This is a genomic window from Paractinoplanes tereljensis, assembly GCF_016862435.1.
GTDB classification, from domain to species: Bacteria; Actinomycetota; Actinomycetes; order Mycobacteriales; family Micromonosporaceae; genus Actinoplanes; species Actinoplanes tereljensis.
Genome location: NZ_BOMY01000048.1, coordinates 55,420 through 110,597, shown reverse-complemented (window position 1 = coordinate 110,597; position 55,178 = coordinate 55,420). Strand labels below are relative to the sequence as shown.

The following is a 55,178-nucleotide window of genomic DNA, read 5'->3' as shown; positions in this document are numbered from 1 at the left end:
GAACGAGCCGATCGTCTTCCAGCCCTTGGCCTTGGCCGCGGCCAGGAACGGCTCGACCACGAAGATCGCCTGCACCCGGTTGGCGTCGAGCGCGGCCGACATGTCGGGGAACGGGATCTCGACGAACTTGACCTTCGACGGGTCGCCGCCGTCCTTGCGGACGAGGTCCTTCACCGAGGTGTCCACAATGTTCTTCAGGGTGTTGCTGGCGACCGTCTTGCCCTCGAGGTCCTTCGGGCGGGTGATCGCCGGGTCCTTGACGACCAGGCCGCTGAAGTCCTTGGCCGGGTCGGCGGTGGCGTTGTTGCCGTTGGCGACCGCCTTGATCGGCACGTTCTTGGACTGGCCGAGCATCAGCGAGACCACGTTGCTGAAACCGAACTGGTACTGCCCGCTGACCACGGCCGGCACGATCGCCGCGCCACCCTGGGCCTGCTCCAGCGTGAGGTCGATGTTCTGCTTCGTGAAGAAGCCCTTGGCTTTACCGAGGTAGATCGGTGCCACGTCAACGATCGGGATGACCCCGACCTTGACCTTGTCGGGACCGCTGGCCGCGGTGCCGGTGTCGGAAGAATCGTCGGAGCCGCCGCAGCCGGCCGCGCTTGCGACCAGGGCAGTAACGGCAAACAACGCGATGAGTCGTGTTCTCAGCATGGTTCTCAGCAACCTCTACGTCATTGGAACCGGACCGGATGTTTCCGTTGGTCGGAATTGACTGGTACTGAGCGCGAGGACGAAGGATCTACAGTTACGTAGACCTATGTCCCGTCCCGAAGGCGCAGTGTGTCCCGAGCCACTTGCAGGAACGCTAGAGCCTCGGTTACAGGATTGTCAACGATTTTGCCCCGCGTTAGCAGAGCTGTTGCAAAGCGCCAGATGGCAGGCGTCATCGACCCTAGAACAGATTGTTAACAATCATGCCGACAGGTCGCGGAGCCAGTCTCGGCTGGCCCTCGTGACACGGGGCGGCACCCCCAGGTCGCCGAGCAGGCGCTCGGCCGCCTCCATCTCGTGGATACGGCGTACGGCGTGCGTCTTCGAGCCGCTGAGCAGGCGTTCCAGGGTCGCCGCGTCCGCCTTGACCAGCTCTTCGGTGATGTTCCCGCGCAGCCAGTCGGACAGGCCGGCGGCGTCGGCCGCGGCGGTTGCCTCCAGCACGGCCGCGGCCAGTCCCTTGTAGAACACGCTGCGCAGCAGTTTGCGGGTGGCGGCCGCGCCGACCGGGCCGTCCAGCACGGTGACCCGCGCTCCGAACGGGGTGATCGCCTCGGCGAAGGCGGCAGCGGCCGGGCCGCTCGCGGTCATCGGGACGCGCAGGCCGTGACCGGGCACCGGGGCCATCATCGCCACGTCGACCAGCCGGAGGTCGCCGGCCGGCCCGACCAGGGCTTCCTTCTCGCCCGGCGAAGCGGTGTTGAGGTCGGCCCAGATCGTGCCCGGCTCGCAGCCGGGCCGGCCTTCGGCCAGCGCAAACGGGGCATCGGCGGCGCTGTTGAGGCTGAGCACCAGGTCGGCGCCGGCACAGGCCTCGGCGGCGCTCGGCAAATCGGTCACTCCCGGCGGTGCGGCCACCCGAGGGTCGTATCCGCGAACGTCCGCGCCGGCCGCCGCCAGGTCGGCCGAGATCAGGCCGCCGGCCTCGCCGAGTCCGAGCACCGCGATCCTCATCGCGCCTCCCCTGCGTCCATGTCGCGGAGTGCCTCGATGACGCTGGCGATGTGGGCCCGCATCGCGTCCTCGGCGGCCTTCGCGTCCCGTAACCGGATCGCCTCGATGATCCGCTCGTGCTGGGGCAGCGAGATCGCCGGCCGGCCGGGGTGCAGCGACAGCACGAACTGATGCCGCACCAGCTGGCCGCGCAGCGTCTCGATGATCCCGTCCGCGGTGCTGTGCCCGGCGATGCCGCGGATCAGGCCGTGCAGCCGCGAGTTCAGGTCGCTGTAGCGGCGGAACTCGCCGGCGCTGACCGCACGCCGCATCAGCAGCCCGATCTCGTCGAGCTCGCTGGCCTGCGCTTCGGTCACCCTGGCCGCCGCCCGCGCCGCGACCAGGCCCTCGAGCACCATGCGTACCTCGGTGATCTCGACGGCCTCGTCGATCGACACCTTGCGGACGTGCGCGCCCTTGTTGCGTTCGACCTTGACCAGGCCGTCGGCGGCGAGTTCCTGGATGGCCGCCCGCACGTTGAACCGGCTCACCCCGAGCCGCTCGCACAACTGGGCCTCGACCAGGCGCTCGCCCGGAAGGTATTCACCTTCGAGGATGGCGATGCGCAGTTTGTCGGTCGCGATGGTCTGGTCGGACATGCTTCCCCTAAGCGGCGAGCCGCGGGTAGACCCGGCGGGCATTGTGCTCGAAGACCCGAGCGCGATCTTCGTCCGACAAGCCCAACGCCTCGACGTAGCGGCGGGTGTCGTCGAAGTAGTGACCGGTGGTCGGGTCGATGCCGCGCACCGCGCCCACCATCTCCGAGCCGAACATCAGGTTGTCCAGGTCGATGACCTCGAACAACAGGTTGATGCCGGGCTGGTGGTAGACGCAGGTGTCGAAGAAGACGTTGCGCATGACGCTCTCGGCCAGCGGCGGCCGGTCCAGCATGTCGGCCAGCCCGCGGAAGCGACCCCAGTGATAAGGCACCGCGCCGCCGCCGTGCGGGATGATCATCCGCAGGTCGGGGAAGTCCTTGAACAGATCCGACTGCAGGAACTGCATGAACGCGGCGGTGTCGGCGTTCAGGTAGGCCGAGCCGGTGGCGTGGAAGTTCGGGTTGGTCACCGCCGACACGTGCACCATGGCCGGCACGTCCAGCTCGACCATCGCCTCGTAGAACGGGTACCAGCTGCGGTCGGTCAGCGGCGCCGAGTTCCAGTGGCCGCCGCTCGGGTCGGGATTCAAATTACAACCCACAAAACCGAGTTCGAGTACGCAGCGGCGCAGCTCGCCGATCGAGTTGGCGATCGGCACTCCCGGCGATTGCGGGAGCTGGCAGACCCCGGCGAAGTTGTCCGGGAAGAGCTGGGTGACCCGGTAGATCAGGTCGTTGCAGGCTTCCGCCCACTGCCGGCTGGTCGTCTCGTCGCCCTCGTGGTGGGCCATCGCCGAGGCCCGCGGCGAGAAGATGGTGAGGTCGACGCCCCGCTCACGCATCAACCGCAGCTGGCTGCCCTCGATCGACTCCCGGATCTCGTCATCGGAGATCACCGGATAGGCCGGCGCAGTCTCACTGGAGAGCTGAGCCTTCCGCCAGGCCGTGTGCGCTGCCGGCACGGTCGTGTAGTGCCCGTGGCAGTCGATGATCACAGGTGCGCCCCTTCGACGGGTGGAGTGCCATGGGTGTGGAACGAGTCGATCGTCTTGAGGCCCCAGGCCTGACCGCGAGCCCGCTCGGCCTCGGTCCAGTTCACCGGCTGCCAATCGGGGGCGATCACCAGGCGGGCGCCGGCGTTGCACAACTCGATGCGGTTGCCGCCCGGCTCGTACACGTACAGGAAGAAGGTTTGTTGAATGGCGTGTTTGTGCGGGCCGGTCTCGATGAAGACGCCCTGCTCGAGGGCGATGTCGGCGGCCTTGAGGATGTCCTCGCGGGTGTCCGTGGCGAACGCGATGTGGTGCAGCCGGCCGTTGGTGCCGGTGCGGTCCCGGGTGTAGACGGCGTCGTAGCCCTTGTTGGTGAACGTGGTCCAGCTGCCCGCGACGCTGCCGTCGTTCAGCACGATCTGCTCGGTCACCCGCGCACCGAGGGTGTCGCGCAGGTAGTCGCGGTTGGCCTCGACGTCGACACCCAGGTAGTTGATGTGATCGAGGCGGCGCACGCTGACCCCGCGGGCCGGAAAGGCCTGGGCCTGGTTCTTCAGGGCCGGCTTCAACTCGGGCGGAGCTTGGTACCAGCTGCTCTCGTAGTAGAGACCGAGCTCGTGGCCGTCCGGGTCGGTGAAGACGTAGGTCGGGCCGTAGCCGGGATCGCCGTCCTGCCAGCCGATGCCGCGCCCGGTCGCCGCGATCGCCTTGACCCGTGTGTCGAGTGCCTCGGGCGAGGCGGCGCGGAGATAGGTGCGGCCGACCCCCGAGGTCGCGTGCGCGGTGAGCTTGATGGTGACGTTCTCGTAGTCGTCCCAGGCCCGCAGGAAAACCGAGTCGCCGGCCTCGCCGTTCGGGGTCAGGCCGAGATAGTTCGTGAAGAACGCGACGCTCTCGTCGAGGACGGGGGTGCGGATCTCAATGTGCGCCAGATGCGCGATCTCATGCAGCACTACTTCTCCCGGGGGAATGCGACACCGTCGAAGAGCTTGCGGGCAGTACGCACCACGCCGGACCGGACCACCGCGCCGCCGTCCACGACCACGTCCACCAGCAGGTGTCCGGTCGGGTGCTCGACGTCGATCCGGGAGGTCGGCCAGTCGGTGGTGAGCTCGTGCCCGACCGCGCCGGGCAGCAGCATGCCGGTGACCACGCTGATCGCGGCCAGCACGCCGACCGAGGTGTGCGGCTGCACCGGGATGAACGACCGGGTCGACAGCTGACCGCCGTCCCGGGGCGGCGCCAGCAGGACGGTCTTGGGCACCGAGGTGCCGGCCGGGTCGCCGAGGCCCATCAGCTGGCCGGCCTTGCGGCGGAAGGCGTCGATCCGGTCCAGCAGCGGCTGATCTTTACTTAATTCCACGTGCGATTCGTACCCGGTCAGGCCGAACGACTCGGCCAGCGCGAGGACCACCGGCATGCCGTTGTCGACGCAGGTCACGTCGATGCCGTCGATCGTGTCGCGGACCTGACCGGTCGGCAGCAGGCTGCCGGTCGCCGAGCCCTCGGTGTCGGTGAAACCGAGGATCACCGGGGACGCGGTGCCGGGCACCCCGGAGATGGCGACGCCGCCCCGGTATTCGACGCGACCCTGGGGGGTGGCGAAGGTAGCGACGGCGACACTGTCCGAATTGACCATTCGGATCCGTACGGACGTCTCGTCCCCGGAAACCGGCACCAGGCCGCGTTCGACCGCGAACGGGCCGACCCCGGCCAGGATGTTTCCGCAGTTCTGCCGGTCGCTGACGGTCGGCTCGTCGACGCCGAGCTGCAGAAACAGGTAGTCGATGTCGGCGCTCGGGTGCTCCGATCGGGAGATCACGGCGACCTTGCTGGTCAGCGAGGTGGAACCGCCCAGCCCGTCGATCTGGCGTGGATCGGGCGTGCCCATCAGGCGCAGCAGCAGATCGTCGCGCTCTTCTACTCCGGCGGGCAGATCGGCGGCCTCGAAGAACAGGCCGCGCGAGGTGCCGCCACGCAGCATCATGCATCGAACGCCGGTGCTGTCGTAATCAGTCACCTTTGACGTACTCCTCATAGGAGACGTACTCGATGCCCAGCTCCGGCAGCCGCTGGCGCAGGCCGTAGCGGTCAAGACCGAGCTCGCCCGCGGCGAACGCGGCCCGGGTCGCCGCCTCCTTGTCGAGGCGGGCCTTCGCGGCGGTCAGCGCGCGCGGCACGTCGGCGCGAGGCACCAGGGTGACGCCGTCGTCGTCGCCGAGAATCACATCACCCGGGTGGATGGTCTGGCCGCCGAGCACGATCGGCACGTTCACCGCGCCGGCGGTCGCCTTCACCGAACCCTGCGCGCTGATCGCGCGAGACCACACCGGAAAACCCATTTCCCGAAGATCAGCCACATCGCGTACGCCGCTGGCCAGCACCGCGCCCCGGACTCCGCGTTGCCGTAGCGCCCCGGCGAAAAGCTCGCCGAACAGGCCGTCGGTGGACGGCGAGTTGGTCGCCACCACCAGCACGTCGCCGGGCCGGCACTGCTCGACCGCCACGTGGATCATCAGGTTGTCGCCGGGCCAGCAGACCACCGTCACCGCGGTGCCGCCCATCTTGGCGCCGGTCCAGGCCGGGCGGAACTCGGGGCCGAGATAGCCGACCCGGCCGAGGGCTTCGTGCACGGTGGCCACGCCGTATTCGCCCAGGGTCTCGGCCGAATTGATGTCCGCTCGCGGCGGATCGGTGACTACGACGGTCCTCATGCCGGCCTCCCCTTGGCTCTGCCCGCGGACCTCAGCCTAGGGCGCGGAGGCAGATTGTCAACAATCGAGGTGACAGGGTTCTGGAGTCGTTCCAGATGTCTGTCGGCCTTCATAATGATTGTTGACAATCATGGCCGCTATCTTGTCCTCAGGATGCGTCGCCTTCGAGTTAACTCGTTCGGGCGCTTTGTGCCGCGAACGGGGAGTGGATTCGGCGTCTGCGTCGACAATCCGGACAATATCCGCATGTTTCGCATCAGGTGGTGGCTCGCTCTGCCGGGCGCGCTGCTTCTCTCCGCCGGGTTGGTCCTCGCTCACCATGACTCGCTGGCCGCGCGCTCGACCGCGCTGCGGATCCCGCCGCCGGTCGGTGGCGTCCTCCCGAGCGCTCCGCCGTTTCCCGAGCCGGTGTCACCCCGGATCGGGATCGCCACGGCTCCGGTCAACGTCCGCTACTCGTTCGACGGCGGCATCGACAAGCCGATCACCGATGCGGAGGGCGGGCGGGAACTGCGACCCCTGGCCGAGAACGGGGGCGCGCTGAGACTCGTACCCCAAGGGTTGGGGTTGGCCGTTGCCTATCCGGACCGATGCACCCTGGCCAGCGAGGAGAATTGCCCGCGGGCAATTCTCGAAGGCTTTCGGGACGACAGCCTCAACCCAGGGACAAGGCCGATGGAGTACGGCGCTTCCGTGCTGATGACACGCGGGGACCTGGCCGATGGGGCGAACGTGGTGCAGAAGGGCTACTCGGTCGGCGGGGTCAGCCAGTACAAACTGCAGGTCGACCACCGACTGGGCCACCCGAGCTGCGTGATCGTCGGGCGGCGGGGCGGCATCTATCGGGCCGAGCCGTGGCTCGACGTCGCCGACGGGCGCTGGCACAGCCTGACCTGCACGCGGGCCGAGGGGCGGCTGACCATGTCGGTCGACGGCCAGCCGCGGGCGTCGGTGCGGGTGCCGGGCCGGGTCGCGATCGCCAATGCCGAGCCGTTGCGGATCGGCGGAAAAGGGCCGGCCGAGGGCAACGACCAGTTCGCCGGCGAGATCGACAACGTCTTCGTCAGCATCAGCGGTTGACCTGGACTACCCCGTTCGGGGCTAGATGTGGGTCAAAATGGACTAAACGGGTATAACGGTGCCATGAATCTGCAGAGTATTGCAGCGCGGCGGTTCGCAGCAGTCGCGCTGACGATGGTCTCCACGGCCGGGTTGGCGGTCCAGGCTTCCCCCGCCATGGCCGCCTCCCACCGGCCGTGCGCGGTCGAGAAGCACTTCAACCTCGCCGGGGTGGAGAAGGTCGGCACCGCGACGGCCACCATCGGTGCCGACGGGGTCAAGCTGACCACCTCGCGGACGGTCGACACCGACAAGGTGTCGTGGAAGAGCAAGTTCCTTCTTCCGGTGCCGGCCGACTCGGTCAACGAGATGAACTACGAGACGGTGAAGCTCGACAGCTACGTCGACGACACCAACCAGACTGTCAACAACGCCGCTCTTCCGTCGTACCACATCTACGTGCGGACCCGGGCCGGCGCCGAAGCCACGCTGATCTACGAGCCCTACTACAACCTGCCGGCGAACCCGCAGCGCAATGTCCGCACCGAGTGGGACGTGACGACCGGCAAGCTCTGGACGTCGGCCACCACGCTCACCGGCGTCACCGGTATCGGCGGCGGCAGTTACGCGACCAACAAGACACTTGCCCAGATCATCGCCACCAACCCGGGGCTGGCCGTCACCGGCATCGGCTGGGGCCTTGGCACCTACAACCGCGGCGTCGTGGCCATCATGGACGACCAGCGCTTCGCCACCAAGCTGACCTGCACCGATCACCAGTGGTCGACCGGCTTCAGCACCGGCATCTTCTGGCCGGGCTGGCTGTTCTGACGTAATTTGCCCGGAGGGTCGCCCTGCCCTCCGGGCATTTCACAGCTGACTGATCCGGACCATGTTGCCGGCCGGGTCGCGGAAGGCACAGTCGCGGACGCCGTACGGCTGGTCCATCGGTTCCTGAACCACCTCGGCGCCGGTTGCCTGGATGCGGTCGAACGTGCCGGACAGATCCTCGGTGGCCAGCACGATGCCCGCGTAGCTGCCCTTCGCCATCATCTCGGCGATCGTGCGCCGCTCGGCGTCGGTGATGCCCGGGTCGGCGGCCGGCGGGTTCAGCACGATCGAGGTCTGCGGCTGATCCTTCGGACCGATCGTGATCCAGCGCATGTCGCCGTAGCCGACATCGTTGCGCACCTCGAAACCGAGCGCGTCGCGATAGAAGGCCAGCGACCTCTCCGGGTCGTCGGCCGGCAGGAACGTCTGGTGGATGCGAATGCTCATGCTGGTCACGTTAGGTGCCGCGAAGCCGGACTGCTTCTCGATTCCTGACCGGGCGGGTCACCTGCTTGGCGACGCAGGCCGGGATGCCGGCCGCGTCCTCGGCGGCCAGCCGGCGGTAGACGCTCGGTGACATGCCGACGAGCTCGGAAAAACGCGTGCTGAAGGTGCCCAGCGACGAACAACCCACGGTGAAACAGACGTCGGTGACCGACAGGTCACCGCGGCGCAGCAGGGCCATGGCCCGCTCGATCCGGCGGGTCATCAGATAGCTGTACGGAGATTCGCCGTAGGCGGCCCGGAACTCCCGGCTCAGATGTCCCGCCGACATGTGCACGCCACGGGCGAGCGCCTCCACGTCCAGCGGTTGCGCGTAGTCCCGGTCGATCCGGTCGCGCACCCGGCGCAGCAGCGCGAGCTCCTTGAGCCGCGCGTCGGTTCTGCCAGTCACGCCCTACAGCCTGCCCTGTCCGCGGTGCCGCTGCCCAGCCCTTCGTTTAGCCTCTTGGTGTGACGACGATCGGTGCGCTGCGTGCGGTGGTTCTCGACGCACCCGACATCCGGCGGCTGGCCGACTTCTATCTCGCCCTCGGCGGATGGACCGAGCGGCACGCCGACGACGACTGGATCGCGCTGGGGACCGACGACGGGTGGAAGATTGCCGTCCAGCTCAGCCCCGATCATGTGGCGCCGCGGTGGCCCGATCCGGCGTACCCCCAGCAGGCGCACCTCGACCTGCGCGTGCCCGACCTGGCTTTTTATCTGGCGAAGGCGGTCGAACTCGGCGCCGAGCCGCTGCGCGAGAACGAGTCCTGGTACACGCTTGCCGATCCGGCCGGGCATCCGTTTGACCTGTGCCGGTCCGCGGACCCTTACCTGAGCGTGATGCTCGACTGCCCTGATGCCAAACAGCTGAGCGCGTTCTACGCGGAACTCCTCGGCAAGCCCGTCACCTACGAGGGCGACGGCATGGCGATGATCGGCGAACAGGCGACCCAGCCGCTCATGTTCCAGCAGGTCACCGACTACGTGGCGCCGCGCTGGCCGGACCCGGCGTACCCGCAGCAGTTCCACCTCGACGTCACGGTCGACGACATCGAGGCGGCCGAGGCGGCGGCGCTGAAGCTCGGCGCCACCGCGCTGCCGTTCGACGGCGACAACTGGCGGGTCTACACCGACCCGGCCGGCAAGCCGTTCTGCCTCTGCTGGGACTAATTAACCTGCATGCGTTCGGAGAGTGCCCGCAGCTCGGTGCCGCCGGCCTGGCGGCGGGACCGCTCGAGCAGAACCCGGATGGCCTCCGCGAGCTCGACCGAGGTGCGCACGTGCTGCGGCGCGATCCGCTCGGCGACCAGCAGGAAGCGGATAGCCTCCCGGTCCTGCCCGCCGATCCGGGTCAGGGCGCGGGCGGTGTCGGCGTAGTAGAAGACCTGCCGTACGCCGGCCGGGATCGCCGCCGGATCGGTCCGCCGGGCGATCTCCACCACCAGCGCCGGATCGCCGTCGTCGACCTCGATGCTCATCCGCCAGATGTCCACATTGGTGGGACCGAAGAACAGACCCATCGTGTTGGTCTCGCCGGTGCGGCGGGCCAGCGTGGCCGCCTCGGTCAGCCAGTCGCGGCTGTCGTCGAGCCGACGGCGGCACCGACTGGCCAGCGCGGCCGTCAGGTGTAGCTGGCCGAGAACCTCCGGCCCGCCCGGCCGGCCCAGGTGTCGGCCCAGATCACCGGCGGCCCGCTCGGCGAGCGTCTGTCCCCGTTGATACGACCCGCAGGCGATGGCCGCGCCGGCCAGGGCGTACGCCGCGTATCCCCGCAGCAGCGGGTCATCGGCCGCATCGGCCGCGTCGCGGCAGCGTTCCGCGGCCAGCCAGGCATCCGAGGGATGGCCGAGGCTGCGCAGCACCGAGGAGGCGATGTGGGTCGCGTCGCAGAGCAGCCGCAGGGCTTCCGGGTGATCCGGCCCGGCCGTCTCGGTGTGCAGGTCACGCAGCAGATCCGGAAGCAGCCGAGCCGCTCCGGCGTAGTCGCAGGCGGCATGTAGGGTGTCGGCGAGCGCGACGGTGCGGCCGAGCTCGGCCACCGGCGGAGCGTCCCCGGCCGGCGGTTCGGTCAGGTCGATGTCGATCAGGGCCCGACGCAGCCCAAGCACCGCGGCGTGCGCCGCCGCGGTGGCCCGGTCCGGCGCCGGCACGCCGGTCCCAGCCAGGTCCGAGGGCGCACACTCGAGCGCACCGGCGATATCGGCCAGCATGAACCGGTTGTCGGCCGCCTGAAGCCCCCGTTCAATCCGACTCCAGGTGGCATGCGAAACCCCAGCCCGGCTGGCCGCAAACCGAACACTCCACCCCCGAAGCAGCCGCCGAGCCCGAATCCGCTCCCCAACCACCGGGTCAGCGCTCCGTCGTGGACTCATCCCCAGACGCTAACCCCGCCACCCCAAGCCGTGGTCCATCCCTGTACCACCACGGCTTGGCAAGGTCCTCAACCCTGCTTTTGGGCATCGTGAACAGGCGAAGGCCCGGAGCATCATGTTTGCTCCGGGCCTTCCCCTCGACCACGAGCCGGTGTCGGCCGACTGCGCTATCACCCGAACCATACCGCTCCCGCTACTTACACGTCCATAGACGTCTACACAGGTACAACGACGGCTGGGGGCGTGATTGGTCGTCTAATGTCCGAATTATGATCGATCCAGAAGGCATGCTGCCGGTGTATGTGCAGGTAGCAGACGTAATCGCCGCCCGAATCGAGCGCGGTGACTTGGTGCCCAACCGGCCGATCCCCAGCGAAACCGCGCTGGTCCAAGAGTTCGGAGTCGCCCGCGGCACCGCCCGCCACGCCGTCGAGGTTCTCCGCGAGCGCGGCCTGGTCGCAACCATCCCCGGGCGAGGAACGTTCGTACTTCCTCCGAAGTGAGGGCAAGGCTGAACAGCCCGCCCGACCAGCACGGGCAAAACCTCACGCGGTTGATCACCACGTCTCCCTGGTTCCCCAGACGGGGACATCTATGGCTGGCTGGCACGGACGCTCGAACGGCCATAGCCTGTCGGCCGTGCCTGAGCATGCTGAACTCACCACCCAAGAGGCGGCCGAGCTTCTGAATGTGTCAACGCCCTATCTAGTCGACCTCCTGGACTCTGGTGAGATCGAGTTCCGCAAGGTCGGTGCGCATCAACGGGTGATGGCCGATTCACTGCTGGAGTACAAGAATCGGGATGACCTGAATCGCCGCACAGCGGCTGACGAGCTAGGACAACTGGCGCAGGACACGGATCCAAACTGACACCGCGACCGTGGGGTCTGATGGCTCGAGGAAGCCGGACCCCTCGCTGACCGCGACATGCCGCACCGTGGGGGTCTGAGGGCTCGGCCCCCCAGAATCGGATTCGTCCGCGGCGCAGCTCGCCACGCCGTCGAGGTTCTGCGCGAGCGCGGCCTGGTCACAACCATCCCCGGGCGAGGAACGTTCGTACTTCCTCCGAAGTGAGGGCCAAGGCTGTTCGACTGTGGATGGTCACTCCCGCCGAACTTTGCAGAGCCCCTAGGATGCTGTCGCCATCTATGTCGGGGGATTGTTCGATGTCTCGCAAAGTCTGGTCGGCCCTCCTTCTCTCGGCCGCCACCACCGTTGCGGTTACGGCCGTTGCCGGCCCTGCCTCGGCGGCGAGCTACGGGTGGGTGACCGCGGGCGCCTCCACGATCTCGTTCACGGCCGACTACAAGGTCAAGAACAAGGTCGTGATCACGCGTTCCGGGCGGACCGTCACGATCGACGATCGGGTGGCCGTCAAGCCCGGCAAGAACTGCAAGCAGGTCAAGGGCGACAAGACCCGGGTCCGGTGTACGACCACGAAGACACCCGCCAAGGTGTTCGTCAAGGTCTACGACCGGGACGACTCGGTAGTCAACAACACTGACCTCAAGCTGGAGGCGTACGGCGGGCCGGGCAACGACACGCTCGTCGGCGGGCCGAAGGCCGATGTCCTGCACGGCGAGGATCTCTGCGATACGTCAGCCGGCAACGACAAGATCTACGGCAACGGCGGCAACGACCTCATCTACGCCGGTGACGGGTCCGACTATGTCAACGCGGGTGACGGCAACGACATGGTCCTCGGCGACAGCGACTGCGTCACCGAGCCCGACCGCGCCGGCAACGACGTGATCCGCGGCGGCAACGGCAACGATGACCTCTTCGCCGACAACGGCAACGACCAGCTGTACGGCGACGCCGGCAACGACTTCCTGCGCGGCTGGTACGGCGCGGACCGCATCGAGGGTGGCGCCGGCAACGACCAGTTGCACGGCGACCCCGACGACCGCAAGGTCTACCCCGACGTGCTGCTAGGCGGCCCCGGCCAGGACCTGGTCGAGTACCAGCTCTACAAGAAGCCCCTGACGGTCTCCTTGAACGGCGTTTCCCGCGACGACGGCGTAGCCGGCGAGTACGACACCGTCGGAGCCGACGTCGAACTGCTAAACGGCGGCGCAGGCAACGACCGCCTGATCGGCAACGCGTCAGCCAACGAGATCAACGGCTTCAACGGCAACGACGCCATCCTCGGCGGCCCCGGCAACGACAGCCTGTACGGCGGAGACGGCAACAACGACCTATACGGCGAGGCCGGTGACGACGCCCTATACGCCTACTACGGCACAAGCCACCTAGACGGCGGCGAAAACAACGACGTATGCAGCGCCGCATACGACAAAGTCACCCTAACCGCGTGCGAGACGTTCCAGCCCTGGTAACCGCCCGCCCCGGGCCCCCGGGCCCGCGGGGGGTAAAGGGAGCCGGACCCTCGCTGACCGCAACGTGCCGCACCGTGGGGGTCTGGGGGCTCGGCCCCCAGGTAGATATGCGAAGAGGCCCCGGTCCGCGCTTCCCGCGGACAGGGGCCTCCCGACTCTGAGCGGGTGACGGGAATCGAACCCGCACTGTCAGCTTGGGAAGCTGATGTTCTGCCATTGAACTACACCCGCGTAGCGGGATCACTGTACCTGATGGAGGCGGGGTGTGGCGGTAGTGGCTCGGGTCAACCGGCGTAGGCCAGGGGGCGGGATAACTCGGCCTTCCACGTGCGGGATATCGGGGCTACTGCGGCCGGCGTTGCCGCTAGGGGGATGGCGCCGGCTGGGCCGTGGCGGCGGAGGGTTGCCGTCTCCACGTGCATCTCGTAGAGGTGCCAGTCGACTCCGAGAGACGCCCGCAGGGCCTCGGACAGCTTGGCTGTCACCAGCGGGTCTTTGACTCGGGTGGCTGTGCCCGTCAGGTAGGCCTCGTCGTCGCACTCCTCTGGGGGGAACGAGTGCAGGGCGTAGCGGCCGTCTCGGGCCAGATCTCCCCGTTTGGGTGACGCGACTATGAAGCAATACAGGCCCTCGGCCGTGAAAACCGGGGAGACGGGATGCAACCTGGGGGCGCCGTCGGCGCGGATGGTCGCCAGGTAGGCGAGTCCGGGGCCGTACTGCTCGAACAGGGCGCGGATGGCTGCCGCCAGCGTGGGGTCGGCGGAGGTGAAGTCGGACCAGGAAGCCATGGGGAGTATCTTATCGAACACCTGTTCGACACGCCCAGCTAAACACGCCGAATCAGCAGGTCGGTATGGTGTCCCGATGCTGCTCTCCGACCGTGACCTCGTCTCTGAGATCAAGTCGGGCGATCTCGCCCTGGAGCCGTTCGACCCGGCGCTCATGCAACCGTCCAGCATCGACGTGCGGCTCGATCGATTCTTCCGGGTGTTCAACAACCACCTCTACACCCACATCGACCCGGCCGAGCAGCAGGACGACCTCACCGCGGAGGTGGAGGTCGGCGACGGGGAACCGTTCGTGCTGCACCCGGGGGAGTTCGTGCTTGCCTCCACGCTTGAGGTGATCACCTTGGGTGACCAGCTCGCGGGGCGGCTCGAGGGTAAGAGCTCGCTCGGGCGCCTCGGGCTTCTGACCCACTCGACGGCCGGCTTCATCGACCCGGGCTTTTCCGGGCACGTCACGCTGGAGCTGTCCAACGTGGCCAATCTGCCGATCAAGCTGTGGCCGGGCATGAAGATCGGGCAACTGTGCATCTTCCGGCTGTCCAGCCCGGCCGAGCACCCCTACGGCTCGTCCATCTACGGCTCGCGCTACCAGGGACAACGCGGCCCGACGCCGTCTCGCTCGGCGCAAAATTTCCGGGTCTGGCCAACGGCCTGAAATGGCCGACCCGGAAACTGCCAAATACCTAAGCAAAACCCGCATGGCGTACGACGTGGTAGCCGACGACTATCACGTCGTTCTGCGGGATGAACTTGCCGAATCCACCTGGGAGCGCGCGGTGCTCGGTGGGTTCGCCGAGGTGGTGGACGGGCCGGTGGCCGACGTCGGCTGCGGTCCGGGACGGATCACCGGCCATCTCGCCAAGCTCGACCTCGACATGCAGGGCATCGACCTGTCCCCGCAGATGATCGAGGTGGCGCGAAAAAACTATCCGGCCATCCCGTTCAGCGTCGGCTCCCTGCTCGAACTCGATCTGCCCGACAACGGCCTGGGCGGCCTGGTCGCCTGGTATTCGCTGGTACACACCCCGCCCCAGCTGCTGCCGACGGCGTTCGCCGAGTTCTTCCGGGTGCTGCGCCCGGGCGGCCGGGTACTCCTGGGTTTCAAGGCCGCCGAGGCCGGCCCGGAGAAACGCGCGCTCACCAAGGGGTACGGGCACGAGATCGACCTGGACGTCTACTGGCTTCCGCCGCAGTTGGTGGCCGACCTGCTGAGCGCGGCCGGGTTCACCGAGTCGATGCGGATGGTGCGGGCGGCCGAGCGCTACGAGGGCCAGCCCCAGGCGTACCTCATGGGGTTGAAACCGGAGCGCTAAGCGCGACGGACCCGCAGACCGTGCCCAGCGGCGGCGCCGAGGACCTGGTCGATCTGAGCCCGGGTGAGGGTGCTGGTGGGGATCGGCAGGAACCGGGTGCGGGTGCGGCCGAAGATCAGCTGGCCGGGCGCTTCCTCGACCGAGCGGAAGGCGTTCCAGGTGTACGAGTGCCGGCTGGCGAGGCTGGAATGCGCGACGCCGCCCTCGGTGATCTCGTAGGTGGTCAGGTCGCTGTCGGCGAGTGCCTCGCGCGTGCCCGCGTTGATGAGCAGCATCGGGATGCCGACCGCGATGAGCGCACCGACCAGCACCAGCGTGAGGTAGCTGCCGCCGACGACGATCTGGAGCAGCAGCGCCAGGGCGATCGAGGCCCAGCCCAGCCCGCGCGCGGTCAGCACGAACGGCCGCAGGCCACGGCGGACCGCCGTGGCGATGAGCCGGGCATCCGGCTGAGCAGTGATCCGCAGGAACATTACCAAAATGTAACTTTTCGGCACCTTGCTCAGCTATGGGCTGGTCGGCGAACGAAAAATGCCGAGACAGAACCTCAGATCGTACGATTGCCCGGCGCAGGGAGCGCAGGAAAGGGGCGTCACCCGTGTACGTGATGATTTCGAAGTATCTGGTGTCGCTCGAGGAGGTCGATAAGGCCCGCGACGAGCATCTGGCCTTTCTGGACGGTTTGGTCAAAAGCGGCAAGCTGGTGATCGCCGGCCGGCAGAACCCGCCGGTGGGCGGTCTCGTGATGATCGAGGCGGAGACCGAGGACGAGGCGCGGGCGCTGATGGCCGACGACCCGTACGTTCAGCGCGGCCTCGCCGAGTACACGGCTACCGGGTTCCGGCCCAGCCTGGGCAAGCTGGCCTAGAGGTCGGCACCTCTCAGTAGTCCGCGAATGGTCAGCTCCGTCGCCACTGCGGGCGGGCACTCGTCGACGATCACGGCGGCCCCCACGTAGGTGTCGCCCAGCAGCGAGCGCAGGGCCCGCACCTGGGCCCCGGTGGCCGCCCAGTCGTCGACCACGAGCACCCGGTCGGTGGGTTTGACCAGCCCCTCGCGTACGCCCAGAAGTTGCTTTTCACCGCGATGATCGCTGGGCACCTCGGCCCAGCGCATCGGCTCGGCGATGGGCCGGCGCACGCCGGCCCGGTAGGCCTCCACGAAGCCGGCGCCGAGCGCTCGCGCGACAAGCGGTCCGAGCAGGAAACCGGTGACCTCGGGGGAGACGACGACGGTGGGCGAGGAGTCCCGGAACAGTGCGCCGAGGGCGTCCCCGAGGCTGGAAATGATCAGTGGATCCCGCCACCAGCCGGAGCGGTTGCTGACCAGATATCCGGTGCCGTCGCCGGGGTCGGTCCAGCCGAATGCGGACCGGAGGCGATCACCTAGATCGTCTGTCATCGGGACATCCTGCCACCAACTTCGGGGGCCGACCGGCCAACACCTGAGTAACGGGTGGTCAGAACCGAGTCAGACTACGCGTCAAGTTGATGCAGTGACTCGCTCTGATCGGGCATGCTGTTCGGCGTAACCATGCCTACTCTTCCGCCGGGCCGCCGCCCGCTCAGCCCAGGATCCCGCGCCGGTCTCGGCGCGGCCCTCGTGCTGCTCGCTGTCGTGTCCGCCGTGGAGCTCGCCGACGGGCCGCAGGCCCACTTCGTCGGACTGCTCGCGGCCGTTCCGTTCCTCGCCGCCGTCTTCGCCTTCTGGCAGACCGTGCTGGCGACCGGGGTGCTCGCCACCGTCGTCGGGGCGATCTTCGTGGGGGCGGACAGCCCGCAGGGGATGGCCGGGCCGGTCACCATCGCCGGCATCATGCTGGCCACCGGCATCGCGGCGGCCGTGGCCACGATCCGGCAGCGGCAGGCCGACCGGATCGTCGAGCTGCAGAAACTCGCGGCGGTGGCCCAGCAGGCCGTGCTGCGCGACGTGGGCCCGCAGGTGGGCGCGCTCGCGGTGGCCGGGCGGTACATCTCGGCGACCGCGGCCGCCGACATCGGCGGCGACCTGTACGAAGCGCTGGACACGCCGTACGGGGTGCGGATCATCATCGGGGACGTGCGCGGCAAGGGGCTGGACGCGGTCCGGCTGGCCAGCATCGTGCTCGGGTCCTACCGGCACGTGGCCTACGAGCGGGCCGACTTGAAGACGATGGTGGCCGACCTGGACCGGGCGGTGGCCCGCAGTGTCGGCGACGAGGACTTCGTGACGGCCGCGCTGGTCGAGGAGCGGGGCGGCACGCTCACCATCGTCAACTGTGGACATCCGGCGCCGTTGCTGCTGCGACGCGGCCAGGTCATTCCGCTGGAGCCGCCGTCGCCGGCGCCGCCGCTGGGCTTCATGCCGGAGGTCAAGGTGCGGGTGGAGCGGCTCGAGCCGGGCGACCGGCTGCTGCTCTTCACCGATGGGCTGGGGGAGGCACGCCGGGAGGGGGAGTTCTTCCCGACGGCCGATCGGGCGTGGCGACTACTCGGCCACGGCACGGTGGGAGACGGGCTGGCGTCGCTGGAGGCCGCGCTGGTCGACTGGGTGCACGGACGCCTCGAGGACGACATCGCCCTGGTGCTGCTGGAATATGCGGGCCCTGACGACGGCCCGACCGTGCCCATGCCTAGCTGGGAGGTCGGTGCCGCCGGCAGTTAAGCTGCGGCGGTTTCCGCCTCGGCGGTGGCTTTGTCGGCCACCGGGGCGGCTGTCGCCGGCACGGACTCCGGCCTGCGGTGCCGTCCGGTGTAGTGGCGTGGCTGGTCCGCCTGACGGGGCTCAGGAATCAGGTTCTTGATTGCGGCGAACATGGTGTCCCCCTGTATGTCTTGCACCGAAGACGCTGTTATCGATGCAACGAGCCACGAGACGCCTCGATACGTGGTGGGGACCTTTCTGGCCGAACGGCTGTCCCGCCGCCCACCCGATCGGCCGGACTGAATGTGCGATCCGCCGGTTGGTCACAGAACCACTTGCGGCTTGTCGCCTCCTACCGATGGGTAATACAGTGGGAGTTACTGACGGGTAACTCGCGTTTTCACTCGCGTCGTTCGGAGAGCGGGGCCAGCAACATGACCCATTACAAGAGCAACCTTCGGGACCTCCAGTTCAATCTGTTCGAGGTCTTCGGGGCTGATCGGGCGTTCGGCCAGGCGCCGTTCGACGAGATCGACGCGGAGACCGCGCGCGACGTCCTCGCTGAGGTGAACCGCCTCGCGACCGAGGACCTGGCGGCGAGCTACATCGACGCCGACCGCAATCCGCCGGTTTTCGACCCGGCGACGCACACGGCACCGCTGCCGGAGTCGTTCAAGAAGTCCTTCGAGCAGTGGATGGCCGCCGAGTTCTGGCGCCTCGACCTGCCCGGTTCGCTGGGCGGCACGCTGGCGCCGCGGGCGATGTGGTGGTCGCTGGCCGAGATGGTGCTGGGCGCCAATGCCCCGGTCTGGATGTATTCGTCCGGCCCCTCCTTCGCGCATGTCGTGGAGCAGGAGGGCACCGAGGACCAGAAGAAGTGGGCCAAGCTCTTCGTCGAGAAGCAGTGGGGCTCGACCATGGTGCTCACCGAGCCGGACGCCGGCTCGGACGTGGGCGCCGGCCGCGCCAAGGCGATCGCGCAGCCCGACGGCTCCTGGCACATCGAGGGCGTCAAGCGCTTCATCACCTCGGGTGAGCACGACCTGACCGACAACATCATCCACTACGTGCTGGCCCGCCCGGTCGGCGTCGAGGGTGCCGGCGGCCCGGGCACCAAGGGCCTGTCGCTGTTCATCGTGCCGAAGTACCACTTCGACGCGGAGACCGGCGAGCTCGGCGAGCGCAACGGCGTCTACGCCACCAACGTCGAGCACAAGATGGGCCTCAAGGTCTCGAACACCTGCGAGATGACCTTCGGCGAGCACGGCACCCCGGCCAAGGGCTGGCTGCTGGGCGAGGTGCACGCGGGCATCCGGCAGATGTTCATGATCATTGAGTACGCCCGGATGATGGTCGGCACGAAGGCGATCGCGACCCTGTCGACGGGTTACCTGAACGCCCTGGAGTACGCCAAGAACCGCGTTCAGGGTGCCGACCTGGTGCAGAACGACGACAAGGCCGCGCCGCGGGTCACGATCACCCACCACCCCGACGTACGCCGCTCGCTGATGCTGCAGAAGTCGTACTCCGAGGCGCTGCGGGCCCTGGTGGTCTACACCGGCACCTGGCAGGACAAGATCGCCATCGCCGAGGCGGCCGGCGACACCGCCACGGCCAAGGCCGCCAGCAAGGTCAACGACCTGCTGCTTCCGCTGGTCAAGGGCGTCGGTTCGGAGCGGGCGTACGAATTGCTCGGGCACGAGTCGCTGCAGACCTTCGGCGGCTCCGGCTTCCTGCAGGACTACCCGCTCGAGCAGTACGTGCGGGACGCGAAGATCGACACCCTGTACGAGGGCACGACCGCGATCCAGAGCCTCGACCTGATCTTCCGCAAGATCGTGAAGAACCAGGGCCAGGCGCTCGCCGTCATCGCCGGTGAGATGCAGGAGTTCGTCACGAGCGAGGCCGGCAACGGCCAGCTCAAGGAGGAGCGCCTCGGCCTCGGCAAGGCGCTCGGCGAGATGCAGCAGATCCTCGGCGCGACAATGGGCTGGCTGGCCTCGGTGCAGAACGGCGAGACCCGCGAGCTGTACAAGGTGGGTCTCAGCTCCCGCCGGGTCCTGCTCGCGCTGGGCGACGTCGTGCTGGCCTGGCTGCTGCTGCGCCAGGCCGAGGTGGCCCTGAAGGCGCTCGGTGGCGAGGTGTCGGCCGCCGACAAGAAGTTCTACGAGGGCAAGGTGGCGGCCGCGCGGTTCTTCGTTCGCGAGGTGCTGCCGCGCGTCGGCTCCGACCGCCGCATCATCGAGAACACCGTGCTGGACCTGATGGACCTGTCCGAGGACGTGTTCTGAGTTAGACCTTTTCCCACTCTCCTGAAAACGGCTGAGGCCGGCTCGGACAAGGACGTCCGGGCCGGCCTTCGTCGCGGTACCGGAAGTAGGCGCTCAGCCGCGGGCCGTGTGCCGCTCGGTCAGGGGCATCGAACCTGGTTCGGTGGCGGCCCACGGGCCGTCGGCGCGGTGCACGGCCAGCCCGGAGGTGCGCAGCTCGACCTGCCGGCCGTCCCACTGCTCGTCCGGAACCAGCAGGATGGACACCTCGGACACGGTCGGGTTGTGCCCGACCACGAGCACCGTGCGGACCGTGTCGGGCACCGTCTGGAGGAGATCGAACACCTCGGTGCGGCCGCCCTCGTAGAGGCTCTTCTCGTAGCGGACCTCGGCCGAGACCTGCCCGGTCTGGGCCTGCGCCAGCGCGATCGAGACACCCTGCCAGGTCTGCCGGGTGCGCGCGGCCGGCGAACAGAACACCAGGTCGGGGTGGATGCGCTCGTCGGCGAGCCAGGCCCCGGCGGCGTCCGCGTCGGTCTCCCCGCGGGTGGTCAGCTTCCGGTCGAAGTCGGGTTCTTCCCCGGGGGTCTCGGCCTTGGCGTGCCGGAGGATGACGAGGGTCCGTGCGCTCATGTGGACAGCTTGCCTGATTGAGATTCTCGACGCCTGGGTAACACACCGCTCAACGCATTGACCTCAGTGAGGATCAAGGAGAAGCGGCGATGGGCATCGGCGGAAGTATCTTCCTGCTGGCGGTGGGGGCGATCTTGGCGTTCGCCGTCAACGCTGACATCAGCGGGCTGGACATCAACATCATCGGATGGATCCTGATGGCCGCCGGGTTGGCCGGCCTGATCATCACCCTGTGGTTCTGGAACAGCCGCCGGCGCACGGTGGTCACCCGGCAGACGACCGCGCCGGTGGCCGGACCGGGCTATGCCGCGGAGGTCCGTGAGACCCGCCGCGACGACGTGCCGCCTCCGGGCTACTAGTAACTGACTCGCGACGCCGGTCGACCGCCTTTCCCCCTAGGCGGTTCGGCCGGCGTCGCGCATGTGTCACTACTTGACGGCGGCGGCGATGGCCGTGGCGAGCGGGGTCACCGGGCGGCCGAGCAGCGCCTCCAGGTCGGTGACCGGCACGAACAGCGCGCCCTTGGCGGCGGCCCGGTCCGAGTCGGCCAGGATCTCCGCGAACGGCGCGGGCACCCCGACGCCGACAAGCACCTCGGTGTACTTCTCCGGGGACAGGTCGGTGTAGGCGACCTCCTGGCCGGACTGGCGGGAGATCTCGGCGGCCAGGTCGGTCAGCGTGAACGGTTCCCCGCCCAGCTCGTACACCTTGCCCTCGTGCCCCTCGCCGACCAGGACCGACGCCGCGGCCTCGGCGAAGTCGGCGCGGGTCGCGGCGGAGATCTGGCCCTCGCCGGCCGCACCGACCAGGCCGTGCGCGAGCGCCTGCTCGACCGAGTAGTTCTCGATGTACCAGCCGTTGCGCAGCAGCACGTGCGGCAGGCCCGATTCGGCCAGCAGCTGCTCGGTGACCAGGTGCTCCTCGGCCAGCTTCATGTCGGTGGTGTCGGCCCGCGGAATGCTGGTGTACACGATCAGGCCGACGCCGGCGTTCTTGGCCGCGGTGATGATGTTGGTGTGCTGCGGGACGCGCTTGCCGGGCTCGCTGCCGGAGATGAACAGCACCTTGTCGGCGCCGGTGAAGGCGGCGGTGAGGGCGTCCACGTCGGCGTAGTCGACGTGCTTGGTGGTGATCCCCAGGTCGGCGATCTTGTCGAGCTGGCGGCCGAGACCGACGATGTCGGCGGCCGGTACGCCCTTGGCGAGCAGGGACTCGATGGCGAGACGGCCGAGGTGTCCGGTGGCACCGGTGACGACGATGGTCATTTTCTGATCTCCTTCTTGCGGTTGCCAGGCTCAACGTCGCAGCTCAGCGGTCACTTCCCAATAGATAGTGGGCACCTTGAAGTGCAGTACTCACCTGCGGGATAGTTAACAGCGTGGAGACCAGTGCGTACGCCAAAGACTGCCCGAGCCGGCAGATTCTGGACCGGATCGGTGACACCTGGAGCGTGCTCATCGTGGTGATGCTGGCCGACGGCTCGCACCGCTACACCGAGCTGGCCAACCGGATCCAGGGCGTCAGCCCGAAGATGCTCACCCAGACGCTGCGCGGCCTCGAGCGCGACGGACTGATCACCCGGACCGTACATCCGGTGGTGCCGCCGCGTGTCGACTATGCGCTAACCAGCCTGGGCCAGAGCCTTTACGGCCTGGTCGAGGGGCTGGAGAAGTGGGCCGAGGCGCACATCGAGGACGTGCAGGCGGCCCGGGACTCCTACGACGCGTACAGCGCGAAGTAGACCGCGATGTGGTGGCAGATCGCCGCCACCAGCGTGCAGGCGTGGAAGAACTCGTGGTGCCCGAAGATGCTCGGCCACGGGTTCGGCCGGCGCAGCGCGTAGAAGACCGCGCCGACCGTGTAGATCACGCCACCGGTGATCAGCAGGACCAGGCAGGCCACGCCGCCGCGGTGCAGCACGTCGGGCAGGATGGCGATCGCCGCCCAGCCCAGCGCCACGTAGAGCGGGGCGCCGGCCCAGCGCGGCAGGTGCGGCCAGATCACCTTGAGCGCCACGCCGCCGAGCGCACCGCCCCAGATCAGGCTGAGCATCAGCGTCGCCTTGCCGGGATGCAGCAGCTCGACGCAGAACGGGGTGTAGGTGCCGGCGATGAAGATGAAGATCATCGAGTGATCCATCCGGCGCATGATCTGATAGCCGCGCTCGGTCCAGACCTTGCGGTGGTAGAGCGCGCTGATCCCGAACAGGCCGCACACGGTGACGCTGTAGATCAAGCAGCTCAGGAAGGGTGCGATGCCCGGCCGACTGAGGGCGATCGAGCAGAGCACGATGCCGCCGACGATGGCGACGAAGAACGCGTACTGGTGCAGGCGGCCGCGCAGACGGGGTTTCCCGAGATCGGCCGGCTTCATCCGGAACGGTGCTGAGGTCGTCACGGCTCCTAGGTTACGGCACCGTAAGTTACTGGCAAGTAGTCAAGCCGCTCACGGGCAGAATGATCGTCATGAGAGTACTTCCGGCGGGACCTTCGGCACTGGTGATCGAGTGTCGCGACGGTGAACAGGTCGAGGCCTGGCGGGCGGAGTTCTGGCGCCGACGGGAGTCCGGCGAGCTGACCGTGACCGACATCGTCCCGGGCGCCCGAACCGTCCTCCTTGACGGCGTTGCGCCGGGAACCGCCGAGTTGCTGGGCGAATGGCCGGAACCGGATTTTGCTCAGCTCACCTCAGAACGGCAAATTGAGATCTCGACCACATTCGACGGAGAAGATCTGCCGGACGTCGCTTCGCACTGGGGAGTCAGCGTTCCGGAAGCGGTGGACCGTCTCGTCAACGCCGAACTGATCGTGGCCTTCTGCGGCTTTGCTCCGGGTTTCGCGTACATGCGCGGGCTTCCGGAAGAATGGTCGGTGCCGCGGCTCGCCGCTCCGCGGCCTCGCGTGCCGGCCGGCGCGGTCGGCCTGGCCGGCCCCTACGCCGGGATCTATCCCACCGCCTCACCGGGCGGGTGGCGGCTGGTCGGACACACCGGCCAGGAGCTTTTCGACGTACGGGCGGAACCGCCCGCCCTGCTCACTCCCGGCACTCGAGTGCGCCTGGTGCCCGCATGATCACCGTCGTGCGGCCGGGGCCGCTCACCACCGTGCAGGACCTCGGCCGGCCGGGATACGCCCACCTCGGCGTGCCGCGGTCCGGGGCGCTCGACCAGCCGGCGCTGCGCCGGGCCAACGCGCTGGTCGGGAACCCGGCCACCGCGGCCGGACTCGAAACGACCCTGATGGGCTGCGCACTTCGCTTCGAGCGGGCGGTCCGGGTCGCGGTCACCGGGGCGGTCGCGACGGTGCGGATCGACAAGGTGCCGGTTGACGGCGAGGTGATCGACGTGCCGGCCGGGTCGGTCCTCGACATCGGGCGGGCCACCCGCGGGGTGCGCTCCTATCTCGCGGTGGCGGGCGGGATCGGGGTCGAGCCGGTGCTCGGCAGCCGGTCCACCGACACGCTCTCCGGTCTGGGACCCGCGAAGCTCGCCGACGGCATGACGCTGCCGATCGGCGACGCCACCGGCGGACCCCCGCCGGGACCGACGGTCGAGGTCGCCGACGAACTGCTTCTGGGCGTACGGCTGGGGCCGCGCGACGACTGGTTCGCGGCGGCGGAACTGTTCTCCTCGGCGTACGCCGTCTCGCCGGTGAGCAACCGCGTCGGCTGCCGGCTGGCCGGCAGTGCCCTGACCCGCACCAAGCTCGGCGAACTGCCCTCCGAAGGCGTGGTGCTGGGTGCGGTGCAGGTGCCCGCGGACGGGCAGCCGTTGATCTTCCTGGCCGATCACCCGACCACCGGCGGCTATCCGGTCATCGGGGTGGTCGACGACGTGACGCCGCTCGCGCAGGCCCGGCCGGGTAGTACGGTGCGTTTTCGTGAGTTCCATTGACCTGAACGCCGACCTGGGCGAGGGCTTCGGCCGCTGGACCCTCGGCGACGACGAGGCCCTGCTCGACATCGTCACCTCGGCCAACGTGGCGTGCGGCTTCCACGCCGGCGATCCGTCCACCATGCACCGGATCTGCGACGCGGCGGTGGAACGCGGCGTCGCGATCGGGGCCCAGGTCGGTTACCGCGACCTGGCCGGGTTCGGCCGCCGCCGGATCGACTACGACCTGACCGAACTGCATGACGACGTGCTGTACCAGATCGGCGCGCTGGAAGCCTTCTGCCGGGCGGCCGGTGGCCAGGTGGACTACGTCAAGCCGCACGGCGCGCTCTACAACACTGCGGCCGTCGACGAGGGGCAGGCGTCGGCCGTGGTCGCGGCCGTGCGCGCGTACGACCCGGGGGTTCCGGTGCTCTGCCAGCCCGGATCAGTGCTGGCCCGGCTGGCCGTGGCGGCCGGACTGACCGCGGTGGGCGAGGGCTTCGCCGACCGCGGCTACCGGCCGGGCGGCACGCTGGTTCCCCGCACGGTGGCCGGCGCGATCGTCACCGACCCGGACCTGGTCGTGGCCCGGGCCGTCCGGATGGCCACCGCGCGGCAGGTCGAGACGGCCGACGGGGAGATCGTCCCCTGCGACGTGGCCTCGATCTGCGTGCACGGGGACACCCCCGGAGCGGTCGAGCTGGCCGGGCAGGTGCGGGCCGGCCTGGTCAAGGCCGGCCGCACGCTGGCGCCGTTCGTCGCCTGGAGCTAATTCTCGTCCACGCCGCGCAGGATGAGTGGCAGGCGGGACGGGCCGTCCGGGCTCACCACGATCGGGACACCCCAGTCCTGGCGGGTCAGGTGGCAGGCCGCGAACTCCACGTCGACGTCGCAGGTGGCGGCCTGGGCGACCACCTGCAGGATGCCCTTGGGCACGCTCGGGTTGATCACCAGGGCGCGGGACAGGTCGGTGGTGACGCCGGCCCCGTCGAGCAGCAGCTCGGGCGGGGACGCGGACACCTCGAGGCGGGTGGACGGGCCGAACTGGGTGTCCAGCTTCTGCCCCGGCGCGGGCGTGAAGATCACGTCGAGGCTCAGGGCACCGGGAGCCACCACCGACGGTGGGCGTTCGGTGCGGTGCCGCTCGCCGGTCACCGTCTTGACCACGCCGGGTGCCAGCCGGGTCATCCGGTGCGCCGACGACTCCACCACGATGACGTCGCCGGCCTCGGTCACGACGATGTCGCTCGGCTCGTTCAGACCGGAATCGACCGTCGACACCTCGTCGGTGACCGGGTCGAAGCGCCGGATCGCGCCGTTGTAGGTGTCCGCCACCAGCACCGAACCGTCCGGCAGGGCGGCCACCCCGAGCGGGTGCTGGAGCAGCGCCTCCTTGGCCGGGCCGTCCACGTGACCGAAGTCGAACAGGCCCTGGCCGACCGCGGTGTGCAGCACCCCGGCCTCGATCCAGCGCAGCGCCGACGTCTCGCTGTCGGCGATCCACAGCCGGTCGCCGCCCACCGACAGACCGGACGGCTGGGCCATCCAGACATCGGGGATCGGGCCGTCCCGCAGCGACTCGACGGTCGTGCCGGCGTAGACGCCGACCGTGCCGGCCGACGGGTCGAACCACCACAGCTCGTGGATGCCGGCCATCGCGATGATGACCTTGTCGTCGAACCAGGCCAGGTCCCACGGCGACGACAGGTCGGCGGCCAGCGCCTCCTGCGGGCCGTCGGCGGCCGAGCGCCACGGCTTGCCGGAGCCCGCCACCAGCGTGATCTCGCCGGTGGTGAGGTGCAGGCCGCGCAGTTGGTGGTTGACCGTGTCGGCGACCAGCACGTCGTAACCGACCCGCGCGGCGACCTCGGCCGGGAGCAGCAGCAGGCCCTGCGGCTCGTTGAACGGCTCGCCCCGCTCGCCGCTGCCGAACCGGCGCACCAGGGACTCGCCGTCCGCGGACAGCTCGGCCAGCGAATGCCGGGCCGAATCGGAGACCAGCAGGTGGCCGTCCGGCAGCTCGATCGCCTTGCCGGGGAAACGCAGCAGGGTCTCGGCCGCGGCCGGCGGAACGTACGGGCCGGTGCCGCGGTGCAGGGTGCCGTCCGCCTCGTGCTTGGTGATCAGTTCCTCGATCAGGCGGGACAGACCCTCCGCGTGCCCCTCGCCGGCCATCGACGCCACCAGATAGCCGGTCGGGTCGATCACCGCGAGCGTCGGCCAGGCCTTGGCCGCGTACTGCTGCCAGAGGTGCATGTCGCCGTCGTCGACCACCGGGTGATGCACGCCGTAGCGCTCCACGGCCGCCGCCAGCGCCACCGGATCGCGCTCGTGCTCGAACTTCGGCGAGTGCACGCCGATCACCACGACGGCGTCGCCGAACCGCTCCTCGAGCGGCCGCAGCTCGTCGAGAACGTGCAGGCAGTTGATGCAGCAGAAGGTCCAGAAATCCAGGACCACAACCTTTCCCCGCAGGTCAGCCAGGGTCAGGTTCTTACCGCCGGTGTTCAGCCAGCCTCGGCCCCGCAACTCGGGGGCCCGCACACGCCCAGTCATCGCACCATCGTGCCGCACCGACCGGGTCGGCACGGCACGAAGGTGGTCAGGATGACATCAGCGCTGAGCTATCAGCCCTGGGGCTTGAGGCAGAGGACCTGGTTCTTGCCGTCGCTGGTCGGGTTCAGCACATGCGGCTGCTGCGGGTCGGGGCACTTCGACTGGTCGTCCACGATGGACACCACCTGGAACGAGGTGGCGTCGCTGCAGTCGACCTTGACCGCCTCATTGCCGTTCTGCTTCACGCACTCGCCGGTGTTGACGGTGAGCGTCTTCTCCTCGCCGCCGGCCACCAGGTAGACGATGCCGAAGACCACACCGAGCAGCAGCACCGCGCCCACCACGACCGAGACCAGGATCGGAAGCATCCGCACGTGCGGCGTCTCCGGCTTGGCCGGCGTGCCGGCCGGACCCGGCCAACTGGTGGTGTCGTCGGGGCTGGGCGGGGTCACCGTGGCCCGGCTGGCCGCACCCGAGGTCTCCGGGGACAGTGCCACCGGGAAGCCGGGCGGCGCGTACGCCTCGTTGTTGCGACCCGCAATGTCCGTGGTCAGCTCGCTGTACTGCTCCGGGCCCGGTCCGGTCGGCGCCGCGAACGGAGCCGTGCCGTTGCCCGAGAACGGACCGCCGCCGCCGCCGTTGGCCGGCGGGAACGGGGCATAGCCGCCGCCCGACGCGGGCGCCGGGCTGGTGAACTCGGCGAGCGGGTTACGCGGCTGCTCCGGGCCGGGCAGAGCCGGCGGCCCGGCCGGGCTCCCCGGAACCGGCGGGGCCACCCGGGCGCTGGCCGAGGCCCGCGCGGTGGCCCGGGCCGGCGACAGCGGTGCGACCCCGGCAACCCCCGGCTCGCTGCCGGGTGCGTTGTGGTCACCCGTCCGCTGCGGGTACGCCGGTGAGCCGAACCCGGAGGGCGAACCGAACTCGTTCGGTGCCCCAGCGGTAGCGCCGAAGCTGGAGGGTGGTCCGAAGTCGTTCGGTGCCCCGGCGGGTGCGCCGAAGCTGGTCGGTGCGCTGGCAGCAGCGCCGAAGCTGGTCGGTGCGCTGGTGGCGGCGCCGAAGCTGGTCGGGGGTTCGAAGCTGTCCGGGGCGGCGGCCGGTGAGCCGTAGGTCCCGGCCGGGGAGCGGCTGCCGTCGAACGGCAGCTCCACCGGTGCCGGGAAGCCGGGCTCGTCGGCCGGTTCGTCGTTCTCCGGCTCGGCCGGGGCGGCCGGGCGGCCGTAGACGCGGGCCTGCGCCGCCGCGGGCGGCGGCGGGAGCTCGGCCGGGTCGATCGGGGCGCTGCGGCTGGTCGACGGCACCGACGCACTCGCCGTCACCGGGCGAGCCGAACCGACCGCACCGGCGGCCGGGGCGGACTGCTCGGACGACGGGTCGCGCGGGGCCGGCACCGACGGCGTGCCGACCGCGCCGAACGACGCGCCGGGCACCCGCTGCGGGTAGCCGTTGGACTCGGCGGCCGGTGGCCGGTAGAGGGAGTGCTGGTCGTCCGCGTCGTCGTCGGGCGCGGCCGGGCGGGCCGAGCCGTAGACCGGGCGCGCGTCGTCGGCGGGCCCGGAAGCCACGCTGCGGAACGGCGCCACGTCGCTGCTGCCGAACGGGGCAGCGGGCGAGGCCGGCTTGAACGGTGCCTGCTCGTCGCCGCCGTAGGGCGAGCCCTCGAAAGCGGCGGGCGAGGACGGGCGAGCGGAGCCATACGGCGTCGCCTGGCCGCCCGCGGCCGGGGATCCCGGCTGGTCGCCCGCGAACGGCGCGGTCGGCGATCCCGGCTGCGCGGATCCGAACGCGGATGACGGCTGGGCCGAGCCGAACGGGGACGACGGCTGGGCCGAGCCGAACGATGCGGACTGGTCCTCGTCGGCCGGTCCGGCCGACGAGGCCGGCCGGGCGGAACCGTACTGCGTTCCCGGCTGGGCGGCGCCGAACGACGGCTCGTCGTCGGCCGAGCCGAACGGCTTCGCGGCGCCGAACGCCGGTGCGTCCGGCGAGGTGGAGCCGAAGGCCGAGGCCGGGGAGTCGGGTTTCGCGTCGGGGTTCGCCGACGCGCTGCCGCGCGGTTTGAACGAGGAGGCCAGCGAGTCGGGCCGGGCCGTGCCGAAGGTCGGAGCCTCGGAATTGGCCGAAACCTCCGACCGGGCGCTGCCGAACGGGGAGCCGGCCGTTTCCGGCGCGCTGCCGAACGTGGTGCCGGAGCCGCTGCCGGGGGCCGGGCGACCGAACGGGTCGGCCAGGCCGTTCTGGGACGACGACTCGGGAGTCGTCCCAGCCTCGCTGCCGGGGCGGCGGCCGAACGGACCAGCCTGGCCGTCGCCGACCGGGCGCCCGAAGGGGTCGCCCCCGTCAGCCGAGGAACGACCGAAGGAGCCGTCCTGGCCGTCAGTGGCCGGACGTCCGAAAGCGTCGCTCTGGCCGTTGGCGGCGGCCCGTCCGAGGGGGCCGCCTTGGCCGTCAGTGGCCGGACGTCCGAAAGCGTCGCTCTGGCCGTTGGCGGAGGGTCGGCCGAAGGGGTCGCCCTGGCCGTCGGTGGTGGGGCGGCCGAACGGGTCGGCGGAGGAATCGGCGGAACGACCGTAGGGATCGGCCGGGGCCTCGGCGGACGGGCGGCCGAACGGGTCGGACGACGTCGCGGGGCGGCCGAACGGGTCGGACTGGCTCTCTGCGGGCTGGCCGGAGAGGTCGGCCGGGCGGCCGTACGGATTGTCGGCGGAACGGCCGTAGGGGTGCGGGGCCTCCTCGGCCGCCGCGCCGCCGAAGCCGCTGAACGAGCCGGCGTCCGAACCGGTCGCGGTCGGTGCGCCGAACGGGGCCTGCTGGCTGCGGATCGGCAGCTCGGTGCCGGGAGTGGCGGACGACTCCGACGGCGTCTCGCCGCCCGGCGTGGCCGCACCGCGCAGCGGGAACCCGCCGCTCTCGCCGCCGCGGCGGGTCGGGAAGCTCGCGTTGCCGGAGCGCAGCGGGAAGCCACTGCTCTCGGCGGCCCGGGCCGCGGCATCGGCGTCGTCGGATCGAGTCGACGGGAAGCCGCCACTGTCGCCGGCCCGAGCCGGCGGGAAGTTGCCGTTGTCGGCGGCGTGGGCTGGCGGGAAGCCGCCGCTGTCGCCGGGCCGGGCGGTCGGGAACCCGCCGTTGTCGGCGGAGTGGCCGGAGCGCACCGACTGCGGGGCGTCGGGCAGCTCGGCCAGGGTGGCGCCGGGCACGCGGACGCGCTGGGCACCGAAGACGGAGACGCCGGGCGGGCGGCCGGTGGCCGGGTCGACGTCGTCGGTCGCCGGCAGGTCGGGCAGGCTGCCCCGGCCGGGGGTGCCGGCCGCGAAGCCGTCGAACTCGCCGATGGTGCCCGGGTCGACGCTCGCCGGCTTGCGCTGCGGCAGCGGGAACGGGTTGTCACTGCTGCCGGTGGCCGGAGCCTGCTGCGGCGCCCACGCCGAGCGCGGCGCCTCGGGGGCGTTGCCGGAGGCCGGCACGAACGAGGGGCCGGACGAGGACGCCGAGCCGGCGGCGGCCTCGGAAGCCACGACGCCAGGCGCCGAGGCGCCAGCGGCCGGAGCACCAAAGGTCGAAGCGCCAGCAGCCGGAGTGCCGCCGTTGTCGGCGGGAGGCGGCGGGGCGAACGGCGAGGAAGCCGCCTGCGGCGTGGCCGAACCGTAGGACGCGGCTCCGGGGGAGACCGAACCGTACGGCGAGGCGGGGCGCGGCGACTCGTCCTCGGGCTGCGGCACGCGGGCCGAGCCGTAGGAGGTGCCGGTCGGACGGGCCGGGCTGGCCGCAGCCGCCTCGGAACCGGAGCCGAAGGTGCGCACCGCGGGCACCACGAACGGCGAGCCGCCGTTCGGTGTGGCCGGCGGTGGCGGAGCGTACGAGCTGGGGAAGCCATCGGCGGGCGACGGAGCCGAAGCCCGCCCGGCGATCCGCCGACCGTCGGCGTCCGGCGGGAAGCCGTCTGCCGTGGGCCCGCCCGACGTGGCCTCGGCCGGCTGAGTACCGGCGTAGTGCCCCTCGGACGTCATGAGCGCCTCCTAGTGAATGCGGCCGTGCCAGCTTTGCACGGACGCGGAACACCGGCCATCCGCACCGGCGCGCCGTGCCCAGCACCAAGGCCAGGCCGTGCGGGACCTGTCCTTCGGAGGCCCCGGTTCCGGGGTCGACCGGCCGAGCCGACTCTGGAACCGTGCCCAACCGTACCGGGCCGAAGCGGTAGGAGGAATCCCGGTGTACGCCCGGAAGGGGACAGCGAACGGATCTTTAAGACTGTCTTCAAACATGCAACAGCCCGCCCGGATGGTTCCGGACGGGCTGACGTAAGGGTTTGGCTCAGAAGGTCTTGCGTTGGGCGAAGATGGCGATCTCGTCCCGCATGGCCTGGGTAGGAGCGGACTGCCAGGCGCGGTCGATCGCGCGGTTCTGGCGGTTGATCACCCGACGCTGGCGGACTCGATCAACGATGCTCATGATGCTCTTTCATCCCCCTCGGCCCTGCTCGGGCCAACTTCTTCGGCGCTCGTCTCGATGCGATACCAATTCTGGCTCGCATCGAGACGAGATGCCAACGATTTAGGGGGTGACGGTGAGCACGTGCCTAATGATCGAAGGTCGAAATAACCAGTTGCCTGATTTTCGACGGCGTGCCTAGGTCCAGGACAGCAGTGCGCCCTCCGGGTCGGTGAGGAATTCGCCGATGTCCCGGAGGAACTTCGAGCCCAGCTCGCCATCGATGATCCGGTGGTCGAAGGAGAGCCCGAGGGTGGTCACCTGGCGGATCTTGATCTTGCCTTTGTGCACCCACGGCATCGGCTTGACCGCGCCGAACGCCAGGATCGCCGACTCGCCCGGCGGCAGGATCGGGGTGCCGGTGTCGACCCCGAACACGCCGACGTTGGTGATCGAGAGGGTGCCGCCGGACATGTCGGCCGGAGGCGTCTTTCCGGATTTGGCAACCCGCACAAGTGTGTTGAGTGCCTCGGCCAGCTCTCGCAGACTGAGACGCCCGGCGTCCTTGATATTGGGAACGATCAGGCCGCGCTCGGTCGCCGCGGCGATGCCGAGGTTGATGTACTCCTTGACGACGATCTCGTTCGTCCCGCCGGACCAGCTCGAGTTGACCATCGGGTGCCGCTGGACCGCCAGAAGCACAGCCTTGGCCACCAGAAGTAGCGGAGAAACCCGCAGGTCGGCGAACTCACGCCGGCCCTTCAGTTTCTCCACCGCCTTCATCGAGCGGGTCACGTCGAGAGTCAGGAACTCGGTGACGTGCGGGGCGGTGAAGGCCGACGCGGTCATGTTCTCCGCGGTCAGCTTCCGGACACCCTTGACCGGGATGCGCTGCTCGCGCGAGGCGTCGAAGACCGCGACGGCCGGGCCGGCGGCCACGGCCGGTGGTGCGGCCACGGCCTGGTGTACGTCATCCCGAGTCACCGAACCCATCGGCCCGGACCCGACGAGTGACGTCAGGTCCACCCCGAGATCGCGGGCCAGTTTCCGGACCGGCGGCTTGGCCAGCACCCGGGCCGCCGGGACGTCCGGTTGCACGGGCGCCGATGCCACGACGTTCGCGGCAGCCGCCGAAGGCGGAGGGCTGACAACGTTGGCCGGGGACTCCGACGGCGTACCCAATCGGGGTCGTCTTTTGGCAGTTGTGGTTTTCGGGCCGTAACCCACCAGGACCGCGGTGCGGCCGCCCGGAGCCGGACCACCGATCAGCCCGGGCTCGACCGCTCCCTCCGCCGGCGCGATCTCGACCGCCGCGAGCGATTCCGCCGAGGGAATCGGCCCGGCCGAGGGATCGGTGTCGATGGCGACGATGGGCGCGCCCACCTCGACCGTCGTGCCGGCCTCGTGGAAGATCTGGGTGACCACGCCGGCCCACTTGGCCGGGATCTCGACGGCGGCCTTCGCCGTCTCGACCTCGACGATCGGCTGGTTCAGCTCGATCGTGTCGCCCACCTTGACCAGCCACGCGAGGATCTCGCCCTCGGTCAGGCCTTCGCCGAGGTCGGGCAGGGTGAACTCCTTGATCCGGGACATCGGCGTCACCAACCGAACGAACGGTCGACGGCGTCCAGCACCCGGTCGAGGTCGGGCAGATATTCCTCTTCGACCCGGGCGGCCGGGTAGGGAATGTCGTAACCGGTAACCCGGAGCACCGGGGCCTCCAGGGAGTAGAAGCACTCCTCGGTGATCCGGGCGGCCAGCTCGGAGCCGAGGCCGAGGTTGCCGGGGGCCTCGTGCACGACGATGGCCCGGCCGGTGCGGCGCACCGAGGCGTAGACCGTCGTCATGTCGAGCGGGGAGAGCGTGCGCAGGTCGATGACCTCGAGGTTGCGGCCGTCCTCGGCCGCGGCGGTGGCCGCTTCCACGGCGGTGCGGACCATCGGGCCGTACGCGAGGATCGTCGCGTCGGTGCCGGCTTTCACGACGCGGGCCTGGTGCAGCGGGAACGCCCCGGCCAGGTCGGCATCGAGGTCGACCTCGCCTTTCTCCCAGTAGCGCCGCTTCGGCTCGAAGAAGACGATCGGGTCGTCCGAGGCGACCGCCTGGCGGATCATCGTGTAGGCGTCGGCCGGGCTGGCACAGGTCACGACCTTGAGGCCGGGAATGTGCGCGAACAGCGCCTCGGGCGACTCGGAGTGGTGCTCGACCGCGCCGATGCCACCGCCGAACGGGATGCGGATGACGATCGGCAGTCGCACGTTGCCGAGCGAGCGGTAGAACATCTTGGCGACCTGGGCGACGATCTGGTTGTAGGCCGGGAAGACGAAGCCGTCGAACTGGATCTCGCAGACCGGGCGGTAACCGCGGATGGCGAGACCGATCGCGGTGCCGACGATGCCCGACTCGGCCAGCGGGGTGTCGATGACGCGATCTTCGCCGAAGTCTTTCTGCAGGCCGTCGGTGATCCGGAAGACGCCGCCGAGCTTGCCGACGTCCTCGCCCATGATGACGACCTTGGGGTCGTCTTCCAACGAGCGGCGCAGACCGTGGTTGAGGGCTTTGCCCAGAGTGATCGTCTCGGCCATCAGTTCGCGCTCCCCTCGAACGACGCGTGGTAGCGCTCGAACTCGGCGCGCTGGGCGTCGATCTCGGGCGAACCATGCGGGTAGACGTTGTCGAACATCGTCACCGGCTGCGGATCGGGCATGGCCAGAACTCGCTCGCGCAGGTCGAGGGCGAGCGTCTTGGCGGTCTCGTCGACCTCGCCGAGGAACGCGTCGTCGGCGATCTGCTGCTTGGTGAGGAACGACTTCATCCGGAGGATCGGGTCTTTCGCCTTCCACGACTCGACCTCGCTGGCGATGCGGTAGCGGGTCGGGTCGTCGGAGCTGGTGTGCGCACCCATCCGGTAGGTGTAGGCCTCGATCAGGGACGGGCCCTGGCCGTTGCGGGCCTGGTCGAGCGCGGCCCGGGTGACCGCGTAGCTGGCCAGCACGTCGTTGCCGTCGATCCGGATGCCGGGGAAGCCGTAGCCGGCCGCCCGGCGGTAGAGCGGGATGCGGGTCTGGCGTTCCAGCGGCTCGCTGATCGCGTACTGGTTGTTCTGGCAGAAGAAGACGATCGGGGCGTTGAAGACCCCGGACCAGACGAACGCCTCGTTGACGTCGCCCTGGCTGGTGGCGCCGTCACCGAAATAGGCGATCACGGCCTCGCCGTCGCCGTTGCCGATCTTGCCGTCCATGGTGATGCCCATGGCGTAACCGGTGGCGTGCAGGGTCTGCGAGCCGATCACGATGGTGTAGGTGTTGAACTTGAATTCGTTCGGGTCCCAGCCGCCCTGGTCGACGCCGCGGAACAGGCCGAACGGCATGATCGGGTCGATTCCGCGGGTGTAGAGGACGCCGTGCTCGCGGTACGTCGGGAAGGCCATGTCCTGCTTGCGCAGCGCGCGGCCCGAGCCGACCTGGGCCGCTTCCTGGCCCAGCAGGCTTGCCCAGATGCCCAACTCGCCCTGTCGCTGCAGCGCGGTGGCCTCGGCGTCGAGACGCCGGACCGTCACCAGGTCGCGGTAGAGCTCTTTGTACTCGTCGTCGGTGAAGTCGACCGAGTACGTCATGCCGTCCGCCGTGGTGACGCTGTCGACGCGTTCCCCGTCGGGGGTGAGCAGTTGGACGAAGCCGCCGGCCGGAGCGTCGGCCCCGACTTCGCTTTCGCCGTTCGCCATCCGTGTCTCCCTGTTTCATCTCTTGCGCCCGCGGCGGGGGTTACCCGTCCACGCGGCGAACCTCTGGGTCGCCGCGCCTGACCCGGGTGAGGTTGCCGCGCGGCGGTTCGGCGCGGGCCGAGACCCCGCCGGGGAGTGACGGCCCCCACCTCGCCCCGCTGGATTCGGCGGAAAGCGACGGCGGCGGTGCCATCGCCTTCATCCTGACAGAGAACGTGAGCGCCGTTACAGGTCGGCTCGATCACAGTCGGGAAATTTCCCCGTCACATAGGTGCCCGTATTTGTCCTATTAAGTGGTTTTCGTACGGTCACTCCCGTACGAACGGGCTATTTCCCCCGCTGCGGATCTCCGGGTGCTTCGTTCATCCCTCTGACCGAGACGGATCCAAGTTGATCTCTTGCCTCAGGGAGGGGAACGGGACGTGCCGCAGCACCCGGACGACGACCTCGTGCCGCCGATCAAGGTCATGCGGAAGCGGCTGAACGGGGTCTATCGCGCCGATGCCGGGTTCGCCGGCCCGACCCGGCGATATGTGCTCATCGTGGCCTTGCTTGTCGCTTTGGCCTCGGTGCCGACGCTGGCCGCCATCACCGCCGGCTCGAACCAGCTGGCCGACGGCAAGACCGACACGATGGACATCCCGGTGCTGCCCCCGGCCCGGCCCGGGCCGGTTCTGCCGCCCGAGGCCAACCTCCCGCAGTCCGGGTTGCCGCCGTCGACGCAGGGTGGTTCGCAGGGCGCGGACGCGGCGATGCGGGCCGGCCGGTTGATGGGCGAGGCCGGCAAACGCCGATCAAAATCAACGGCCTCCGCCGGTCCGGCTTCCAGCTCCGGTTCCGGCTCCGCGCGACCCCGGCACAGCGACCGCGGCGGGTACGCCGAGAAGCGGCGCGACCGGTCCTCGGGCGCCAAGTCGTCCGGTTCTGACCAGCGCTCGCGCCCGAGCGGGCCGTCGATGGTCGCGTTTCCGGCGTTGCCCGGGATGCGCACTTTGCCGGGTCTGCCGCCGGTCGGTGGACGGAAGAGCCGCGACCCGGGCGAGTTGCCGAGCCCCCCACCCGATGACGAAAAGCCCGATCAGTCTGATAAGTCCGATCAGTCCGATTCGGACGATTCGGACGATGACCAGCCTTGCCGGTCCGAGGACCGGTCCGAACACAGCCGGAGGTCAACCGTGACCGAGCGCCCCCGCAACGTCCGACCCGCCAGCGTCCTCGAGCGCGAGCACGCCGGGCACAACCGCCGGCACATCCCGGAGGCTCGCGGCGAGGACAACCGGAGCACCAACCACCCGTACCAGGGCAGCCACCGAGCCGGCCGCGAGCACCGCGAGGAGGAGGCCGCGGCCCATCGCCGCAGCTCCCGAGTGGGCCGCCACCACGCCGACTCCGGTGAGGACGCCCGGGGTTACGGCTCGTCGAGCCGGTGACGGTTGGCGTCCAGCCAGGCCTCGATCGCGTCCGAGTCGTCGGGGTCGACGCCCTCGGAGATGAGCTGGGCCACGGCCGCGGTGGCCGGGCTGCGGCGTTCGCCCGTCGCGTACAGCCGGGCGAACTCGGGGATCATCTCCTCGACCATCTCGTCGGTCTGGGTGGCGGCCGACTCGGGCAGGGCGCGCCGCCGGGTCGTGTAGGCCGACCAGGCCCGGGTGACCCGGGGAAGCATCGCGGCGTCGTCCATGTCGAGGACCGCGCGGCGGTGCACCCAGTCCAGCAGGAACAGGCCGGCCACGGCCGGGCTCCAGCGCAGCGGGTCGGCCCCGGGCAGGCTCGCCGCGTGGTCGAGCAGCAGGCTCAGGCAGAAGTGCAGGGACGCCACCTCGGCGTCGGCGTCCACCGAGGTGAGCCCGAAGCGGGTCGCCTCGGCGCTGCCCAGGAAATCGCGGACCAGGTCGGAGTTGCTCGGCCGGGGCGGCTCGGGCAGGCGTGGGGTGGCCGTGGTCGGCAGCAGCGCGAGCCGGGCCGAGGCCAGCGCCCGGTCGGTGGCCAGCGAGCCGTCGGACGGCAGGTCACTCAGGCCGTCGGTGATGGCCATGTAGTGGTCGACCTCGTCGCGCGCGCGGCCCGGGTCTTCCTCGCGGAACCAGGTCAGCTCGTCCTCGGCGCACATCTCGCGCACCTGCTGGAGAACACGGTCGGCCTGGGAACCGACGAAGACGTCCTTGGTGATGCCGATGTTGTGGTCGACCAGGGCGACGACCGCGTGCTCGGGGCCGCCGTCGCCGGTGTCCTCGTAGGCGAAGGTGACCAGGTAGGACGTCTGGTCGCCGTAGACATCCCCGTACGCGTAGCAGCCGGTGGGCCGGACTCGCCCCAGCTGGGCCGTCCACGACGGGGCCTGTGCTCCCCGGCGCACCTGCGAGGCACCGGCCGCATCGGGCACCAGGGCGGCGAAGACCTCGCGGATGGTGGTGGCCGCCGCCGTGCGGCGGCGGGTGGTCGCCGAAAGGAACTCGCTCACGAACTCGCGGACGGCCGCGGCACGGTCGTTCTGAGCCACCGAGTAGATGCTGCCGAGCAACGCGGTGCCCAGCATTTCGGCGTCCAGTGCGCAGTCGAGTTTCGCCACGTCGCGGGCTGCGTGCAGCACCGCCTCGTACGGACTCTGGGTAGCCGACATATCGCGAGCGTACCGGGGCGGCGGCAACCGGTGACTACTCCGATCGAACGGTCGTGAGCGCCTCGCGCGCCTGGGCGTACGCGTTGAGCACCTCACGCACCGGCGCCACCACGTATTCCCGGGCGACATCGGTGACGCCGGCCCGCAACTGCTGCTCGGCCCGGTGCCGGGCGCGCCGGGCACCCCAGTTGACGATCGGCTTGAGCAGCAACCAGAGCAGTACCCCGCCGAGCAGGCCACCGAGCAGGAACAGGGTGGGCAACGGCACCTCGCCGAGCTTCGGGTGATGCAGCTCGGGCAGGCCAAGGATGCGGACCACGTAACCGGCCAGCAGCCAGCCCAGCCCGAAGATCGCGGTGGCGGCGAGCAGCCACTGCAGGAGCCCGACGCCACGCCACCACAGCGGGGTGCGGGCGGTGCCCAGGTCGGCCTGGGCGACCGCCCGGTCGAGGGCGTCGGGCAGGTCGTCGACCCGGGAGCGAGCCGCGTTGCTCAGGGCCGGCGCCCACATCGGCGGCAGCGGCGCCGCGGCCCGGCTGGCCACCGCCCGCACGGACAGGCCGACGGCCGACTTCTGGGCGGCGTCGGCCTCGGGCACCGAGGTGCGCGGCACGATGTCGGTGGAGATCGCGTCGGTCGCCGGCTTGGCGCCCAGGTGCAGCCGGCGCAGCGGGTCGGGCCGCAGCTTACGAAGCCCGCGGACGACCGGCCAGCCGGTGGCGGTGGCGGCGCGATGACGGTAGGAGCCGGCCGCGGCGTCGGCGACCGCGCCGACCCCGGCGGAGGCGGCGAGCGCATCGGTGAGCTGCCGGACGGTGCTGCGGTCGATCTCGTCCTCGGCCGCCGGCGGGCCGATCATCGCGGTGAGCGGCTCGCCGACCGCCTCCAGGTCACCGGCCAGGCGGCGCAGCGCGGCCTGCCGGTCGGCGACCGTCTTCTCGAGCGTCCCGCGCAGCTCGGCCAGCATGCCGGGCTGCTTGGCCGAGGTGGCCAGCACCGGGGCGCCGGTCAGGCCGTCGTCCTCGAGCAGCCGGCGCAGGTCACCCAGAACCGTCTCGGTGTCCTGGGTGGACAGCCGGTCGGCCTGGTTGAGCACGACGATGGTGACGCCGGAGTGGTTGCGGAACTGCGACAGGTAGGCCTGGTGCAGGATCCGGTCGCCGTACTTCTGCGGGTCGACCACCCAGACCACCTGGTCGACCAGGCCGAGCAGCCGGTCGACCTCGAGCCGGTGGCTGCGCTCGATCGAGTCGAAGTCGGGCAGGTCGAGCAGCACGAGCCCGCGCAGCGCGACCTCGTCGTCGCCGTCGAGAGCGCTCTCCCGGACGAAGCGTTGCCGAGGCAGCACCCCGACCCAGTCCAGCAGGCGGTTGGCCGGTTCGAGCGGGCCCCAGACGCAGGCGTGTGCCGCGCCGGTGGTCGGCCGCCGCACGCCGACCGGCGACAGCTTCAGCCGGGCGAGGGCGTTGAACAGGCTCGACTTGCCGCTGCCGGTGCTGCCGGCCAGGGCCACCACGGTGTGGTCGCGGGACAGCGACAGCCGGGTGCCGGCCCGCTCGACCAGGGTGTGCGCCGCGACCAGGTCGGCGTCGGGCAGGTAGGGATCGACCAGCCGGAGGAACTTGGCCAGCGACTCCAGCCGCAGCACCAGTTCCTCGGCGTCGATCCGGCCGTCGGTGCTGGTCAGTATCCCGCGCACCTTCTCAACCAAGCTCATGAGGCGCTCCCCGTCAACGCGAGTTCCGCCCGGGCGATCTCGACCTCGGCGGCCGCCCGGCGCAGGTCAGTGGCCGGCGCGGTGTCGAGGCCGGTGGCCGCCGTGCGTTCGGTATAACGGCCGGCCTCGGCATCGAGCAGCTCACCCACCCGGAAGAGCAGATCTTCCCGGGCCCGGTTGGCCAGGCCCCGGATCGCCTGATCGCCGAAGACCGCCTCGAGCACCTTCTGCGCGGCCACCGTGGTGCCGACGCCGGCCGCCACCTCGAGCCCGGTCGGGATGAAGGCGGTCGAGGTGAAGACGGCGATCATCACGGCCAGACCGGCGCCGTTCACGGCGTAGGCCGCGCCCCGGGCGACCACCCGTTTCTCGGCGCTCTGCTCGCGGACCAGGCCGAGCACCCACTGCTGCCAGTCGCGCACCAGCCGGTCGGCGCGCTGCGGCAGGTCGGTCGAGGTGCGCTGCAGCGACGGCTCCAGCAGGGCGGCGCCGGCCGGGTGCGCCTGCCACGCCGAGTAGGCCTGCTCGGCCGCGTCGGTGGCGACCCCGCGCAGCAGGGTGACCAGCTGCGACTCCAGGGCCGTCTGCAGGTTGCGGCCGGGCAGCGGGCGCCCGGTGATCGCCGAGACCAGCTTGTCGCGCAGTTGCCCGACCCGGCTCTCCAGCGTGCGCATGAACTCGCCGGTGCCGACGAACTCCTGCCAGCGGGCCAGCACCTCACCGCGCAGCAGCCGGCCGTCGCGCAGTCCCTCGACCACGGTCTGCCGGGCGTTGCGGTAGGCGACGGTGACCCGCTCGTCGAGTGCGCGGGCGGCCACCGCCTGGTCGTCGGCCGCGTCGGCCAGCCCGGACACGGCCGGCCCGAGCGCCGCGAGCGCGCCGTCCAGGGTCTGCCGCACCACCGCCGAGCGGGCGTTGGCGTCGGCCGCGAGCTGCTTGAACCAGTCGTGCAGCGGGCCGATGACGTCCTCGGCGATCAGTCCCTGACCGTCGAGTGTGGTCTCCGGCAGCACGAACAGCGGCGCGGCGCCGAGGTTGCGGGCGGCCAGCATCTCGCGCAGGTGAGCGGAGATCTCGGCGGCCGCGTCGGCCGGGACCCGGTCGAGGACCAGGGCGATCACGGTGCCCCGCAGCCGGGCGGTGGTGAGCAGCTCCCAGGGCACGTTGTCGGCGTACCGAGCGGCGGTGGTCACGAACAGCCACAGGTCGGCGGCGGCCAGCAGCTGAGCCGCGAGCCGCCGGTTGCCCTCGACCACCGAGTCGATGTCGGGGGCGTCGAGAAAGGCCAGGCCGGCGCCGAGCGCCGGGGCCGAGACGATCTGCAGGGTGCGCGGATCGGCGCTGGACTCCGGGGTGCGGACCAGGCCGGGCAGCAGCTGACCCTGCCGGAACCACGCCAGGTCGGACGGGTTGCTGACCAGCACCGGCGAGCGGGTCGTCGGGCGCAGCACCCCGGCCGTGCTGACCGGAGCCCGGACCAGGCTGTTGACCAGCGTGGATTTACCGGCGCCGGTGGAGCCGCCGACGACCACGAGCAGCGGCGCGTCGAGCCGGGCGAGGCGCGGCAGGAGGTAGTCGTCGACCTGGGCGACAAGCGCCGCGCCGATCCGGCGGGCGTCCTCGGCCGAGGGCATGACGAGGGGGTAGGAAGCGCCACCGATCGTGGCTCGCAGGCCACTGAGCGCCTCCGCGAGCCGGGTCACCTCGGCCGGCGGTTCGGTCGGTTTTACCGGTTCTGGGGCGATTTCCGGCTCGGATAACGTTTCGGTTACCGTTGGCTGGTCGGCGGGCTCGTCGGCCTTCGCGTCATCTGCCGGTAACTCGATCTTGGTATCCGGATCACCTTCGGCGACCGGCTCGACGGCCTCGGTCGGCGCCTCGTCGGCGGGATCAGGATGTGGCTGACGGGACACAGCGGCTTCCGTAGGATCAGAGTTGTCCCCGGCGTCGGTCGAAACCGTGCTCGTCAGGCCCTTCTCGTCCGATCCGGCGGGCTCTTTCGTTGCGGCGTCCACGGCGGATTTGGCCGATGGACCGACCGCGTCACCGTGCGTCGTCACGGGTAAAGAGTGCCCGATCTATGCATGCAGGACAACAGGTGCCGGTATGCCGTGACCGGACAGGTATCTACCGAACTGCAAGGGTCGATACGTGTGTGAGTTGCGTCCGGTTGGCTCAAGTCCGAGTTGACGATGAGCATGCCCGTGGCATCATTGAGTCGGTTCCACTCAACCTTGTACTGAACCGAGCTCTGTAAGAAGCGAGGACCACCATGGCACGTGCGGTCGGCATCGACCTCGGCACCACGAACTCCTGCGTCAGCGTTCTGGAAGGAGGCGAGCCCACCGTCATCGCCAATGCGGAGGGCTCCCGGACGACGCCGTCGATCGTCGCCTTCGCCCGCAACGGCGAGGTGCTCGTCGGCGAGGTCGCCAAGCGGCAGGCGGTGACGAACCCCGACCGGACCATTCGTTCGGTCAAGCGTGAGGTCGGCACGAACTGGTCGATCGACATCGACGGTAAGAAGTACACCCCGCAGGAGATCTCGGCGCGGGTCCTGATGAAGCTGAAGCGCGACTCCGAGGCCTACCTCGGTGAGACGGTCACGGACGCGGTCATCACCGTTCCGGCCTACTTCAACGACGCGCAGCGCCAGGCCACCAAGGAGGCAGGCGAGATCGCCGGCCTCAACGTCCTGCGGATCGTCAACGAGCCCACCGCCGCGGCTCTGGCCTACGGGCTGGACAAGGGCTCCAAGGAGCAGACCGTTCTGGTCTTCGACCTTGGCGGCGGCACCTTCGACGTCTCGCTGCTCGAGCTGGGCGACGGCGTCATCGAGGTCAAGTCGACCTCCGGCGACAACCACCTGGGCGGCGACGACTGGGACCAGCGGGTCATCGACCACCTGGTCAAGACGTTCCGCGGTGAGCACGGCATCGACCTGGGCGCCGACAAGATGGCCCTGCAGCGTCTGCGCGAGGCCGCTGAGAAGGCCAAGATCGAGCTGTCCGCGGCCACCACCACCAGCATCAACCTGCCCTACATCACGGCCGGCCCGGACGGCCCGCTGCACCTGGACACCTCGCTGTCCCGGGCCGAGTTCCAGCGCATGACGCAGGACCTGCTCGACCGGTGCAAGGGCCCGTTCGAGTCCGCGATCAAGGACGCCGACGTCAAGCTCGCCGACGTCGACCACGTCATCCTGGTCGGCGGCTCGACCCGGATGCCCGCGGTCGCCGAGCTGGTCAAGAGCATCACCGGTAAGGACGCCAACAAGGGCGTCAACCCGGACGAGGTCGTCGCGGTCGGTGCGGCTCTGCAGGCCGGCGTGCTCAAGGGCGAGGTCAAGGACGTTCTGCTCCTCGACGTCACCCCGCTGTCCCTGGGCATCGAGACCAAGGGCGGCATCATGCACAAGCTGGTCGAGCGCAACACGACCATCCCGGCGCACCGCTCCGAGGTCTACACCACGGCTGACGACAACCAGCCGTCCGTGCTGATCCAGGTCTTCCAGGGCGAGCGCGAGATGGCGGCCTACAACAAGAAGCTCGGCACGTTCGAGCTCAGCGGCATCGCGCCGGCCCCGCGCGGCGTCCCGCAGATCGAGGTCTCCTTCGACATCGACGCGAACGGCATCGTGCACGTGTCCGCCAAGGACCTGGGCACGGGCAAGGAGCAGAAGATGACGATCACCGGCGGCTCCGCGCTGCCGAAGGACGACATCGAGCGGATGATGCGCGACGCCCAGGACCACGCCGACGAGGACAAGAAGCGTCGCGAGGACGCGGAGACCCGCAACCTGGCCGAGCAGCTGCAGTGGCAGACCGAGAAGTTCCTGGCCGAGAGCGGCGACAAGCTGCCCGAGGACAGCAAGAACAAGATCGGTGAGGCGCTCGGCGAGCTGCGTGGCGCGCTCGGTGGTTCCGACATCGAGAAGATCAAGGCGGCCCACGAGCACCTCTCGCAGGTCTCCCAGGAAGCCGGTTCTCTGCTGTACTCGCAGGGTGACGCCGCGCAGGCCGCGGCCGGCGGTGCCGACGGCACCCAGGCCCCGGGCGGTGCCCCGGGTGGTGCGACCGGCCCCGGCCCGTCCGCCGCTCCCGCTGGTGGTGCCGACGACGTCGTCGACGCCGAGATCGTGGAGGACGACAAGAAGTGAGTGCCGCGGACGACGAAAACGACGGTCAGGCGACCGAGCGGGTCGTCATCCGGGACCGCCGCAAGATCGATCCGAAGGCCGACGCGAAGGTCAAAGCCACCGCCGAGGCCAAGGAGAAGCCGATCGGGGGCGCACATCGCGCCGCCGAACCGGAGGAGGGTGCCGTGACTGAGGAGGCTGCCGAGCCGGCCGTCCCGGCTCTCGGTGCCGAGCTCGAGGCGCTGCGCAACGAGCTCGACGAGCGGACCCACGACCTGCAGCGGGTAACCGCTGAGTACGCCAACTACCGCAAGCGGATCGACCGCGACCGGTCGGTGGCCGCCGAGCTGACCACCGGAGCGCTGCTTACCGCACTGCTTCCGGTGCTCGACGACATCGACCGGGCGCGCGAGCACGGCGACCTGGTCGGGCCGTTCGCCTCGGTGGCCGAGTCGCTGACCGCGGTGACCGGCAAGCTCGGACTCACCGCGTTCGGTGAGAAGGGTGACCCCTTCGACCCGAACCGGCACGAGGCGGTCGCGCACCTGACGTCGGCTGACGTCACGGAGCCGACCTGTGTCGACGTGATGCGCCGGGGCTACTCGCTGGGCGAGCGGATGCTGCGCGCCGCGCTGGTCGCGGTGGCCGACCCGGAGTGATCTCACAGGCTCGTCCCGCCCACCGCATGCCGGTGGGCGGGACTACCGCTAGGCGGAGGTGGACGCGATGAGCTCGAAGGACTGGCTCGAGAAGGACTTCTATGCCGTCCTGGGCGTGAACAAGTCCGCCACGACCGACGAGATCAAGAAGGCTTACCGGAAACTCGCCCGCGACCTGCACCCCGACCGTAACCCGGACAACAAGGAGGCCGAGGAGAAATTCAAGGCCACCTCCGAGGCGTACGACGTGCTGTCCGACGACAAGAAGCGCAAAGAGTACGACGAGATGCGCTCGCTGTTCGGTTCGGGCGCGTTCCGTCGGGGCGCTCGGTCGGGCACCGGCGGTGCGCAGTTCGACCCGTCCGACCTGTTCGGCGGGTTCTCCGGCGCGGGTGCCGGGGCGGGCAGCCCCGGTGACCGCCGGTTCGGCGGGGCCGGTTTCTCGGACATATTCAGCTCGATATTTTCGGGCGGAGGTCCGGGCGGCAACGCCGCCGCGCGGCGCGGTCCGCGTCGAGGCCGGGACGTGGAGACCGAGGTGACCCTCGACTTCGTGCAGGCAGTGCGCGGTACGACGTTGCCGCTGACGCTGCGGTCGGCCGGCGAGTGTGACACGTGTCACGGCAACGGCGCCAAGCCGGGCACCACGCCGCGCACCTGTCCGCAGTGCCACGGCAGCGGCCTGATCTCCCGTAACCAGGGCTCGTTCAGTTTCAGCGAGCCGTGCCGGGAGTGCCAGGGCGCCGGCACCATCGTCGACGAGAAGTGCCCCGAGTGCCGGGGCACCGGTGGGGTCACCAAGGCCCGCACGATCAACGTCCGGTTCCCCTCCGGGGTGGCCGACGGCCAGCGCATCCGGCTCTCCGGCCGCGGTGAGCCGGGCGATCGCGGCGGTCCGGCCGGCGATCTGTACGTGCAGGTCATGGTGCGTCCCGACGACCTGTTCGGGCGCAGCGGCGACGACCTCACACTGACCGTGCCGATCAGCATCGCCGAGGCGGTGCTCGGCGCCGACCTCCGGGTGCCGACACTCGACGGCCCGGTCACCATGCGGGTGCCACCCGGCACCCCGAGCGGACGCAAGTTGCGGGCCCGAGGCAAGGGCGTGGCTCGCAAGGACGGACCACCCGGCGACCTGATCGTCACGGTCGAGGTTCAGGTGCCGGACTCCGTCACGGGGGAAGCGCGGGACGCGCTGGAGCGTTTCGCGAAACTGACCCCGCCGGCTGGGCGGGACCGGCTCGAAGCGCGCGTGCGCCGAGGCGGTTAGTACCTGATCGGGAGGTGGCACATGTATGAGGAGATCCACATCTCGGTGGAGCAGGCCTCTGACGCGAAGGTCCTGATCATTTCGGTGGCCGCGCGACTGGCCGGCATGCACCCGCAGACGCTCCGCCAGTACGACCGGCTCGGCCTGGTGCAGCCCGGCCGCGCCGGTGGTGGCGGCCGCCGGTACAGCGAACGTGACGTCGCGCTGCTGCGCGAGGTGCAGAAACTGAGCCAGGACGAAGGCGTCAACCTGGCCGGCATCAAGCGCATCATCGGCTTGGAACAGCTGGTCGCCGACCTGCAGCACCGGGTCGCCGAGCTGGAACAGCAGCTCGACGACGCGTACACCCGGATGGCGCACATGGAGAGCCCGTACTCGACCCGCGACCTGGTTCGCCAGGAGCGACCGTCCACGGCCCTGGTGGTCTGGCGGCCGCGCCGGTCGTCCGACAAATAACTACGAGCGGCCTTCCCGATGGGAGGGCCGCTCGTTCTTGCTGCGCACCTAGCGGCGGAACATCCCGAGGCGTCGGGGGTGGCGCACCAGGCCACCCTCGATCCAGTCGGCGTAGTCGAACGTCTCGGGCCGGCTCATCAGGGTGCGCACGTTGTGCGCCCAGATCGCCATCGGCTCGTCGCCGACCTCCTCGGCCCGCTCGACGAACTTCTTGAGACGTCGTTTTCGCTGGCTTGTCGCGTTTTGCCGGACCCCGTCGGCGGCGTAGATGTACATGCAGTGCTGCGCGAAGCGGCGCGCCGGGCACTGCCGATCCATGGCCAGCTCGAAGAGGGTCGGTGCGAGTACGTCACCGGAGATCAGGAGATCCCAGTCTCCGGGCATGGCATCGAGAGGCACTGACTCCGGGCTGTACGCCCACGCCTGCATCTCCTCCGGCCGAGGATCGACCGGGTTCGCAAATCCAAAGAAAGTCGACTCACGCACTGTCACGCCGCCGCCTAGACAGAAAGTCCGAATAACACGTAGTTGTCGAGCCGGAACGGTAGCGTGCCCAAAGTTCCTACGGAAGTGTTAGGGCATCACAATCGGATACTGGTCAGTAGCATTATGGAGTTCTGCCCGTAATGAGGGTCACTCACCTGCGGGAACAGGTGTCGTGCGGCGCTGCCGGAGGGCCATCCGCCGCCTGACAATGTTCTTGAACCACTGGTAATCGGGCAGCCGGGCGAGCATCGGCCCGGTGACGACGGTGATCAATACATAGGCGGTCGCCAGCGGCGCGAGCCGGGGCTCCACCCCGGACGCCACCGCGAGGCCGGCGATGACCACCGAGAACTCGCCGCGGGGCATCAGCGCGAGGCCGGCCCGCAGCTGACCGGGCAGCGCCACGCCGACCCGCTTGGCGGCCAGATAGCCGGTGAACACCTTGGTGGTCATGGTCAGCACGGCCAGGGCGAGCGCGGGCAGCAGCACCGGTGGCATGTCGGCCGGGTCGGTGGACAGCCCGAAGAAGACGAAGAACACCGCCGCGAACAGGTCGCGCAGCGGTTCCAGCATCTGGGTGGCGTGGTGCGCGACCGGACCGGACAGCGCGATGCCGACCAGGAACGCGCCGACCGCGGCGGACACCTTGAGCTCGGCCGCCACGCCGGCCACGAACAGGGTCAGCCCGAGCACGCTGAGCAGCAACGCCTCCGGGTCGGACACCGACATGGCCTTGCTGATCGCGCTGCCGTAGCGGATCGCCACCACCAGCACCGCGATCACCGTGACCACCGCGACGGCCAGCGCCTTGAGCCCGCCGACCAGCCCGACCCCGGCCAGCACGGCGGTGACCAGCGGCAGGTAGAAGGCCATCGCCAGGTCCTCGATGACCAGCACCGACAGGATCACCGGGGTCTCCCGGTTGCCGAGCCGGCCCAGGTCGCCGAGCACCTTGGCGATCACGCCGGAGGACGACACCCAGGTGATGCCGGCCAGCACCAGGGCGGCCTGCCAGCCCCAGCCGAGCAGCAGCGCGAAACCGGCCCCGGGGATGGCGTTGAGCAGCGCGTCGATCACCCCGGCCGGCGCGGCCGCGCGCAGGTTGCCGACCAGCTCGGTCGCCGAGTACTCCAAGCCCAGCATGACCAGCAGCAGGATCACGCCGATCTCGGCGCCGACCGAGATGAACTCCTCGCTGGCCGAGAGCGGGACGAACCCGCCGTGCCCGAAGGCGAGCCCGGCGAGCAGATAGAGCGGGATGGGCGAGAGGCCGAACTTGCGGCCGAGCCGGCCCAGCATGCCGAGCGCGAAGAGCAGCGCGCCGACCTCGATCAAGAGAATCGTCGTACTGTGCATCAGCTAGAAGGCCTAGTCGTCGTGTTCGCCGGCGAGGATGGCGGTGACGCCGTCCAGGCCATCGCGGGTGCCGACGGCCACGACCACGTCGTTCGCCTCGAAGACGAAGGACGGGCCGGGCGAGGCGATCACCTCGCGGTCACGCAGCACGGCCACGATCGAGGCACTCGTGCGGGTGCGGGCCCGGGTGTCGCCCAGCTTGCGGCCGACGAACGGCGAGCCGGCCGGCAGCGCGATCTGCTCGGTCAGCAGACCGGCGGCCTGCTGCCGCAGCCCGGCGAGCTGGCCGAGCATGAGCGACGCGCCGAGCACGTCGGCCAGGGCCTCGGCCTCACCGTCGGTGAGCGGGATCGAAGCGAGGCACGCGTCGGGGTCATCCACGTCGTAGAGCACCAGGTCGCGACGGCCGTTGCGGTGGGAGACCACCCCGACCGTACGACCTGAGGAGGTCACGAGGTCGTGCCGGACACCGATGCCCGGCAGCGGAGTCTGTTCTACCCGTACACGCACGCCGACCACCGTAACGGACTCGGAGGGGTGCACCCTTCCACTATGGGTGATATGCCGGTTCTGTGCGGGAGAATTGATCAGACGAAAGGGCCTCGGCGGCCTTCGGCCTGACTTGGCCGCTGGCAATCAGCAGGACCAGGCCAAGAACACAAAGACCGAGATTCAGGCCGTACGCGAGACGGAAGCCAAAGTGCTGGGCCAGGCCGAACAGGGGTGCCGCCAGGATCTGGCTGACCGGGAACGTGTTGGTCACCATCGTGGTGGCCCGGCCGGGGTGGTTCGGCATCATGTCCTGCACGTACGAGATGCTCAGCGCGCCCACCGTCGAGATGACCATGGCCTGCAGCACCTGCGCCGCCACCAGCACCCAGACGTCGGTGGTGACCACCACGATCGCGTGGTAGCCGACCGCGCACGCCACCCCCACGTAGATCAGCCGGCGTACCGGGATCCGGGTGGTGAGCGCGCCTAGGGCCAGCATCATCGGGATCTCCAGCGCCGCGCAGACGCCGAGGACCAGGCCGGCCTGGCTGATCGAACCGCCCAGGTCGTCGCTCACGAACAGCGGCATGGCCTGCACGTTCAGGGTGGAGGCGGTGGTCACCGCGGTGAAGCTCGCGATGATCAGGAAGAGCGTGAGCGGGCGGATCGTGAGGCCGGTCTGCGTCTCGACCTCGGCGGTGCCCACGGCCGTCGGCGGCACCCGGGGCAGCCAGAAGACGATCATCAGGGCGCCGAGCAGATAGAGCGCCGCGGCCATCCCGTACGTCCAGCCGAAGCCGTGCGCGGCCAGCACCACCGCGGCCAGCGGCGGACCACCCACCCAGGCGGCCGAGAAGAGGGTGCGCAGCGCACTGATCCCGAAGGCCACGCGACCCGGATCACGCTGTTGGAGCAGTTGACGGGCGTACGCGAAGCTCTGCGGGAAGAGTGACCCGGCCACCGCGGTGAGAGAGACGGTGACCGCGAGCACCGCCCAGTAGTTCTGGAAGAGCGCGGTCAGCGCGGTGCCGGCGGCGCCGGCCAGGGCCGCGCCGATGAGCAGCGGCCGGCGGATCGGCCAGCGGTCCGAGGCGCGCCCGATCAGCCATGAAATGAAAACGCCGGAGATCGGGGCGACGATCAGGAACGCGGTCGTCGCGACCGGGCCGGCGTGCAGGCCGTCGGCCAGGAAGAGCGCAAGGTACGGGCCGACGAACGACGTCGCGAGGCCGACCACGATGAAGATGAGGGAGAGCGGGAGAAGCCGGCGGAGCGAGGGTGGTGCGGCCATGGTTCCCTCACGCTACGGCTCGCGGGCGCATGCTCAGAAGTGGTGGTGTCGACCATCACGATCGACGTTGTCGTGATGGTTCCGTGGTCGTAGAGTTGAGCGGCGTAGGCTCAAGTCTGCTGAGCTTCAGGGGAGCACATGAACGCCGAACGTTTGACCACCAAAAGCCGCGACGTAATCACGGGGTCGGTCGCCGACGCGGGCCGGCGGGGGCATGCCACGGTCGAGCCGTGGCACCTGCTGCTTTCGCTGCTGGACACCGGCGGGTCCACCGCTCCGGCGCTGTTGCGCGCGGTCGGTGCCAATCCCGCCGACGTCCGCCGGGCCGCCGTGCGCGCCATCGAGCAGCTGCCGTCGGCCCGGGGTGCGAGCACCGCCGAGCCGTCGCTCTCGCGTGAGTTCGTCAATGCCATCGGCGAGGCCGAGTTGATCGCCCAGCCGCTCGGCGACGAATACGTGTCGACCGAGCACCTGCTGTCCGGCCTGGCCCGGGGCGGCGGCGCGGTGGGGCGTGCGCTGAAGGGCGTCGGCGCCACCGAGGAATCGCTGGTGGCCGCGTTCCCGCAGGTGCGCGGGGGCGAGCGGCGGGTGACCACCCCCGACGGCGAGCAGACCTACCAGGCGCTGGAGAAGTACAGCGTCGACCTCACCGCTCTGGCCCGCGAGGGCAAGATCGACCCGGTGATCGGGCGGGACGCCGAGATCCGCCGGGTGGTGCAGGTCCTCTCCCGGCGCACCAAGAACAACCCGGTGCTGATCGGCGAGCCGGGCGTCGGCAAGACCGCGATCGTCGAGGGCCTGGCCCAGCGGATCGTGGCCGGCGACGTGCCCGAGACCCTGCGCGACAAGAAGCTGGTCTCGCTCGATCTCGGCGCGATGGTGGCCGGCGCGCAATACCGCGGCCAGTTCGAGGAACGGCTCAAGAGCGTCCTCGAGGAGATCCGCGGCTCGAACGGCCAGGTCGTCACGTTCCTCGACGAGCTGCACACGGTCGTCGGCGCCGGCAAGGGCGAGGGCTCGATGGACGCCGGCAACATGCTCAAGCCGATGCTGGCCCGCGGCGAGCTGCGGATGGTCGGCGCCACCACGCTTGATGAATACCGCGAGCACATCGAGAAGGACCCGGCGCTCGAGCGGCGGTTCCAGCCGGTGGTCGTGGGCGAGCCGACGGTCGAGGACACGATCGGCATCCTGCGCGGACTCAAGGGTCGTTACGAGGCGCACCACCGGGTGCAGATCACCGACGCCGCCCTGGTCGCGGCGGCTTCGCTGTCCGATCGCTACATCAGCGACCGCTTCCTGCCGGACAAGGCGATCGACCTGATCGACGAGGCCGCCTCCCGGCTGCGCATGGAGATCGACTCCCGCCCGGTCGAGCTCGACCAGCTCCAGCGGCAGGTCGACCGGATGCGGATCGAAAAGCTTGCCCTGGAGAAGGAGACCGACCCGGCCTCCCGCGACCGGCTGGCCAACCTCGAGCGTGCGCTGGCCGACCGCGAGGAAGAGCTGACCGCACTGAACGCCCGGTGGGAGCGCGAGCGCGGCGGCCTCAACCGGGTCGGTGAGCTGAAGAAGCGGCTCGACGAGGCGCGGGCCGAGCTGGAGCGGGCCCAGCGTGACGCCGAGTGGGAAAAGGCGTCCCGCCTGCAATACCAGGAGATCCCCGCGCTCGAGCAGGAGCTGAACACCGCGGCCGAGGCGGACGAGGAGGAGAACGCCGAGCCGCCGATGGTCAAGGAGGAGGTCGGCGCCGACGACATCGCCGAGGTCATCTCGTCGTGGACCGGCATCCCGGCCGGCCGGATGATGGAGGGCGAGACCGCCAAGCTGCTGCGGATCGAAGAGTCGCTGCAGGCCAAGGTCATCGGCCAGAGCGAGGCCGTCGCCGCGGTGGCCGGCGCCGTCCGCCGGGCCCGGGCCGGCATCGCCGACCCCGACCGCCCGACCGGCAGCTTCCTGTTCCTCGGCCCGACCGGCGTCGGCAAGACCGAACTGGCCAAGGCCCTGGCCGGCTTCCTCTTCGACGACGAGCGGGCAATGGTCCGCATCGACATGAGCGAGTACGGCGAGAAGCACTCGGTCGCCCGTCTCGTCGGTGCTCCGCCCGGCTACGTCGGCTACGAGGAGGGTGGTCAGCTCACCGAGGCGGTGCGCCGCCGGCCGTACAGCGTGGTGCTGCTCGACGAGGTGGAGAAAGCCCACCCGGACGTTTTCGACGTGCTGTTGCAGGTGCTCGACGACGGCCGGCTCACCGACGGCCAGGGCCGCACGGTCGACTTCCGCAACGCGATCCTGGTGCTGACCTCCAACCTCGGCTCGCAGGCCGCCGACTTCACCATGGGTGACGAGGAGCGGCGCGACGAGGTGATGGCCGTGGTGCGGGCCCACTTCAAGCCGGAGTTCCTCAACCGGCTGGACGACATCGTGGTGTTCCACGCCCTCACCAAGGACGATCTGTCGTCGATCGTCGACATCCAGCTCGGGCGGTTGCGCGACCGGCTGGCGGAGCGGCGGCTGCGACTCGAGGTCGCGCCGGCCGCGGTCGAGTGGCTCGGCGAGCACGGGTATGACCCGATCTACGGCGCCCGTCCGCTGCGCCGGCTCATCCAGTCCTCGATCGGCGACATGCTGGCCAAGGCGTTGCTGGCCGGGGAGATCCGAGACGGCGACACCGTGGTGGTCGACCTGGGTGACGGCAAGGACAGCCTGTCTCTCCACCGAGCCTGATTCGGAGAAAGAAGAGGCCCCGGGGGTTCCCCGGGGCCTCTGTCGTGCTGACGCCTAGTTCGTTGCCTCCCGCTGACGGTAAGCGTGCGTCATGAGTACGTCGGTGACGTGGTGCTCGCCCTCGTCCGACCAGATGCGGATGCCGTCGCGGTGGAGCTGATACCGGACGTCCGTGAATCGGGTGCGGGTGTCGTCATGATGGACGACCGTCAACGTGTCAGCGTGTGGCATGTGGGACTCACCGGTCCTTAACTCTGGGGCAGCCGCGGTGTGGTCACGCGGCCGGCGTAATGGGATGGGTGCCCGGCTGCGGTCTGCCTCGGCCCCGGCGATCTGTTTGCGGGGCGGGCGACTCGTGCGGGCAGGTGGCGTCGCCGGAGGTCTCTGCTGCCAGGTCGGCGCCACGGATCGAAGTGTAGGGGCCTCAATCGCCCCGTGTCGCCCCCTGATCGAGCGACCTATTTCCGGATATTTCGGCCATCTTCGCCCGATGTTGCCACAGCGTGACTCCGTGCGCAGGCGGTCGCGAATGTGGACCCGGCCCGATACCGTGAGCGTGGATCAAGATTGGGGGAATCGTGACCCTTCCCGGCTTTTCTGCATCCGCGCCCCGGGTGAGACCAGGCACCGTGAGTGCGGCGGCCTACCTGCTCTACCTGGTGGCCGTCCTCGAAGTGATCAATGCGATCCTCACGTTCGCGACGCTCGGTGCGGTCACCGACGCCATCTCGGACGTCTACGCCAACACCACGCTCTCGGACAACGCCGACACGATCATCACGGCCTTCTACGCCGGCGGCGCGATCGTCAACCTGCTGCTCGGTGCTCTCTTCGCCGTCCTGGGCGCCTTCGACAGCCGCGGCAAGAACTGGGCTCGCATCGTCACCTGGGTGTTCGGTGGCATCGCGCTCTGCTGCGTCGGCGCCGGCCTGGGCAGCAGCAGCATCTCCGGCTCGCTGGAGACCAGTGGCGACACGGCCGGCGGCCCGACTCCCGACGAGATCCAGCAGCGCCTCGACGCGGCTCTGCCGTCCTGGTTCACCCCGGTCGGCACGACGATCACGGTGATCGTGCTGATCGCCCTGCTCGCCGTGATCATCCTGTTGGCGCTGCCGAAGTCGAACGAGTTCTTCCGCAAGCAGCCGACAGCCGACCAGTGGGGCCAGCCGGTGCCCGGCTACCCGCAACCGGGCTATCCGCAGCCGGGTTACCCGCAGTACCCCGGGCAGGCTCCCGGCTACCCGCCGCCGGCCGCGCCCGGGAACCCGCCCTATCCGAGCCCGCAGCCGCCGCCGCCCGGTCAGCCGGGCTATCCGCCGTACCCCGGTGGGCAGCAGCCGCCCGAGCAGCCGCCCAATCCGCCCACCAACCAGACCTGATCCGGCCCGCACGGTAGGTTCGGGCCAACGGATCACCGTGGGGAGTCGTCGATGTCGTACCCAACTCTGCTACCGCCTGCCGTAGCGCCGCCCGCACCCGAGGGGCGCCCGCCGGTGGTGTCCGCCGCCGCCCTGCTGCTCTGGGTGATGGCCGGAGTGGGGCTGATCTACGCCATCGTGACCATGGCGGTGGTGCCCGGAACGATCAGCCGGTTCCGCGACGCGGCCGACGGCGCGATGCAGGTGTTCCGCAGCAGCGTCGACCCCGACACGTACGTCGCGGTGGTGTGGCTCGGCGCGGCCGTCGCCCTGGCGCTGGCGGTGATCGTGTTCGCGCTGTTCGTGGTGCTCGGCCTCGCGTTGCGCCGAGGCAGCAACATGGCCCGCACCGCCACGCTCGTGGTCTGCGGCCTCGGCGCACTCGCCGGCCTGGGCAGCCTGATCACGGTCGGCGCCCAGCGCGGCGGCGACGCGGCACCCACGTCGGTCGGCCAGCAGCTGACCGACTCGTACCCGAGCGGCTGGCTCGGCGTGAACATCTCGGTCTCGGCGGCGCAGGTCCTCGCGTACCTCCTGGTGGCGATCCTGATCCTGGCCGCACCGAAGGTCTTCTTCCGCCGCGCCGCGGCGGCCGAGCCGGCTCCCGCCGCCTTCCCGCAGTACGGCGCCCCCTATCCCGGCCCGGCGGGCTACGGCCCGCAGGGTTTCGGCCCCGCTTCGGCCCCGCCGGCCTTCGGCCCGGCGTCCGCTCCGCCGGCGCTGGGTGCCTACGGTCCGGCCTCGGCCCCACCGGCCGTCGGTTGGTACGGCCCGGCCTCCGCCCCGCCCGCCCCGGGCGGCTTCGGCCCAGCCCCGTTCCTGCCTCCCGGCCAGGGCTTCGCCCCGCCGCCCGGCCAGGGTTACGGCCCGCCGCCCGGCCAGGGTTACGCCCTGCAGCCCGGCCAGGGTTACGCCCCGGCTCCCGGTCCGGGCTATGCGCCAGCGCCTGGCCAGGGGTACGGGCCGCCACCCTCGCAGGGCTACGGGCCGGCATCCGCTCAGGGCTACGGGCCCGCGTCCGCGCCGCCCGCGACGGGCGCCTTCCCAGCGTTGCCGCCAGGACCGGGGTACGGCCCGCCGTCTGCGACGGGTGCGTTCCCGGCGGGGCCTGCCGGTTCCGATTACGGGCCGCCGTCTGCGACGGGCGCGCTCCCGCCGGCACCTGCCGACCCCGACCGCGGCCCGGCCCCGACGGGGCCTGCCGGTTCTGACTACGGGCCGCCTGCGACCGGGGCGTTCCCG

General features: G+C 70.0%; 54 protein-coding genes and 1 tRNA gene (2 of these 55 only partly in view). 24 read left to right on the top strand and 31 right to left on the bottom strand.

Annotated elements, in window-relative coordinates; translation table 11 throughout:
- The 7 genes from Ate02nite_RS37790 to Ate02nite_RS37760 form a co-directional block, all read right to left on the bottom strand.
- Positions 1-654, bottom strand: partial view of an ABC transporter substrate-binding protein gene (locus Ate02nite_RS37790; protein ID WP_239147997.1) — the 5' portion only. 312 nt of this gene lie to the left of the window's left edge; 654 of the gene's 966 nt are visible here — the first part of the coding sequence; it begins with the start codon at positions 652-654; its stop codon lies beyond the left edge, outside the window.
- Between the two features lie 261 nt (positions 655-915).
- Positions 916-1,668: a DUF1932 domain-containing protein gene (locus Ate02nite_RS37785; protein ID WP_203812708.1), complete on the bottom strand. Its 753-nt coding sequence runs from the start codon at positions 1,666-1,668 to the stop codon at positions 916-918.
- Positions 1,665-2,306: a GntR family transcriptional regulator gene (locus Ate02nite_RS37780; RefSeq protein ID WP_203812707.1), complete on the bottom strand. Its 642-nt coding sequence runs from the start codon at positions 2,304-2,306 to the stop codon at positions 1,665-1,667. Before Ate02nite_RS37780 ends, Ate02nite_RS37785 begins: the two co-directional genes overlap by 4 nt.
- A 7-nt stretch (positions 2,307-2,313) precedes the next feature.
- Positions 2,314-3,300: an amidohydrolase family protein gene (locus Ate02nite_RS37775; RefSeq protein ID WP_203812706.1), complete on the bottom strand. Its 987-nt coding sequence runs from the start codon at positions 3,298-3,300 to the stop codon at positions 2,314-2,316.
- Positions 3,297-4,250 (bottom strand): VOC family protein, encoded by a 954-nt coding sequence (locus tag Ate02nite_RS37770; protein ID WP_203812705.1) that lies wholly within the window; start codon positions 4,248-4,250, stop codon positions 3,297-3,299. The genes Ate02nite_RS37775 and Ate02nite_RS37770 overlap by 4 nt, the downstream gene beginning before the upstream one ends.
- Positions 4,250-5,317, bottom strand: a complete 1,068-nt coding sequence (locus Ate02nite_RS37765) for a 4-oxalomesaconate tautomerase (RefSeq protein WP_239147996.1) — start codon at positions 5,315-5,317, stop codon at positions 4,250-4,252. The genes Ate02nite_RS37770 and Ate02nite_RS37765 overlap by 1 nt, the downstream gene beginning before the upstream one ends.
- The gene (locus Ate02nite_RS37760; protein WP_203812704.1) at positions 5,310-6,011 is read right to left on the bottom strand and encodes a 4-carboxy-4-hydroxy-2-oxoadipate aldolase/oxaloacetate decarboxylase; all 702 of its coding nucleotides are present in this window, start codon (positions 6,009-6,011) and stop codon (positions 5,310-5,312) included. The genes Ate02nite_RS37765 and Ate02nite_RS37760 overlap by 8 nt, the downstream gene beginning before the upstream one ends.
- 246 nt (positions 6,012-6,257) lie before the next feature.
- On the opposite strand from Ate02nite_RS37760, the gene Ate02nite_RS37755 reads away from it, so the two are divergent.
- The gene (locus Ate02nite_RS37755; RefSeq protein ID WP_203812703.1) at positions 6,258-7,091 is read left to right on the top strand and encodes a LamG-like jellyroll fold domain-containing protein; all 834 of its coding nucleotides are present in this window, start codon (positions 6,258-6,260) and stop codon (positions 7,089-7,091) included.
- 63 nt (positions 7,092-7,154) lie between these two features.
- Positions 7,155-7,901 (top strand): hypothetical protein, encoded by a 747-nt coding sequence (locus Ate02nite_RS37750; protein ID WP_203812702.1) that lies wholly within the window; start codon positions 7,155-7,157, stop codon positions 7,899-7,901.
- Between the two features lie 39 nt (positions 7,902-7,940).
- On the opposite strand, the gene Ate02nite_RS37745 is transcribed toward Ate02nite_RS37750, so the two are convergent.
- Together Ate02nite_RS37745 and Ate02nite_RS37740 are read right to left on the bottom strand one after the other, a co-directional pair.
- Complete coding sequence (locus tag Ate02nite_RS37745; protein WP_203812701.1) at positions 7,941-8,348, bottom strand: VOC family protein; 408 nt, start codon at positions 8,346-8,348, stop codon at positions 7,941-7,943.
- A 10-nt stretch (positions 8,349-8,358) separates the two neighbouring features.
- Positions 8,359-8,796 (bottom strand): helix-turn-helix transcriptional regulator, encoded by a 438-nt coding sequence (locus Ate02nite_RS37740; RefSeq protein WP_203812700.1) that lies wholly within the window; start codon positions 8,794-8,796, stop codon positions 8,359-8,361.
- 59 nt (positions 8,797-8,855) lie between these two features.
- Here Ate02nite_RS37740 and Ate02nite_RS37735 point away from each other — a divergent pair, with 59 nt between their 5' ends.
- Positions 8,856-9,560 (top strand): VOC family protein, encoded by a 705-nt coding sequence (locus Ate02nite_RS37735; RefSeq protein WP_203812699.1) that lies wholly within the window; start codon positions 8,856-8,858, stop codon positions 9,558-9,560.
- Here the strand turns inward: Ate02nite_RS37735 and Ate02nite_RS37730 are convergent.
- Entirely contained in the window at positions 9,557-10,762 is a 1,206-nt protein-coding gene (locus Ate02nite_RS37730; RefSeq protein WP_203812698.1) for a helix-turn-helix domain-containing protein, read from the bottom strand. The two genes, Ate02nite_RS37735 and Ate02nite_RS37730, sit on opposite strands and share 4 nt — an antisense overlap.
- A 269-nt stretch (positions 10,763-11,031) precedes the next feature.
- On the opposite strand from Ate02nite_RS37730, the gene Ate02nite_RS37725 reads away from it, so the two are divergent.
- The 3 genes from Ate02nite_RS37725 to Ate02nite_RS37715 all read left to right on the top strand — a co-directional run bounded on the left by Ate02nite_RS37725 (position 11,032) and on the right by Ate02nite_RS37715 (position 13,101).
- On the top strand, positions 11,032-11,265 hold the full coding sequence (locus tag Ate02nite_RS37725) for a GntR family transcriptional regulator (RefSeq protein WP_203812697.1): 234 nt from the start codon (positions 11,032-11,034) through the stop codon (positions 11,263-11,265).
- Between the two features lie 136 nt (positions 11,266-11,401).
- Positions 11,402-11,632 carry an excisionase family DNA-binding protein gene (locus tag Ate02nite_RS37720; protein WP_239147995.1) on the top strand — a complete coding sequence of 77 codons (231 nt, stop codon included), beginning with the start codon at positions 11,402-11,404 and terminating at the stop codon, positions 11,630-11,632.
- Between the two features lie 296 nt (positions 11,633-11,928).
- Positions 11,929-13,101, top strand: coding sequence for a calcium-binding protein (locus Ate02nite_RS37715; protein ID WP_239147994.1), 1,173 nt, complete (start codon positions 11,929-11,931; stop codon positions 13,099-13,101).
- Positions 13,102-13,261: 160 nt separating this feature from the next.
- On the opposite strand, the gene Ate02nite_RS37710 is transcribed toward Ate02nite_RS37715, so the two are convergent.
- Both Ate02nite_RS37710 and Ate02nite_RS37705 read right to left on the bottom strand, forming a co-directional pair.
- Positions 13,262-13,332: transfer RNA gene (locus Ate02nite_RS37710), tRNA-Gly, on the bottom strand.
- Between the two features lie 53 nt (positions 13,333-13,385).
- Positions 13,386-13,889: a pyridoxamine 5'-phosphate oxidase family protein gene (locus tag Ate02nite_RS37705; protein ID WP_203812695.1), complete on the bottom strand. Its 504-nt coding sequence runs from the start codon at positions 13,887-13,889 to the stop codon at positions 13,386-13,388.
- A 76-nt stretch (positions 13,890-13,965) separates the two neighbouring features.
- Here Ate02nite_RS37705 and dcd point away from each other — a divergent pair, with 76 nt between their 5' ends.
- Both dcd and Ate02nite_RS37695 read left to right on the top strand, forming a co-directional pair.
- Positions 13,966-14,544, top strand: a complete 579-nt coding sequence (dcd, locus tag Ate02nite_RS37700; protein ID WP_203812694.1) for a dCTP deaminase — start codon at positions 13,966-13,968, stop codon at positions 14,542-14,544.
- A 43-nt stretch (positions 14,545-14,587) separates the two neighbouring features.
- Complete coding sequence (locus tag Ate02nite_RS37695; RefSeq protein ID WP_239147993.1) at positions 14,588-15,202, top strand: class I SAM-dependent DNA methyltransferase; 615 nt, start codon at positions 14,588-14,590, stop codon at positions 15,200-15,202.
- Here the strand turns inward: Ate02nite_RS37695 and Ate02nite_RS37690 are convergent.
- Positions 15,199-15,675 carry a YcxB family protein gene (locus Ate02nite_RS37690; RefSeq protein WP_203812692.1) on the bottom strand — a complete coding sequence of 159 codons (477 nt, stop codon included), beginning with the start codon at positions 15,673-15,675 and terminating at the stop codon, positions 15,199-15,201. The genes Ate02nite_RS37695 and Ate02nite_RS37690 overlap by 4 nt on opposite strands.
- A 134-nt stretch (positions 15,676-15,809) precedes the next feature.
- Between Ate02nite_RS37690 and Ate02nite_RS37685 the strand changes: the two genes are divergently transcribed.
- Positions 15,810-16,070 (top strand): YciI family protein, encoded by a 261-nt coding sequence (locus Ate02nite_RS37685; protein WP_203812781.1) that lies wholly within the window; start codon positions 15,810-15,812, stop codon positions 16,068-16,070.
- Here Ate02nite_RS37685 and Ate02nite_RS37680 read toward each other — a convergent pair.
- A complete protein-coding gene (locus Ate02nite_RS37680; protein ID WP_203812691.1) occupies positions 16,067-16,603 on the bottom strand; it encodes a phosphoribosyltransferase in 537 nt (178 codons plus the stop codon). The genes Ate02nite_RS37685 and Ate02nite_RS37680 overlap by 4 nt on opposite strands.
- A 114-nt stretch (positions 16,604-16,717) precedes the next feature.
- Between Ate02nite_RS37680 and Ate02nite_RS37675 the strand changes: the two genes are divergently transcribed.
- Together Ate02nite_RS37675 and Ate02nite_RS37670 are read left to right on the top strand one after the other, a co-directional pair.
- The gene (locus Ate02nite_RS37675; protein ID WP_203812690.1) at positions 16,718-17,845 is read left to right on the top strand and encodes a PP2C family protein-serine/threonine phosphatase; all 1,128 of its coding nucleotides are present in this window, start codon (positions 16,718-16,720) and stop codon (positions 17,843-17,845) included.
- A 413-nt stretch (positions 17,846-18,258) separates the two neighbouring features.
- Positions 18,259-20,115, top strand: coding sequence for an acyl-CoA dehydrogenase (locus Ate02nite_RS37670; RefSeq protein WP_203812689.1), 1,857 nt, complete (start codon positions 18,259-18,261; stop codon positions 20,113-20,115).
- A gap of 93 nt (positions 20,116-20,208) precedes the next feature.
- Here the strand turns inward: Ate02nite_RS37670 and Ate02nite_RS37665 are convergent, their stop codons facing one another.
- A complete protein-coding gene (locus Ate02nite_RS37665; protein ID WP_203812688.1) occupies positions 20,209-20,727 on the bottom strand; it encodes a SixA phosphatase family protein in 519 nt (172 codons plus the stop codon).
- Positions 20,728-20,816: 89 nt separating this feature from the next.
- Here Ate02nite_RS37665 and Ate02nite_RS37660 point away from each other — a divergent pair, with 89 nt between their 5' ends.
- Positions 20,817-21,086, top strand: a complete 270-nt coding sequence (locus tag Ate02nite_RS37660) for a DUF6458 family protein (RefSeq protein ID WP_203812687.1) — start codon at positions 20,817-20,819, stop codon at positions 21,084-21,086.
- A gap of 69 nt (positions 21,087-21,155) precedes the next feature.
- On the opposite strand, the gene Ate02nite_RS37655 is transcribed toward Ate02nite_RS37660, so the two are convergent.
- The gene (locus Ate02nite_RS37655; RefSeq protein ID WP_203812686.1) at positions 21,156-21,992 is read right to left on the bottom strand and encodes an SDR family oxidoreductase; all 837 of its coding nucleotides are present in this window, start codon (positions 21,990-21,992) and stop codon (positions 21,156-21,158) included.
- Between the two features lie 113 nt (positions 21,993-22,105).
- Between Ate02nite_RS37655 and Ate02nite_RS37650 the strand changes: the two genes are divergently transcribed.
- Positions 22,106-22,468, top strand: coding sequence for a winged helix-turn-helix transcriptional regulator (locus tag Ate02nite_RS37650; RefSeq protein WP_239147992.1), 363 nt, complete (start codon positions 22,106-22,108; stop codon positions 22,466-22,468).
- On the opposite strand, the gene trhA is transcribed toward Ate02nite_RS37650, so the two are convergent.
- The gene (gene trhA / locus Ate02nite_RS37645; RefSeq protein ID WP_203812685.1) at positions 22,444-23,124 is read right to left on the bottom strand and encodes a PAQR family membrane homeostasis protein TrhA; all 681 of its coding nucleotides are present in this window, start codon (positions 23,122-23,124) and stop codon (positions 22,444-22,446) included. The two genes, Ate02nite_RS37650 and trhA, sit on opposite strands and share 25 nt — an antisense overlap.
- 68 nt (positions 23,125-23,192) lie before the next feature.
- Between trhA and Ate02nite_RS37640 the strand changes: the two genes are divergently transcribed.
- From Ate02nite_RS37640 to Ate02nite_RS37630, 3 genes are read left to right on the top strand one after another with little or no spacing between them, the layout of a single operon-like run.
- Entirely contained in the window at positions 23,193-23,798 is a 606-nt protein-coding gene (locus tag Ate02nite_RS37640) for a 5-oxoprolinase subunit B family protein (protein ID WP_203812684.1), read from the top strand.
- Positions 23,795-24,619 (top strand): 5-oxoprolinase subunit C family protein, encoded by an 825-nt coding sequence (locus Ate02nite_RS37635; RefSeq protein WP_203812683.1) that lies wholly within the window; start codon positions 23,795-23,797, stop codon positions 24,617-24,619. Before Ate02nite_RS37640 ends, Ate02nite_RS37635 begins: the two co-directional genes overlap by 4 nt.
- Positions 24,615-25,373, top strand: coding sequence for a LamB/YcsF family protein (locus tag Ate02nite_RS37630; RefSeq protein WP_203812779.1), 759 nt, complete (start codon positions 24,615-24,617; stop codon positions 25,371-25,373). Before Ate02nite_RS37635 ends, Ate02nite_RS37630 begins: the two co-directional genes overlap by 5 nt.
- Here the strand turns inward: Ate02nite_RS37630 and Ate02nite_RS37625 are convergent.
- The 6 genes from Ate02nite_RS37625 to pdhA all read right to left on the bottom strand — a co-directional run bounded on the left by Ate02nite_RS37625 (position 25,370) and on the right by pdhA (position 35,306).
- Complete coding sequence (locus tag Ate02nite_RS37625) at positions 25,370-27,157, bottom strand: NHL domain-containing thioredoxin family protein (RefSeq protein ID WP_203812682.1); 1,788 nt, start codon at positions 27,155-27,157, stop codon at positions 25,370-25,372. The two genes, Ate02nite_RS37630 and Ate02nite_RS37625, sit on opposite strands and share 4 nt — an antisense overlap.
- A gap of 71 nt (positions 27,158-27,228) precedes the next feature.
- The gene (locus Ate02nite_RS37620) at positions 27,229-31,161 is read right to left on the bottom strand and encodes an LppU/SCO3897 family protein (RefSeq protein WP_203812681.1); all 3,933 of its coding nucleotides are present in this window, start codon (positions 31,159-31,161) and stop codon (positions 27,229-27,231) included.
- 304 nt (positions 31,162-31,465) lie between these two features.
- Entirely contained in the window at positions 31,466-31,603 is a 138-nt protein-coding gene (locus Ate02nite_RS37615) for a hypothetical protein (protein ID WP_203812680.1), read from the bottom strand.
- 177 nt (positions 31,604-31,780) lie between these two features.
- Positions 31,781-33,175, bottom strand: a complete 1,395-nt coding sequence (locus Ate02nite_RS37610) for a dihydrolipoamide acetyltransferase family protein (protein WP_203812679.1) — start codon at positions 33,173-33,175, stop codon at positions 31,781-31,783.
- Between the two features lie 5 nt (positions 33,176-33,180).
- Positions 33,181-34,170 carry an alpha-ketoacid dehydrogenase subunit beta gene (locus Ate02nite_RS37605; RefSeq protein WP_203812778.1) on the bottom strand — a complete coding sequence of 330 codons (990 nt, stop codon included), beginning with the start codon at positions 34,168-34,170 and terminating at the stop codon, positions 33,181-33,183.
- The gene (gene pdhA / locus Ate02nite_RS37600; RefSeq protein WP_203812678.1) at positions 34,167-35,306 is read right to left on the bottom strand and encodes a pyruvate dehydrogenase (acetyl-transferring) E1 component subunit alpha; all 1,140 of its coding nucleotides are present in this window, start codon (positions 35,304-35,306) and stop codon (positions 34,167-34,169) included. The genes Ate02nite_RS37605 and pdhA overlap by 4 nt, the downstream gene beginning before the upstream one ends.
- A gap of 422 nt (positions 35,307-35,728) precedes the next feature.
- Between pdhA and Ate02nite_RS37595 the strand changes: the two genes are divergently transcribed.
- Complete coding sequence (locus tag Ate02nite_RS37595; RefSeq protein WP_203812677.1) at positions 35,729-36,736, top strand: hypothetical protein; 1,008 nt, start codon at positions 35,729-35,731, stop codon at positions 36,734-36,736.
- Here Ate02nite_RS37595 and Ate02nite_RS37590 read toward each other — a convergent pair.
- The 3 genes from Ate02nite_RS37590 to Ate02nite_RS37580 are packed head-to-tail and all read right to left on the bottom strand — an operon-like array spanning position 36,715 to position 41,556.
- A complete protein-coding gene (locus tag Ate02nite_RS37590; protein WP_203812676.1) occupies positions 36,715-37,926 on the bottom strand; it encodes a hypothetical protein in 1,212 nt (403 codons plus the stop codon). The two genes, Ate02nite_RS37595 and Ate02nite_RS37590, sit on opposite strands and share 22 nt — an antisense overlap.
- 34 nt (positions 37,927-37,960) lie before the next feature.
- Positions 37,961-39,643 carry a GTPase gene (locus Ate02nite_RS37585; protein WP_203812675.1) on the bottom strand — a complete coding sequence of 561 codons (1,683 nt, stop codon included), beginning with the start codon at positions 39,641-39,643 and terminating at the stop codon, positions 37,961-37,963.
- Positions 39,640-41,556: a GTPase domain-containing protein gene (locus Ate02nite_RS37580; protein WP_203812674.1), complete on the bottom strand. Its 1,917-nt coding sequence runs from the start codon at positions 41,554-41,556 to the stop codon at positions 39,640-39,642. The genes Ate02nite_RS37585 and Ate02nite_RS37580 overlap by 4 nt, the downstream gene beginning before the upstream one ends.
- 359 nt (positions 41,557-41,915) lie before the next feature.
- Here Ate02nite_RS37580 and dnaK point away from each other — a divergent pair, with 359 nt between their 5' ends.
- The 4 genes from dnaK to Ate02nite_RS37560 all read left to right on the top strand — a co-directional run bounded on the left by dnaK (position 41,916) and on the right by Ate02nite_RS37560 (position 46,166).
- A complete protein-coding gene (gene dnaK / locus Ate02nite_RS37575) occupies positions 41,916-43,802 on the top strand; it encodes a molecular chaperone DnaK (RefSeq protein WP_203812673.1) in 1,887 nt (628 codons plus the stop codon).
- Positions 43,799-44,440 carry a nucleotide exchange factor GrpE gene (grpE, locus tag Ate02nite_RS37570; RefSeq protein WP_203812672.1) on the top strand — a complete coding sequence of 214 codons (642 nt, stop codon included), beginning with the start codon at positions 43,799-43,801 and terminating at the stop codon, positions 44,438-44,440. Before dnaK ends, grpE begins: the two co-directional genes overlap by 4 nt.
- Positions 44,441-44,507: 67 nt before the next feature.
- The gene (gene dnaJ / locus Ate02nite_RS37565; RefSeq protein ID WP_203812671.1) at positions 44,508-45,710 is read left to right on the top strand and encodes a molecular chaperone DnaJ; all 1,203 of its coding nucleotides are present in this window, start codon (positions 44,508-44,510) and stop codon (positions 45,708-45,710) included.
- Between the two features lie 21 nt (positions 45,711-45,731).
- A complete protein-coding gene (locus Ate02nite_RS37560; protein WP_203812670.1) occupies positions 45,732-46,166 on the top strand; it encodes a heat shock protein transcriptional repressor HspR in 435 nt (144 codons plus the stop codon).
- 48 nt (positions 46,167-46,214) lie between these two features.
- Here the strand turns inward: Ate02nite_RS37560 and Ate02nite_RS37555 are convergent, their stop codons facing one another.
- The 4 genes from Ate02nite_RS37555 to Ate02nite_RS37540 form a co-directional block, all read right to left on the bottom strand.
- The gene (locus Ate02nite_RS37555; RefSeq protein ID WP_203812669.1) at positions 46,215-46,658 is read right to left on the bottom strand and encodes a hypothetical protein; all 444 of its coding nucleotides are present in this window, start codon (positions 46,656-46,658) and stop codon (positions 46,215-46,217) included.
- 141 nt (positions 46,659-46,799) lie between these two features.
- On the bottom strand, positions 46,800-48,008 hold the full coding sequence (locus Ate02nite_RS37550) for a cation:proton antiporter (RefSeq protein WP_203812668.1): 1,209 nt from the start codon (positions 48,006-48,008) through the stop codon (positions 46,800-46,802).
- A 12-nt stretch (positions 48,009-48,020) separates the two neighbouring features.
- Positions 48,021-48,518, bottom strand: coding sequence for a cation:proton antiporter regulatory subunit (locus tag Ate02nite_RS37545; protein WP_203812667.1), 498 nt, complete (start codon positions 48,516-48,518; stop codon positions 48,021-48,023).
- A 40-nt stretch (positions 48,519-48,558) separates the two neighbouring features.
- Positions 48,559-49,791: a sugar efflux transporter gene (locus tag Ate02nite_RS37540; protein ID WP_203812666.1), complete on the bottom strand. Its 1,233-nt coding sequence runs from the start codon at positions 49,789-49,791 to the stop codon at positions 48,559-48,561.
- 138 nt (positions 49,792-49,929) lie between these two features.
- Between Ate02nite_RS37540 and clpB the strand changes: the two genes are divergently transcribed.
- Positions 49,930-52,518: an ATP-dependent chaperone ClpB gene (gene clpB / locus Ate02nite_RS37535; protein ID WP_203812665.1), complete on the top strand. Its 2,589-nt coding sequence runs from the start codon at positions 49,930-49,932 to the stop codon at positions 52,516-52,518.
- Between the two features lie 54 nt (positions 52,519-52,572).
- Here the strand turns inward: clpB and Ate02nite_RS37530 are convergent, their stop codons facing one another.
- Positions 52,573-52,749 (bottom strand): hypothetical protein, encoded by a 177-nt coding sequence (locus Ate02nite_RS37530; protein WP_203812664.1) that lies wholly within the window; start codon positions 52,747-52,749, stop codon positions 52,573-52,575.
- A 398-nt stretch (positions 52,750-53,147) separates the two neighbouring features.
- Here Ate02nite_RS37530 and Ate02nite_RS37525 point away from each other — a divergent pair, with 398 nt between their 5' ends.
- Positions 53,148-53,897: a DUF2076 domain-containing protein gene (locus Ate02nite_RS37525; RefSeq protein ID WP_239147991.1), complete on the top strand. Its 750-nt coding sequence runs from the start codon at positions 53,148-53,150 to the stop codon at positions 53,895-53,897.
- 51 nt (positions 53,898-53,948) lie between these two features.
- Positions 53,949-55,178 carry the 5' portion of a hypothetical protein gene (locus Ate02nite_RS37520; RefSeq protein ID WP_203812662.1) on the top strand. The gene runs 1,050 nt beyond the window's last position, so 1,230 of the gene's 2,280 nt are visible here — the first part of the coding sequence; it begins with the start codon at positions 53,949-53,951; the stop codon falls past the right edge of the window.

Excerpts from the sequence above, each read along its gene's own strand:
- Ate02nite_RS37785 (WP_203812708.1), bottom strand. The coding sequence starts at position 1,668 with ATGAGGATCGCGGTGCTCGGACTCGGCGAGGCCGGCGGCCTGATCTCG.
- Ate02nite_RS37780 (WP_203812707.1), bottom strand. The coding sequence starts at position 2,306 with ATGTCCGACCAGACCATCGCGACCGACAAACTGCGCATCGCCATCCTC.
- Ate02nite_RS37760 (WP_203812704.1), bottom strand. The coding sequence starts at position 6,011 with ATGAGGACCGTCGTAGTCACCGATCCGCCGCGAGCGGACATCAATTCG.
- Ate02nite_RS37755 (WP_203812703.1), top strand. The coding sequence starts at position 6,258 with ATGTTTCGCATCAGGTGGTGGCTCGCTCTGCCGGGCGCGCTGCTTCTC.
- Ate02nite_RS37750 (WP_203812702.1), top strand. The coding sequence starts at position 7,155 with ATGAATCTGCAGAGTATTGCAGCGCGGCGGTTCGCAGCAGTCGCGCTG.
- Ate02nite_RS37745 (WP_203812701.1), bottom strand. The coding sequence starts at position 8,348 with ATGAGCATTCGCATCCACCAGACGTTCCTGCCGGCCGACGACCCGGAG.
- Ate02nite_RS37730 (WP_203812698.1), bottom strand. The coding sequence starts at position 10,762 with ATGAGTCCACGACGGAGCGCTGACCCGGTGGTTGGGGAGCGGATTCGG.
- Ate02nite_RS37725 (WP_203812697.1), top strand. The coding sequence starts at position 11,032 with ATGATCGATCCAGAAGGCATGCTGCCGGTGTATGTGCAGGTAGCAGAC.
- Ate02nite_RS37715 (WP_239147994.1), top strand. The coding sequence starts at position 11,929 with ATGTCTCGCAAAGTCTGGTCGGCCCTCCTTCTCTCGGCCGCCACCACC.
- Ate02nite_RS37705 (WP_203812695.1), bottom strand. The coding sequence starts at position 13,889 with ATGGCTTCCTGGTCCGACTTCACCTCCGCCGACCCCACGCTGGCGGCA.
- dcd (WP_203812694.1), top strand. The coding sequence starts at position 13,966 with ATGCTGCTCTCCGACCGTGACCTCGTCTCTGAGATCAAGTCGGGCGAT.
- Ate02nite_RS37695 (WP_239147993.1), top strand. The coding sequence starts at position 14,588 with ATGGCGTACGACGTGGTAGCCGACGACTATCACGTCGTTCTGCGGGAT.
- Ate02nite_RS37690 (WP_203812692.1), bottom strand. The coding sequence starts at position 15,675 with ATGTTCCTGCGGATCACTGCTCAGCCGGATGCCCGGCTCATCGCCACG.
- Ate02nite_RS37685 (WP_203812781.1), top strand. The coding sequence starts at position 15,810 with ATGATTTCGAAGTATCTGGTGTCGCTCGAGGAGGTCGATAAGGCCCGC.
- Ate02nite_RS37680 (WP_203812691.1), bottom strand. The coding sequence starts at position 16,603 with ATGACAGACGATCTAGGTGATCGCCTCCGGTCCGCATTCGGCTGGACC.
- Ate02nite_RS37675 (WP_203812690.1), top strand. The coding sequence starts at position 16,718 with ATGCTGTTCGGCGTAACCATGCCTACTCTTCCGCCGGGCCGCCGCCCG.
- Ate02nite_RS37670 (WP_203812689.1), top strand. The coding sequence starts at position 18,259 with ATGACCCATTACAAGAGCAACCTTCGGGACCTCCAGTTCAATCTGTTC.
- Ate02nite_RS37665 (WP_203812688.1), bottom strand. The coding sequence starts at position 20,727 with ATGAGCGCACGGACCCTCGTCATCCTCCGGCACGCCAAGGCCGAGACC.
- Ate02nite_RS37660 (WP_203812687.1), top strand. The coding sequence starts at position 20,817 with ATGGGCATCGGCGGAAGTATCTTCCTGCTGGCGGTGGGGGCGATCTTG.
- Ate02nite_RS37655 (WP_203812686.1), bottom strand. The coding sequence starts at position 21,992 with ATGACCATCGTCGTCACCGGTGCCACCGGACACCTCGGCCGTCTCGCC.
- Ate02nite_RS37640 (WP_203812684.1), top strand. The coding sequence starts at position 23,193 with ATGAGAGTACTTCCGGCGGGACCTTCGGCACTGGTGATCGAGTGTCGC.
- Ate02nite_RS37635 (WP_203812683.1), top strand. The coding sequence starts at position 23,795 with ATGATCACCGTCGTGCGGCCGGGGCCGCTCACCACCGTGCAGGACCTC.
- Ate02nite_RS37625 (WP_203812682.1), bottom strand. The coding sequence starts at position 27,157 with ATGACTGGGCGTGTGCGGGCCCCCGAGTTGCGGGGCCGAGGCTGGCTG.
- Ate02nite_RS37620 (WP_203812681.1), bottom strand. The coding sequence starts at position 31,161 with ATGACGTCCGAGGGGCACTACGCCGGTACTCAGCCGGCCGAGGCCACG.
- Ate02nite_RS37615 (WP_203812680.1), bottom strand. The coding sequence starts at position 31,603 with ATGAGCATCGTTGATCGAGTCCGCCAGCGTCGGGTGATCAACCGCCAG.
- Ate02nite_RS37610 (WP_203812679.1), bottom strand. The coding sequence starts at position 33,175 with ATGTCCCGGATCAAGGAGTTCACCCTGCCCGACCTCGGCGAAGGCCTG.
- pdhA (WP_203812678.1), bottom strand. The coding sequence starts at position 35,306 with ATGGCGAACGGCGAAAGCGAAGTCGGGGCCGACGCTCCGGCCGGCGGC.
- Ate02nite_RS37590 (WP_203812676.1), bottom strand. The coding sequence starts at position 37,926 with ATGTCGGCTACCCAGAGTCCGTACGAGGCGGTGCTGCACGCAGCCCGC.
- Ate02nite_RS37585 (WP_203812675.1), bottom strand. The coding sequence starts at position 39,643 with ATGAGCTTGGTTGAGAAGGTGCGCGGGATACTGACCAGCACCGACGGC.
- dnaK (WP_203812673.1), top strand. The coding sequence starts at position 41,916 with ATGGCACGTGCGGTCGGCATCGACCTCGGCACCACGAACTCCTGCGTC.
- dnaJ (WP_203812671.1), top strand. The coding sequence starts at position 44,508 with ATGAGCTCGAAGGACTGGCTCGAGAAGGACTTCTATGCCGTCCTGGGC.
- Ate02nite_RS37560 (WP_203812670.1), top strand. The coding sequence starts at position 45,732 with ATGTATGAGGAGATCCACATCTCGGTGGAGCAGGCCTCTGACGCGAAG.
- Ate02nite_RS37550 (WP_203812668.1), bottom strand. The coding sequence starts at position 48,008 with ATGCACAGTACGACGATTCTCTTGATCGAGGTCGGCGCGCTGCTCTTC.
- Ate02nite_RS37540 (WP_203812666.1), bottom strand. The coding sequence starts at position 49,791 with ATGGCCGCACCACCCTCGCTCCGCCGGCTTCTCCCGCTCTCCCTCATC.
- clpB (WP_203812665.1), top strand. The coding sequence starts at position 49,930 with ATGAACGCCGAACGTTTGACCACCAAAAGCCGCGACGTAATCACGGGG.
- Ate02nite_RS37530 (WP_203812664.1), bottom strand. The coding sequence starts at position 52,749 with ATGCCACACGCTGACACGTTGACGGTCGTCCATCATGACGACACCCGC.